The organism is Streptomyces sp. NPDC056224 (assembly GCF_042267665.1).
Taxonomy (GTDB): Bacteria; Actinomycetota; Actinomycetes; order Streptomycetales; family Streptomycetaceae; genus Streptomyces.
In genome coordinates this window covers 141,888-196,961 of sequence record NZ_JBHJTK010000006.1, presented here as the reverse complement: position 1 = coordinate 196,961, position 55,074 = coordinate 141,888, and the positions used below count along the sequence as shown (strand labels likewise).

The following is a 55,074-nucleotide window of genomic DNA, read 5'->3' as shown; positions in this document are numbered from 1 at the left end:
CCGCCCGCCGGGTAATTGCCGGGGGGCCGGGCGTATCTCACGATCGGCCGGGCCCCCGTCGTATCCCTGCCCGTCGTCAGGAGGTGAAGTAGCCGTTCAGATCGGCGATCACATCGACGGACCCCGCGTTGTTGAAGAACGTCACCCGGCCGTCCACCACCGGCACGACCACCAGGTTGGAGACGGTCTGCCCCGCCCGGTAGTTGAGGTTGGAGACGCCGGGACGCGCGGCCCCGTGCGGGTAGACGATGAGGTGGCTGTCCTGGGTCGGGTTGGTGACGGTGACGTTGAGGACCACCGCCGTCACCCCGGTCAGGGGCACGCCCTCGACCCCGGCGACCTGCAGGCTGACGATCCCGCCCTGGCCCACGGCACCGGCACGGGCGCCGGTCCCGTCACGGGTGTCGAGCAGCCGCACCGGCGGGCCCGCCGAGAACGTCGACCCGTTCGCCGAGTAGTAGCCCGTCACGTCGGCGATCAGGTCCACCGAGCCCGAGTTGTTGCGCAGGTCCACCTTGCCGTTGACGACCGGGACGGTCACCAGGTTCGGCACGATCTGCCCGGCCGTGAAGTTGAGGTTCGACACCCCGGGAGCCGCCTGCCCGTTCGGATAGACGGTCACGTGCCCGGCCTCGGTCGGGTTCACGGCGGTCACGTTCATCACCACCGCGGTCACCCCGCTCGCCGGAACGCCCTTCACACCGGCCACCGCGAGGGTGACCACACCGCCCGGACCGACCCGCGCCTTCGTGGCGCCGACACCGTCACGCGTGTCCAGGAACCGGGCCGGAGTGATCGGCGTCAGAGCGGAACCGGTGTCCGCCTTGTCGGTGTAATAGCCGGTGACATCGGCGATCAGGTCCACCGAACCGGCGTTGTTGCGCAGGTCCACCTTCCCGTTGACGACCGGGACGGTCACCAGGTTCGGCACGATCTGCCCGGCCGAGAAGTTCAGGTTCGACACCGAGGGCTTCGGCTGCCCGTTCGGGTACACCATCACGTGCCCGGCCTCGGTCGGGTACACGGCGGTCACGTTCATCACGACCGCGGTCACCCCGCTCGCCGGAACACCCTTCACACCGGCCACCGAGAGGGTCACCACACCGCCCGGACCGACCCGCGCCTTCGTGGCACCGACGCCCTCACGCGTGTCCAGGAACCGCGAGGGCGTGATCGGCACGAACCGGCTCTTCGCCGCGGTGGCCGCCGCCGTGACCGTGTACGCCTTGGGGAGCCTGTGCCCGACGACGGGACTCACGTCGTACTGGCCCGGCGCCAGGCCGGTCGTGTCCACCAGGACCTTGAGCGAGGTCCCGTCGGGGCTCACGGAGAGCGACCTCATGAACGGACCCGTGCCGTAGGGGGTATCACCGGGCGTGAGCATCAGCTCCATGCCGAGGGTCAGGCCCGTCCCGTGGATGACGGCCTGGTTCCACGTCCCGGCCGGGCCGCTCGCGGGGCTGATCCCGGACACCCACGGGGTCGGCTGCTGGCCGGTGCACCCCGTGACGCAGGAGCCCCGCATCGTGTACTCGACGGGCACGACCGTCTTGCCGGCGCTCAGCATCAGGACGGCCTGGCCCGCCTCGGCGTCGCCGGCGGCGGAGCAACGGCTGCCGAAGCCGCCGTCGCACTGGTAGCCGGATTCGGAGCCGGAGCCCTCCCACTTGCGGCCGCTCAGCAGGCTCAGTTCAGGAGTCGCGTAGCTGCCGGTGTCATTGGAGATGCTCTGCCCGCTGACGGCGAAGCTCTGCGAAGGCTTCATGTCGACCACCGCGCAGTACGCGGTGGAGGACTCGGTGAGCACGCCGCTGCGCGACGGGAAGCCCTCGACCGAGATCCGGTTCGCGGTGCACTCCTGCGCCCAGCCCGCGGACGTGCCGACCTTCCAGGTGTCCACATCGGTGTGGATCGGCTTGCCCTGGAAGCCCGTGGTGTGCACGAGCACGACGTACGACGTGGAGCCGGTGACCCGGCAGGACACGGTGTACTGCCGGCACATGTGCTTGCCGTTGGCGTCGACCACCTGCAGCGTCGCCGAGGGGTCGTCCTTCCCCCCGGCCGTCCGGGCGCTCAGCCAGAACTTGTCCGTGGCGGCGCCGCTCACCCGCAGGCAGCGGGCGTCGAGGGCCGAGGTCAGGTCGAAGGGCGTGAACTGGCCGCCGACCTTCGTCGAAGCCGACGCGGGACAGTTCGCCGTCCCCGAGACGTCACGCCGGGCGAGCTTGTGGGTGTCCGCGGCCTGCCCGACCAGCACGGCGGTGTACGGGGCGCCGGGCGTGAGGGAGCACGTGAGGACCGAGCCGCCGGCGCACGCGACGTTGCCCGCGGCGTCGGCCACGTAGAAGGTCGCCCACTCCCGGTTCAGGGGCGCGGAATAGTGCAGCATCTCGGCGGCGGAGTGCTTGTCGGCCGGCAGGCTCAGGCAGGACTGCAGCCTGTCCGCGGTCAGCGGCACCTCCACTCCCACCGATCCGTCGAAACCGGTCTGCGGCCAGGCGGCGCACCCCGCGGCCTCGCCGGTCCGGTGGATCGCCAGCCCGTACGCCTGGGACGGCGCCCCGGTCAGGACGGCCCGGAACGGAGCGGTACCGGTCAACTTGCAGACCGGGTGGTACCCGGAGTACTCGCACTGCTTGGCGCCGGACGCGTCGTACACCACGGCATCGACGCTCTTGCCGGCGGCGGGCGTCCGGTTGAGCAGGTACACGCCCTTCCCGGTGGCGGTCGGCAGCGTCAGGCACAGCTTCTGCCCGGGTCCGCCGAAGGTGCCGGTCACCGGGCCGGCCACGAGGCCGTTGTCGTGGGTCGCGGTGCAGCCCCGGGTCTCCTTGGCGGAGTGGAAGGCCATGCCGTACGCGCTGGTGCCGGGGGTCTTGGGATCGACCGCCCAGGTGTGGTCGCCTGCCGTCAGCTCGCAGCCGCCGTACGCGCAGTCGCGCGCGGTCGCCGCGCCGTCGGCCGTGAACAGCGTCCCGGAGGGAGCCGTACCGGAGGCGACCGGGCCGAAGGCGTGCCAGGCGGCCTGGGAAGCCCGCAGCGTGCGGCAGCGAACCGTGGAGCTCAGGTCCGGGGAGACCTCGAACGCCAGCGGCTCCACCACCGCGCAGCCCTCCGGCCTGGAGAGCCGCGCCAGGGTGAGGTCGTAGGCCTGGCTCGCGCCGTCGGGTCGCACCGCCATCACCCGGAACGGCGCGGTCCCGGTGAGCTTGCAGTCGAGCGGAACGCTCTCGGTGTCCGGCCACACGTGCGTGGTGACGCAGAGCTGCTTGCCGGTGGCGTCGTAGACGCTCTGCAGCATGTCCTTCGAGGACGTGTAGCCGCGGAGCACGTCGTTGGCGGCCAGGTCCAGCGCGTAGCAGTCACCCGCCGAGCCGCCCGGCAGCGAGCCCTGGAAGACCGTGGGGGCGCCGAGCCTGCGGTCGGCGGGGGCGACCGCCTTGCAGGTGGTGGAGGAGAGCAGCGGCAGGTAGGAGACCCAGATCTGGGTCTGCGAGCCGGTGCCGTTCTCGGCCTTCACCGTGTAGGTGCCCGCCTGAGCGGCGGGGCAGCGGACCGCTCCGAACGCGTAGTCGCCGGCACCCAGCACGTGCTCGCACGTCACCGCGGTGCCACCGGGCGATATCAGCTTGGGCCGGATGATCCCGGGCGATGAGACGAGCTGGAGCACGACCACGTCCGGTCGCGACAGCGTGATCTGGAAGGACCCCGTCGTGTTCGCCTCCACCGAGCAGTTGACCACCGTGCTCGGCTGGAGCGCCGCCGGGCAGGCACCTGCCGTACCGCTCTGCTGGAGCGAACGCACGGCGGCCTCGTGGGCGGCCGTCGGGTCCGCCGTCGGCGCGGCCCCGGGCTGCGGCCCGGCGGCGGCGGTGGCACCCGCGTCGGGGCCGGGCTGCGGTGAAGCGGTGGCCGCGGGCGGCTGCGCCGCGGCAACGGCACCGGTCTGGCCGGTGAACGATGCCAGCACGCCGAGCAGCAGGGCTCCGGAAGCAAGTGCGGCCCTGCCCCGCCCCGGTCTCTTGCGCACTCGTCCGCCCAATGGCAGCAATCTCATGAACCCCCCAGGTTCAAGCAGGCCCGGCCCTGTGACCACCACAGGATGTACGGGCAGGCGGAGCTTATCCGCCCACTACACGGGGCTGGCAGGGGGAGGCACGTCCACGCACTGGGACGAGTGGGGGGTCACCGTCGAGGATCCCGACGGCTACCGGCTCGTGCTCTGCTCGCGCACCGGGGGCTGACGGGCGGCCGCTCCACTGCCGCCCGGCCGCCCGGCCGCCCGGCCGCCCGGAACCGCGACTGGGCCGCCTCCTCGTGCGGCGCCGGGCTCACGCTCAGGTCCCCCGCGAAGGGCCGGTCCAGCGCCGCCGTCGGCGGCAGGCTGAAGCCGGTCGGCCCGGCCACCCGCGGCGACGGGGGCCGGGGCCCACCCGGCGGTAGCCGGGGGAGTACGGGACGGCGGCGCGCCCGTGCGGGCGGGGCGCCGCCGCGCGGCGTGGGACCCGGCGCTCACCCTCCGGGTCGCCGGCCGGTCGTTCCCGGCGACCGCCCGGCGGCGCCCCGCGGGAGCCCGCTGGTCCAGGTCACCCGCACCGGCTGGGGTCAGCCGACCTTCGGGGTTTTGGGGAGCCCGGACAGGGCCGTGCCGGTGCCCGCGAGGGAGGTCTCCGTGGCGCCCGCGGCGGAACCGGCCGCCGCGGCGGTCACGCCCACCGCCGTCTTCGCGTCCTGGACGGTCTGGGCCGGGTGGTCGACGATCTCGCCGACGCGCTGGGTGATCGGGGGTGCCTGGACGGCGGGCTCGTCGGCGTGGGCGGCGGCGGGGGTGAGTGCGAGGGCGGCGCCGCCGGTGAGGACCAGGGCGGAAAGGGTGCGCTTCATGGCATTCATGCCCCGCCCAACGACTCCGCCGCACCTCGGGTCACCGCTCCCCCGCGTGGGAGCGGGACGGCGGCGGCGCGGCGGGGACGACTCGGCGGGTGGGGCGGGGATGAGTGGGGCGGGGGCGAGTGGGGTCGGTCCCGGGTCAGTCCTCGACCACCAGGGCCGGGGTGGACTTCGTCAGGACCTCGCCGCGGAAGAAGGCCGGGCTGCGGCGTTCGGTGACGAACATGATGGCCAGGCCCAGGGCCAGCAGGCCGACGCCTATGACGAAGACGTTGCCGACGCCCAGGCCGGGGATGGTGGAGCCGGAGCCGTAGGCCGGGTCCCAGGCGTCGTACAGGGTCTTGAAGAAGACCGCGGCCAGCAGCAGACCGCCCAGGAACGGGAAGACGCCCTTGAAGAACAGGTCGCGGGCGGAGCGGCGCAGATCGCCGCGGAAGTACCAGGCGCAGGCGAAGGCCGTCAGCGAGTAGTAGAAGCAGATCATCAGGCCGAGCGCGAAGATCGTGTCGGTCAGGACGTTCTCGCTGACCAGGGTCATCACCGTGTAGAAGGCTCCGGTGGCCAGGCCCGCCACGACCGTGGCGCGGCCCGGGGTTTTGAAGCGCTCGTGGACCTTGGCGTACGAGGCCGGCAGTGCCTCGTACGTGGACATGGCGAGGACCGTACGGGCCACCGGGATGAAGGTGGTCTGCAGGGAGGCGGCGGCCGAGGCGAGGACGGCGACGAAGAGCAGGATGCCGAGCACCGGGCCCATGACGGGACCGGCGAGGGCGGCGAAGACGTTGCCGGAGGTCTCCTCGTTGGCGAGGCCGAGGCCCTCGCCGCCGGCGCCCACGGCCATCTGGGCGGCGATGCCGGTGGCCAGGTAGGAGCCGACCAGGACGACCATCGCGATGAGGGAGGCCCGGCCCGGGGTCTTGGTGGAGCCGGTGGTCTCCTCGTTGGTCGCCAGGCACGCGTCCCAGCCCCAGTACATGAAGATCGAGAGCGAGAGTCCGGCGGTGAAGGCCGCCATGGACTCGACCGCGAAGGGGTTCATCCAGGACCAGGAGAAGTCCAGGCCGGTGTCGAAGGTGCCGGCCGAGGCCTTCTGGAAGGCCATCGCGACGAATACGGCGAGCACGAGGAGCTGGAGGCCGACGAGCGCGTACTGGACGCCCTTGGTGGCCGTCATGCCCCGGTAGCTGATGGCGGTCGCGACGGCGATCAGGGTGAGGCAGGTGGCGATGTGGACGAGCTTGTCGTCGTCCAGGGCCGCGATCGACGGATCGCTCGTGATCTCGCCGGCCAGCAGCCAGAAGTAGGAGGTGGCCACACCGGCCAGGTTGGAGAGCACGATGATCGTGGCGATCACCAGCCCCCAGCCGCACATCCAGCCGATCCGCGGGCCGAAGGCCTTGACGGTCCAGGTGAAGGAGGTGCCGCAGTCCGGCACGGCCTTGTTGAGCTCGCGGTACGCGAAGGCGACCAGCAGCATCGGGAGGAAGCCGGCCAGGAACACCGCCGGCATCTGGACGCCGACCTCGCCGGCCGTGGAGCCGAGGGTGGAGGTCAGGCAGTAGACGGGGGCGACGGTGGAGACGCCGATGACGGCGCTTCCCACCAGTCCGACGGACCCCTTGCCGAGGCCCTTGCCGCGGACGTCGCCCTCGCCCTCGGCGACGCCGCCAACCGTGTCTGCGACCTGAGGCCGAACGTCCAGCTGAGTCATGGGTCAGGACGTTAGACGCTACGTTTTCCATATCTGGAGGACATAAGTCCGCACCAGGAAGCCGCCGGGCGCCTTGGAATCCTGAGATCGAGGGCGCCCGCGAGCTCGCATTACAAGGTTCACCCCAGGATCCAGCCTCGGTTCGACAGTCGCCGAACACGGGGTTCCGTTATGCGGAAACCGAAGCCTTGTCCGTTTTGCACTCCTTTCAATTTTCCCGTGTGACCGCCGCCACTCCCCGCCCGGCGGCTTGCCGTGCTCATGATCATCGCCCTAGAGTCCCAGCCGTGCGCATCAAGTCACTGGTCACCACAGTCACGGCCGTCACGGCTCTCCTCACCCTCACCGCCTGCGGAGGTGACGGGAGCGAGAACCCGGCTCTCGGCGGCATCAGCGGAGGCAACGAGGGCGTCCCGCAGAAGAACGGCGGGGTCGACGGTTCGGCCCCCAAGAGCGGCACCGGCTTCAAGGGACTGCCCAAGGCGGGCTCCATGGCCGGCGCCGCCCGCCTGATCAACGGATTCACCAAGTGCGACCAGGTCAGCCCCGAGAAGAACTCGAGCGAGGCCCCGGACGCCAAGTACGGAGCGACCTTCTCGGTCACCGAGCGCGGCTACTGCGGACGGCGCAACGCCACCTCGATCTTCATGATCAAGGACGCCAAGGCCTTCCAGACCGCCTACAAGGCCGAGGTCGACAAGGGCGAAGAGGGCAAGAACGTCAACAGCGGGCCCATCATCGGCCAGGACTTCGCCACCGGATCCGAGAGCGAGGAAGCCATGAGCGCCCTGCTCTCCCCGCAGAGCGGGCTGCTCATGCTGAACTGCCACGCGGGGTTCAACCCGCCGAGCGGCTACCGCAAGGAACCCGCCCTGGTGAAGGGCTGCGTCCTCACCGACTACTACAAGGACTGAGAGAAGGACTGAGAGGTGGGGCGGGGGAAAAATCCTCCCCGCCCCCTTCAGCCCTCAGCCCTCAGCCCGGCCAGACGATCGACTGCACCTCGCTGTACGCGTGCAGGGCGTACGAGCCCACGTCCCGGCCCACGCCCGACCGCTTGAAGCCGCCGAACGGCGCCTCCATGTTGCGGCCGATGGTGTTCACGCCGACCCCGCCCGCCCGCAGCCGCCGCGCCACGCGGAACGCGCGTGCCGGATCCCCGGACCACACGTAGCTGATCAGGCCGAAGTCGCTGTCGTTGGCCAGCTCGACGGCCTCGTCCTCGCCCCCGTCGAAGGGCACGACCACGACGACCGGGCCGAAGATCTCCTCCCGGACCACACGCATGTCGTTCGTGCAGTCCACCAGCAGCGTCGGCGCCACGTAGAAACCGCGGCCGTCCCCGACGACCGGGCGCTCGCCGCCGTACGCGATCCGCGCCCCCTCCTTGCGGCCCAGCTCGACGTACGACTCCACGCGGTCCCGGTGCGCCGCCGAGATCACCGGGCCCACCACCGTGCCCCGCGCCCTCGGGTCGCCCACCTTCATGAAGGCCAGGTAGCCGGTCAGCTTCTCGACCAACTGCCCGTAGACCGAGCGGTGCACGATCACCCGCGTCGGAGCCGTGCAGATCTGTCCGGAGTAGAAGGAGAAGGTCGTCCCGATCCCCATCACGGCCGCGTCCAGGTCGGCGTCCTCCAGGACGACGGCCGCGCCCTTCCCGCCCAGCTCCATCAGCTGCCGCTTCATCGTCCGGCCGCAGACCTCCGCGATGCGCTGGCCGACGCCGGTGGAGCCGGTGAAGGACACCATGTCCACGTACGGGGAGTCCACGGCGGCCTCGCCGATCTCCACCGCCTGCCCGCCCACGACGTTGACCACGCCCGCCGGGACCCCCGCCTCCGCGAGCGCCCCGGCCATCTTGAACACCGACAGCGGGTCCTGCGGGGCCGGCTTGACCACCACCGTGTTGCCCATGGCCAGGGCCGGGGCGACCTTCCCCGCCGGGTTGGCCCACGGGTTGTTGTACGAGGTGATGCAGGTGACCACACCGACCGGCTGACGTACCTCCAAGGCCCCGAGGACGCTCGCCTTCCCCATCGGCCCGGCCTCGGTGACCTGCGGCGGAAGACCCCGCTCCACCGGTTCCAGAGCGCCCTTCGCGTAGCGCCGGAAGCGCGCCACCCCGACGCCGACCTGCATCCCGCGCGCGATGCCCGTGGGCGCGCCCGTCTCCGCCCGGGCCAAGGCGGCCCACGGCTCGAACTCCCGCTGGATGATGTCCGCGGCCCGGTCGAGGATCGCCGCCCGCTCCTGCGGACTCGTACGGGACCACGGGCCGAAGGCCTCGGCCGCGGCCCGCGCCGCCTCCTCGACCTGGGCGCGCGAGGCCTCGGGCGCGAGCCCGGCCACCGACTCGTCCGCCGGGTCGACCACCTCGTAGTGGCCGCCGTCGGGTTCCACCCACTCGCCGCCGATGAAGAGCCTCTGCGCTCCGGTGCTCTGCGCTCCGGTCACCGCGTGCTCACCGTCCTCGTGTCCCGGCCCGACCGGAGCACGATGCCCGGAACCGCGCCCGTCACCTCGTCGTCGCGGATGGTCTCCACGCCGTTGACCCGTACCGAGACGATCCCGATGGCCCGCGCGTCCAGCCGCGGGCTGTCCCCGGGCAGGTCGTGGACCAGCGTCGCCGGACCGGCCTCGATGCGCTCCGGGTCGAACAGCACCAGGTCCGCGTGGTAGCCCTCGGCTATGCGGCCGCGCTCGCGCAGCCCGAACAGCCGGGCCGGGTCGTCGGTGAGCATCCGTACCGCCTGCTCCAGCGGCACCAGCCTGCGGCCGCGCAGGCAGTCGCCGAGGAAGCGGGTCGTGTAGGGGGCCCCGCACATCCGGTCCAGGTGCGCGCCCGCGTCGGAGCCGCCGAGCATGACGTCCTCGTGCTGCCAGGTCTCGGCGCGCAGCGCCCAGCTGGCGGGGTCGTTGTCGGTCGGCATCGGCCACAGGACCGTACGGAGGTCGTCGTTGGCGCAGATCTCCACCAGGCAGTGGAAGGGGTCCTGGCCGCGCTCGGCCGCGATGTCGCCCACGACCCGGCCGGAGAGGCCCTCGTTCTCCTTGCTGTACGTGTCGCCGACGACGTAGCGGCCGAAGTTGGCGAGGCGGCGGAAGACGCCGGCCTCCTTGCTGTCGGCGCGGCGCAGCATCTGCGCCCGTACGTCCGCCTCGCGCAGCTTCGCGATCCGCTCGGGGACGGGCAGGGCGAGGATCTCGCCCCAGCCGGGGATGAGGTTGAGAGCGCAGAAGGTGCCGAGCGACATGTTCATGGGGGTGAGGATCGGCATCGTCAGCGCGACGATGCGGCCGCCGGCCTTGCGGGCGCGTTCGCTCGGGATCAGCTGGCGCGGTACGCGCTCGGGGACGGAGGCGTCGATGGTGAGGACGTTCCAGTTCAGGGGGCGTCCGGCGGCGGCGCTCATCTCGACGAAGAGGTCGATCTCCTCGTCGGAGAACTGGTCGAGGCAGCCCGCGACGATCGCCTCCAGCTGGGTGCCCTCGTGTGCGGCGACGGCCTCGGAGAGGGCCAGGAGTTCGTCGCGCCCGGCGTACCGGGAGGCGACGGGGGCGCCGGCGCCGTCGGAGTGCGTGGAGGACTGGGTGGTGGACAGGCCCCAGGCGCCGGCGTTCATGGCGTCGTGGAAGAGGTCGACCATCTGCCGGAGCTGCCCGGGCGTGGGCTGCCCGCCCACGGCGGCCTCGCCCATGACGTGGCGGCGCAGGGCGCAGTGGCCGACCATGAAGCCGGCGTTGACGGCGATCCGGCCCTCCAGGGCGTCGAGGTACTCGCCGAAGGTGGACCAGGTCCAGTCGACGCCCTCCTCCAGGGCCTTGAGGGCCATGCCCTCGACCTTGCTCATCATGCGGCGGGTGTAGTCGGCGTCTTCCGGGCGGGCCGGGTTGAGGGGGGCCAGGGTGAAGCCGCAGTTCCCGCCGGCGACGGTGGTGACGCCGTGGTTCATGGAGGGGGTGGCGTACGGGTCCCAGAACAGCTGGGCGTCGTAGTGCGTGTGGGGGTCGATGAAGCCGGGGGTGAGGACGAGGCCGGTGGCGTCCTCACTGGTGCGGGCCTCTTCGGTGACGGTGCCGGGCGCGGCGATGACGGCGATCCGGCCGTCGCGCAGGCCGATGTCCGCGACGCGGGCGGGGGCGCCGGTGCCGTCCACGACGGTGGCGCCCCTGATCAGGTGGTCGAGCATGACGTCCCTTCTCCGTTGCGTTGCGCTACGCGGTGGCAGGTGCGCCGCCGCTGCCGGGGCTGCGCCCCGGACCCCGCGGGGGTTCGAGGCGCGGGGGTTCGGGGGCTCCGCCCCGCAGCGCCCCCGCGCCCCGCAGGGCGGAGCCCCCGCGCCCCGGCCGGTGGCCGCCCGGCCGGGGCGGGTGCGGGACGGCGGTCCGGGAAGACGCCGCCCCCGTACTGGGGCCCCGGGGCCGGGCCCGGGCTCCGCGGGCCCCGCCCCCCTGCCGGAGCCACGTGCCGGTGCCGTGGCCGGAGGGGTGTGCCGGGTCGCGGCGTTCCCCCGGCTGACGCCGGGAGGTGCCCAAGCGCGGTGCACCGCAAGGCGGAGGGCCGCGGCCCGCGCGGGACGTGCCGACGCGGTCCGACAGCGCGGCGAGGTGCGGTGCCGGGGGCCGCGACCCGGTGGATCCTGCCGGTCACGGCGCGACAGGGCCTAAACGGCCTGGCGGAAGCGCGTGGTGCGGTGGACCGGGTCCGTGTCGATCGCCGGGATCACGTGCTCGCCGATGAGCTTGATCGTGGTCATCGTGTCCTCGTACGACACCCCGGTCGGCAGGCCGAAGGACAGCTGGTCCGCGCCCGCCCGCTCCCACCGCTTGCACTGCTGGAGGACCTCCGACGGGTCGCCGCAGATCAGCAGCTCCTCGGCGATCAGCAGCTCGATGATCTCCGCGTTGTACTCCGGCAGCAGCTCCGGCCACTGCGGGATGGCCTCCGGCCGCGGGAAGGTGTCGTGGTAGCGGAAGACCAGCGACTGGAAGCGGTTCATGTGGGCGTTGACGGCGATCTCGACGGCCTTGTCGTGGGTCTCGGCGCAGATCGCGGTCGAGGTGACCATGACGTTGTCGTTGACGAAGGCGCCGATGGCCTTCGCCTCCTGGATCGCCGTCTTGTACTGCTCCAGCACCCACTCCATGTCCGAGACCTTCTGGACGCTGAAGCCGAGGACCCCGAGGCCCTTCTTCGCCGCCATCGCGTACGAGGACGGGGACCCGGCGGCGTACCACATGGCCGGGTGCGCCTTGCCGTACGGCTTGGGGAAGATCTTCCGCGGCGGCAGCGACCAGTGCTTGCCCTGGAACCCCTCGTACTCCTCCTGGAGGAACATCTTGGGGAACTCCGCGATGGTCTCCTCCCAGATCTCCTTCGTGCCGTTCATGTCCTCGATGCCGGGCAGGAACCCGAGGATCTCGTGGCTGCCCGCGCCGCGGCCGGTGCCGAACTCGAAGCGGCCCTTGGAGAGGTGGTCGAGCATGGCGACCTTCTCGGCCACCTTCACCGGGTGGTTCACCGGGGCGAGCGGGTTGAAGATGCCGGAGCCGAGGTGGATCCGCTCGGTGGCGTGCGCCAGGTACCCGAGGAAGACCTCGTTCGCCGAGAGGTGCGAATACTCCTCCAGGAAGTGGTGCTCGGAGGCCCAGGCGTACTTGAAGCCCGACTTGTCTGCCTGGATGACGTACTCGGTCTCCTCGATCAGCGCCTTGTGCTCTGCCTCGGGGTCGACCTTGGACCGTGACTCGGCCACGTATCCCTGCACGAAGAGCCCGAATTCCAAGGGGGTTCACCGTCCTTTGATTTCTGACGTTGCGTCAGATTCGATGCCTCGACTGTTCCATCGGCGGGGGCCGAGCGTCAATAGCTGACGCTCCATCAGATATGACCGAGCTGAGGGTGTCTAGAGGATGCTGACGCCGGCCATCCAGCCGCCGTCGATCACGAACGGCTGGCCGGTGATGTACGAGGAGTCCTCGCCGGTCAGGAAGAGGGCGAGCTTCGCGATCTCCTCCGGCCGCCCCACCCGCCCCATCGGCACGACCCGCTTGTACAGCTCCGCCATCGCGTCCCTGGCCTCGTCGGTCATGTTCGCCGGGTCCAGCAGGCCGGGGTTGGCCATCGGGGTGTCCACGGCGCCCGGACACATCGCGTTGACCCGGATCCCCTTGCCCGCCAGCTCCAGCGCGGCCACCCGGGTCAGGCCGAGGATGGCCGCCTTGGTCGCGGCGTACGTGCCGACGTAGGCCATGCCCGTGAGACCCGTGTACGAGGAGGTGTTGACGATCGTGCCGCCACCGGCCGCCTCGATCTCGGGGGCGACCGACTTGATGCCGAGGAAGGCGCCCACCTGGTTGACCTGGACCACCTGCTGGAACTCCTCCAGCGGGGTCGCGGTCAGCTCGTTGAAGCGCAGGATGCCCGCGTTGTTGACCAGGCCGTCGACCGGGCCGAACGCCTCCTTGGCGGCGGCGATCGCACCGGCCCAGTCCTCCTCGCGGCTCACGTCGAGGCGTACGTACCGGGCCCGGTCCTCGCCGATCTCCTTGGCCACGGCCGCGCCCTGCTCGTCCAGCACGTCGCCGAGCAGCACCTTGGCCCCCTCGGCGGCGAAGAGACGGGCCTCCTGCTCGCCCTGCCCGCGTGCGGCGCCGGTGATGATCACGACGCGCCCGTCCAGCTTGCCCATGGTCACGACTCCCAGTCGTTGAGGAGCGGGGCCACCTCGGCCCCGAAAGCGGTGATCTGGTCCACGAGTTCGGCGCGGTCGCGATTGCGGAACCGGACCTGGATCTGGTCGACGCCGAGCGCCTTGTACTCCCGGAGGGACTCGGCGAGCGCCTCCGCCTTCCCGGTGAGGGTGCGGCGGCCGGTGTCCCAGCCGGGCTCGCCGACGTACAGCGGCTCGGTGATCGCGCCGAACTCGATGGGCCCGGCGATCCCGGCCGCCTCCCGGAGTTCCCTGATGCGGGCGATCTGGGCCGGGAGCCTGTCGCGCGGATCGCCCTGCGGGAGCCAGCCGTCGCCGCGGACGGCGGCCCGCCGCACGGCTGCGGGCGAGGAGCCGCCCACCCAGACGGGGATCCGCTCCTGGGCGGGCCGCGGCAGCTGGCCGAGGTCCTTGAAGGCGAACAGCTCGCCCTCGAACCGCGGGTACTCCTCGGGCCCCAGCGCCGCCCGCAGCGCGTCGAGGGTCTCGTCGAGGACGGCTCCGCGGCGGGCGAAGTCCACGCCGAGGATCTCGAACTCCTCCTGCACGTGCCCGGCGCCGACACCGAGGATCAGCCGCCCGCCGGACAGGTGATCGAGGGTGGCGTACTGCTTGGCGCTGATCAGCGGGTGGCGCAGGCCGAGGATCGCGACGTGGCTGAGCAGGCGCACGTGCTCGGTGATGCCCGCGAGGAAGGACAACGTGGCCACCGGGTCGTACCAGACGGTGCTCATGGGTCCGGCGAGGCGGCGCGGGATGGCGACGTGGTCGCAGGTGGCGACGTACCCGAAGCCCGCCCGGTCGGCCGCCCGCGCCACCTCGGCGAGATCGGCGGCGGTGGCCGACGCCTCCCAGGGCTCGGCGTAGATGGTGCTCTGCGACTGGACCGGGAGCTGCATCCCGTAGACCAGCCGACCTTCCGGAAACACGCGCGCCATGGCGGACCCGCCTCGCCTTCGACTAGTCGTCTGCTCCGTCGGCTTCGGCTGCCGCGTCCGCCGGTTTCGTCATATCGGTGCCGGGCCATCGTCGTAGCTGACGGTCCGTCAGGCAAGGGGGTCGACCGGTCCGGCCCTGCCGGCGGCGGTGTCAGTGCCGGTGCCGGCGCCGGTGTCAGTGCCGTCCGCTTCAATGCCCGTCATGAACGAACAGGAAGAACTCCTCTCGGCCGTCCACCACCTGACCTGGCCGGGAACGGGCGATCTGGTGTGCGACGAGGCGGGACACCCGGCGGGACACGTGTGCCTGCCGCTCTCGGACGAGAACGACCTCGACTCGATCCAGGAGGCGCTCAGCGGGCGGTACGGACAGCCGCGCGACCTCGCCACGGGCGGGTACGCCGATCCGACCGCGAGCGTGCGGACCGGCCTGCCGCTGCTGGCCCCGTTCGGCGCGCGGATCGTGGAGATGCGCGCGTGGGCGCACGCGGGCCGGTGGATCGGCTGCGGCGCCGCCCGTTTCGACGACGGCGTACGGCTCGTGGCGCTGGTCGCTGAGCGGAAGGTCCCGGCGGCGGACCCGGCGGAGGTGACGTCCTGGGTGGACGGAGTCGTCGCCGTCACGGGATGGGACACGACCCGCGCCCGCACGGTCGACTGGGAGGCGGTCGAAGCCCGGATCGGGAGCGCACTGCCCGGCGACTACAAGCGGCTCGCCGAGCTGTTCGGGCACGGCGCCTTCGACGGCTACCTCCAGCTCCGCGTGCCCGGAGCCGAGTTCGAGAGTGACGACATCGTCCTGCACACCGCGCGGCTGGGCGAGTGGGCCAGGGCGCACGACAGCGGCCTGTGGGAGCCGTACGAGGTGTACCCGGTCCCCGGCGGGCTGCTGGAGTGGGCGAGCTCCGAACAGGCCGACCAGTTCTTCTGGCTCACCGAGGGCCCGGACCCCGACCGGTGGCCCATCCTCGTGAAGGAGGACGTCCCGGACTCGTGGCGGCGGTTCGACGGGACGACCGCCGAGTTCGTCCACCGTCTGCTCACCGACCGGCAGCACCCCTTCTCGACGGCCCGGTACTTCGACACCCACTGGTTCGAGAGCTACGAGACCGCTTAGGGTGCGGCGGATGGATCTCATACTCACGCTGGTCAGCGGGATCGCCTGGACCGTCGTGTACGTGGAGGCGATCCGCGTCGGGCTGCGCGACCGGACGTACGCGATGCCCCTCGCCGCGCTAGCGCTGAACTTCGCCTGGGAGTCGGTCTACGCCGTCCGCGACTTCGCGACCGGGGTCTCCCCCCAGGGTGTGGTGAACGTGGTGTGGGCGGCCGCCGACATCATGATCATCTCCACCTACCTGCGGTTCGGTCGGGCCGAGCTGCCGCGGTTCGTGACCCGGCCGCTCTTCGCCGCCTGGTCGGTGCTGGTGTTCGCCGCCGGGTTCGCCGTGCAGGGGCTGTTCCTCGCCCACTTCGGCGCGCACGACGCCTCCCGCTACTCGGCGTTCCTGCAGAACCTGCTGATGTCGGGCCTGTTCATCGGCCTCTACGCCGCCCGGCAGGGGCCGCGCGGGCAGTCCCCGACCATCGCCGTCGCCAAGTGGCTGGGCACGCTGGCCCCGACCCTGCTGTTCGGCGTGCTGGAGGACTCGCCCTTCATCCTCGGGCTCGGTCTCATGTGCGGCGTCTTCGACCTGGTCTACATCGGGCTGCTGCTCCGGGACCGCCGCCGCCCGGCCTGGGCAGGAGCAGGGGCAGGGGCAGGGGCCGCGGCTCCGGCCGCCGATCCGGTCAGAAGCCTTCCGGACCCATCACGATGACCGGCTTCGCCGCCGGATCGAGGGTCTCCAGCACCTTCTTCATCGCCTCCTTCGGGATGCCGACGCAGCCCTGGGAGGGACCGTCGTGGTCCACGTGGAGCCAGATGTTGCCGCCCCTCTCCTCGCCCTGCGGCTTGACCGGATCCAGCGGCGAGCGGCCCGGCCGGCGGTTGAAGTCGATGGCGACGACGTAGTCGAAGGACCCCGCCAGCGACTCGCCGTTCACCCCGCGCCCCGAGGCGACGAAGGCACGGTCCTTGTCGTACGGCAGCCGGGTGCCGGGCGGCGGCGCCAGCAGGCCGCCCGCGTCGGTCAGCGCGAACACGCCCTGCGGTGAGGTCAGGTCGCCGTACGTGCGCTCAGCGGCCGTGGACCAGCCCTTCGCGCCGTTGCGGGCCGGCCAGCTCTCGGCGCGCGCCCAGTCGGAGCCGGCTGCGGGGCGCGTGTAGAGCGTGGCGGTGGCCTCCGAGGAGTCCGGGGCCTGGCCGGTGACCAGGATGAGCTGACGGGACTCGGCCGGGATCTGCGCCCGCGTCTGCTCACTGATGCCGGACAGGCCCTGGAGGGGGTCCCGGACGGCGTCGCCGCGGGCGTCGCGGTGGGCGTCGCGCGCCGCGCGGTCCGCCGCCGGCGGCCGGTGGTCCGCCCGCGCCGGCGGCGCGCTGCCCGCGGCCTTCTGGTCGAGGGCGTACACCCAGCCCGCCGCGAAGGTCACCAGGCCGAGGGTGGCGGCGAGGGCCACCCGGCGGGACGTGCCCGACGTCTTACGGGGTCGGGCGGGCGTGCGGGTACGGGAGCGGGAGCGGGCTCGGCGGTGCTTGCTCATTGAACCGACCGTACAGCAGCCGGTCGTCGGCGCGGCTGAACGCTGCCCTGCCGTCGTCGGTCTGCCGTCGGGAAGGGGACCCGTACCGTCGGGCCGCCGTCCGGAGCCGGTGCGTACCGCGGTCAGGCCTGGTGCCGAGGGCTGTCGGCGTGCACGGAAGGCGCCGATTCGCCGGACGTCAAGGAGCGCTCCCGCTCCCCGCCGGGGTGGGGAGCGCCATCGGCCTGGGCCACCACGGTTCGCGCCCGGGCCGCAGGCCCCGCCCGGGTGACCCCCTCCGGTCGGGGATCGGCGGCTTCGCGTCCACTCCGGTGATCGGCACCCCGGCCGGCTGCTGCCCGGCGGCGCGCGCGGCCCGCCCGGCGCCGGCCCCGGTCCCCGGCCCCGTCCCCGGCCGCGGCGCAGCACCTGCCCCTGGCCGGGATCACCGGCGTACGCTGGGTCGATGCGAACTCCACGTCACGCAGCGCGTGTTGTCATCCTGTCCCCCGCCGGGTCGGTGTTCCTCTTCCGCGAGGACAACGTGGAGGTCGGCATCCACTGGCTGCCGCCGGGCGGCGGGATGGACCCCGGCGAGAGCCCCGAGGAGTGCGTACGGCGCGAACTGCGCGAGGAGACGGGCTGGACCGACCTGGAGCCCGGGCGGCTGCTGTGCACCTGGGAGCACGACTTCACGCACCAGGGGATCCCGGTCCGCCAGCACGAGCACATCTACCTCACGACGGGCCCGCGCCGCGAGCCGGTGCTGGAGTACCCCGGCATCCACTGGCAGTGGCTGCCCCAGGAGCACCTGGCCACCCTCGGCGAACCGCTGTGGCCACCGCGCCTGCCGGACCTCCTGGCGAACGCCCCGGCGGAACCGGTCCACTTGGGGCTGCTCGCGTAGCGGCCGGATCAGGGGGTCGCTGAGGTGGACGCCGCGGGGTCGACCGCGGGGGTGACCGCGGGGTCCGTGCGGGCCCGTAGTGCGGCGACGGTCTCCTCCACCAGGAGCCGCGCCTCGGCCACCGTCGCCCCCAGCCGCTCGGCCGTCGCGCCGGGCGCCCCCAGCAGGGCGCGGACCCGTGGGTCGAAGCCGGGCGGCGCGGCCGGCAGGGTTCCGGCGACGGCCAGCGCGCCCTTCTCGTTGAGGCACCAGCGCCGGTCCTCGGCGTACAGCGCCTGCGCCAGCACGCCCACCGCCCGGGACAGGCAGAGCGAGACGTGGAGCACGTCCGCCCGGGCCGCCCCCTTCACCGCCGCGGCGACCAGGAACTCCGCCTCCCAGGCACCCGCCGTCAGCGCCCGCCGCAGCGCCTCGGGGTAGTCCGCCGTCCGCCGCCGGAGGTCCGTCAGCTCACCGCTCGGGTCGGCCAGTACCCGGCCGAGCGCCACCTCGCCCGCGTAGCAGGGCGACCAGAACCCGAGCGGGTGCCCCGCCTGCACGCCCACCTCGTACCGGCCGTCGCGGCAGTCCTCCCAGATCCGCCCGACCCGGTCCGCGTCCCGCAGGATCCAGTCCACCGCCACGCCGTCGACCGTCAGCCACGCGCCGCCGTCGACCCACGGGCCCCAGCCGCCCGGTCCGGCCACCTCCACCCCGGGGCCGGCGAGCGCGCCCAGCGCGGCGAGGTCCAGCGCGCCGCGGTAGTAGACGCCGAGATCCCAGTCGGAGTCCGGCCGGTGCTCGCCGCGCGACCGGCTGCCGCCGAGCAGGACGGCGACGACCCCGGGCACCTCGACCAGGCGGCGGGCCATGTCTTCGATCGTCTTCTGCACGGGGACCAGTCTGCCGAGTCGGCCGGAGCCGGTGCGTGGGGTCAGCGCTTGGCGGCGGTGGCCTTGGCGTACAGCGCGGCCGCGTAGTCCCCGAGGACGGTGCTGGTCGACACGTCGTCGGTGTCGCCGCCCGTCAGGATGCCGATGATCTTTCCGTCAGGGGCGATCCAGGCGCTGCCGCTGGTGCCGCCCGGGAAGTCCGCGCAGTCGAAGCGCTGTTCGGTCGCACTCTCGCGGACGGCGACCGCCGTGCACGTACGGGGCACCTTGCGGTCGGCGGGGTAACCGGTGACGGTGACCTCCTCGCCCGCCCGGCCGCTGGTGTCCAGCACGGCCGCGCCGGTCACGCTCTCGATGGTGCGGCCCTTGGCGTCGGGGGCCACCCGGGCGAAGGCGAGGTCGTAGTCGTCGTCCGTGCCTTCGGCCCATCGGTCGTCCTCGAAGACTTCCTCCAGCTTCCACGTGCCGTACGGGGCCTGCCCGTTCGCGTACGCGGGTGCGAAGACGGCGGTGCCGGACCCCTGCTGTCCTTCGAGCAGACAGTGCCCGGCGGTGATGATCAGGTTCTTGCCCGGGCTGTGCACCACGGTGGCGGTGCAGAAGTGGTCGCTGTCCAGACCGTTCGTGAAGAGGGCCCCGGTGAAGGCCGCGGGCCCCCCGGGCTGGGGGGTGACGGCAGGCGGCAGCGAACCCCCGGGCGGGGTGGACAGCTGAGGCTTCGCCGCTTGCGAACGCGACGGAGCGGTCGGCGAACCCGTCGGCCCGGCCTTCGCCCGCACGGACGGAGCCCCCTCGGGCGGCGGCACCAGCTCGGCCACCGCGGCGGAGGCGCCCAGGGCCGCCACAGCACACAGCACCGCTGTCACCAGCGTCCGCTTGTCCACCGACATGATGATCCTTCCGCTTTGCCCCGGCGCAGCATGCCCCGGACGCGGGTGCGGTTGCAAGGGGCGGGGGTTGGGGCGGGGGTTGGGGCGGGGCCGGGCGTCGGGGCCGGACGTCCGCCGGCCGGCGTGGGGGATGCCGGCCGGCGGCCCCGGCGGGTCGCCGTCCCCGGTCGGGATCCCCGGAGCCCGCGCCCCCGCGAGGTCCGCCCGGCCGCCTCAGGCCTTCCCCTGCCCGCCCCCGCCCGCTGCCCGGCCAGGCGCCCCGCCCGCCCCGCCGGACACCTCCTAGGCCCCCGGCCCCGCCCACAGGCCCTGCGGCGTCAGGCCCAGCAGGTCGATCGCGTTGCCGCGCACGATGCGGTCGATCACGTCCGCGGGCAGGTGGCCCATCTGGGCCTCCCCGACCTCGCGGGACTTCGGCCAGGTCGAGTCCGAGTGCGGGTAGTCCGTCTCGTAGAGGACGTTGGCGACGCCGATCGAGTCCAGGTTCTTCAGGCCGAAGGCGTCGTCGAAGAAGCAGCCGAAGACGTGCTCCGCGAAGAGCTCCGACGGCGGGCGGTGCACCTTGTCCGCCACGCCGCCCCAGCCGCGGTTCTCCTCCCAGACCACGTTCGCGCGCTCCAGGATGTACGGGATCCAGCCGATCTGGCCCTCCGCGTACATGATCTTCAGGTTGGGGAAGCGCTCGAACTTGCCGCTCATCAGCCAGTCGACCATGGAGAAGCAGCAGTTGGCGAAGGTGATGGTGGAGCCGACCGCCGGCGGGGCGTCCGCCGAGGTGGACGGCATGCGGGACGAGGAGCCGATGTGCATGGCGATGACCGTGCCGGTCTCGTCGCACGCCTGGAGGAAGGGGTCCCACTCGTCCGTGTGAATGGACGGGAGGCCCAGGTGCGGGGGTATCTCCGAGAAGGCGACCGCCCGGACGCCGCGCGCCGCGTTGCGGCGGACCTCGGCCGCGGCGAGGCCGGCGTCCCACAGGGGGATGAGGGTCAGCGGGATCAGCCGGCCCCGGGCGTCCGGGCCGCACCACTCCTCCACCATCCAGTCGTTGTACGCCCGTACGCCCAGCAGCCCGAGCTCACGGTCGGCGGCCTCGGTGAAGGTCTGACCGCAAAAGCGCGGGAAGGTGGGGAAACAGAGCGCCGACTGGACGTGGTTGACGTCCATGTCCGCGAGGCGGTCGGGAACCGAGAAGGACCCGGGGCGCATCTGCTCGTAGGTGATGACTTCCAGTTTGATCTCGTCGCGGTCGTACCCGACGGCGGTGTCGAGGCGGGTGAGCGGCCGGTGCAGGTCCTCGTACACCCACCAGTCGCCGATCGGGCCGTCGTCGCCCTTGGCCCCCATGACCGGTGCGAACCTGCCGCCGAGGAAGGTCATTTCCTTCAAGGGGGCGCGGACGACCCGCGGGCCGGTGTCCTTGTACTTGGACGGGAGCCGGTCCCGCCAGACGTGGGGGGGCTCAACCGTGTGGTCGTCCACCGAGATGATCTTCGGGAAGGTCTCCATGACCCATACGGTAGCGCTGATCTGACGAACCGTCAGCTACTTGCGGGCCGATCGGCCCGGGACGGGCTGACGTGTACGCGCGAGACAGGGCAGACTGACCATTACACCGACGGAAGGCAGGGGGGACGACAGATGGACGGCGTACCGGCCATCCCGCACCCGCGGAACCCGCGGAACCACCCCGAGGCATCCCGGACCACCCGCAAGAGCGTGGCCCCCGCACGCGCGGCCGCCCCGGCGAAACCGGCCGCACCCAGAAAACCGGCCGCCACCGCGGACCCGGCCGCCCTCGTGAAACCGGCCGCCGCGGCCCCCGACGGCCCTGCCGCGGCCCCCGCCCCCGCCGGGTGCCGCTTCGCCGTGCTCGGCCCCATCCGCGCCTGGCGCGGCGCCGAGGCCCTGCCCTCCGGCACCCCCCAGCAGCGCGCCCTGCTCGCCACCCTCCTGCTGCGCGACGGCCGCACCGCCACCGCGCCCGAGCTCATCGACGCCATCTGGGGCGAGGACCCGCCGCAGCAGGCCCTCGCCACCATCCGGACGTACGCCTCCCGCCTGCGCAAGGTCCTCGACCCCGGGCTGCTCGTCACCGAGTCCGGCGGGTACGCCATCCGGCTGCGCTCCACCGCCACCCTCGACCTCGGCGTCGCCCGCAGCCTCGCGGCCGACGCCGAGACGGCCCGCGAAGCCGGTGACCGCGCCCTCGCCCGTACGCTGCTGACGCGCGCCCTGGACCTGTGGGACGGCGAACCCCTCGCCGGAGTCCCCGGCCCCGCCGCCGCCACCGAACGCACCCGCCTCGCCGAATGGCACCTGCAACTGCTGGAGACCCGCCTCGACCTCGACCTGGAGGTCGGCCACCACGCCGAAGCCGTCTCCGAGCTGACCGCGCTCACCGCCGCCCACCCGCTGCGCGAGCGCCTGCGCGAGCTGCTCATGCTCGCCCTCTACCGCAGCGGCCGGCAGGCCGAGGCCCTCGCCGTCTACGCCGACACCCGACGGCTCCTCGCCGACGAACTCGGCGTCGACCCGCGCCCCGAACTCGCCGCCCTCCAGCAGCGCATCCTGAACGCCGACGCCGACCTGGCCCGCGCCGAGGACCCGGCCCCGGCGGCCGCCGTCCACGTGAGGCCGGCCCAGCTGCCCGCCACCGTGCCCGACTTCACGGGCCGCGCCAGCTTCGTCGACGAACTCGGCGCCATCCTCTCCGGCGGCGCCGAAGGCCAGGTCATGGCCGTCTCCGCGCTCGCCGGGATCGGGGGCGTCGGCAAGACCACCCTCGCCGTGCACGTCGCGCACGCCGCCCGCCCGCACTTCCCGGACGGCCAGCTCTACGTCGACCTCCAGGGCACCGAGGCCCGCCCCGCCGAACCGGAGGCCGTCCTCGGCTCGTTCCTGCGCGCGCTGGGCACCCCCGACACCGCGATCCCCGACTCCCCCGCCGACCGCGCCGCGCTCTACCGCTCCACCCTCGACGGCCGCCGCGTCCTGGTCCTGCTCGACAACGCCCGCGACGCCGCCCAGGTCCGCCCGCTGCTGCCCGGCACCGCGGGCTGCGCAGCGCTGGTCACCAGCCGCGTCCGCATGGCGGGCCTCGCCGGGGCCCATCTCGTCGACCTCGATGTGATGAGCCCCGAGGAGGCCCTCCAGCTCTTCACCCGGATCGTCGGCGAGGAACGCGTACGCGCCGAGCGCCAGGCCGCCCTCGACGTCGTCGGCGCCTGCGGCTTCCTGCCGCTCGCCATCCGCATCGCCGCCTCCCGCCTCGCCGCCCGCCGCACCTGGACCGTGTCCGTCCTCGCCGCCAAGCTGGCCGACGGACGCCGCCGCCTCGACGAGCTCCAGACCGGCGACCTCGCCGTCAAGGCCACCTTCGAGCTGGGCTACGGCCAGCTGGAACCGGCCCAGCAGCGCGCCTTCCGCCTCCTCGGCCTCGCCGACGGCCCCGACATCTCCCTGTCGGCGGCGGCCGCCGTCCTCGACCTGCCGGAGTACGACACCGAGGACCTCCTGGAGGCTTTAGTCGACTGCTCCCTCCTCGAATCCGCCGCGCCCGGCCGCTACCGCTTCCACGACCTCGTACGCCTCTACGCGCGTGCGTGCGCCGAACGCGACGAGCAGCCGCCGGGCGGGCGCGACGCCGCCCTGGACCGGCTGCTGGACTTCTACCTGGCCACCGCCTCCGGGGTCTACGCCCTGGAACGCCCCGGCGACCGCCTGCCCGCGCACCTGTCCGACACCAACTACCCCGGTCTGGTCTTCGGCGAGCCGCGCACGGCCCTGGACTGGCTGTACGCCGAGGCCGACCCGCTGCTGGCGTGCGTTCGGCAGGCCGCCGCGCGCGCCGACGAGACAGAGGTGCTGCGCCGCGCCGTGGACCTGCTGTGGGCGGCCAAGGACCTCGCGGAGTCCGGCGCCAACTCCAAGCAGTACGAGTCGGCCGCCATGGCCCTGCGCGACGCCGCACGCGCCGCCGGGGACCCGCGCTCCGAGGGCCGGGCCCGTACCACCCTCACCATGGTCCACCTCTTCACCGGCCGTTTCGCCGAGGCCGATGACGAGGCCCGCCAGGCCACGGCTCTGGCCCGCGAGGCCGGCGACCCGCTGCCCAGCTGCTGGGCGCCCAACGACCGCGGGATCATCGCCCTCTACCAGGGCCGGCACACGGACGGCGAGCGGTACCTGCTGGAGGCCATCGAGAACTTCCGCGCCGACGGCAACAACGTCGGCGAGGCCAGCGCGCTGTGCAACCTCTCCCGCATCCACGTGGAGCTGGGCCGCCTCGCCAGCGCGATAGACCTCGCCCAGCAGGGCATCGCCGTCTACGACCGGATGGGCCTGACCCTGCGCCTGGCCAACGGCCGCTACGCGCTCGGCATCGCCCTCACCCAGGCGGGCCGGCTCGGCGAGGCGCTGTCTCAGCTCACCGAGGCGCTGTCGCTGTTCCACGTCAACCGCCAGCCCCTGTGGGAGGGCGTGACCCACTTCCGGCTCGCCGAGGCCCACCTGGCCGCGCGCCGGCCGACGCTGGCCGCCTCGCACGCCGAGCAGGCCATCGCGCTGCGCGGGATCGGCGGCGAGTGGCGGCGGGCGACGGTGCTGACGGTGCTGGGCAGGGCCCTGCGGCAACTGGACCAGACGGACCGGGCGCGGGCGTGCTGGCGGGAGGCGGAGACGGTGTTCAGGCAGTTGGGATCGGCCGAACTGGCCGAGGTGCAGGCCCTGCTGGCCTCGGAGATCGCGGCCTGACCCCGGGCACGGGCACGGGCACGATGAACGAGATGGCCGAGATGACCGAGATGATCGCCGTCCCGCCGGGGCGGGTGACGCTGTCGGACCGGCGGACACAGCGGAGCTGGACGGTCGAGGTCGCGCCGTACCGGCTGGCGGCGTTCCCGGTCACCCAGGCGTTGTACGCGCAGGTCACCGGGGAGCGGCCGGGCAGCGCGCAGGGGGACCGGCTGCCCGTCGAAAGCGTTTCCTGGTGGGACGCGGTCCGGTTCTGCAACGCCCTGTCCCGGCGGGAGGGGTTCACGCCGGCCTACCGGCTGGACGCGGAGGGCGACGGCGCCCGGTGGGACGCGTCCGCCGACGGTTACCGGCTGCCGACCGAAGCCGAGTGGGAGCACGCCTGCCGCGCCGGTACGACCGGACCGCACTACGGGCCGCTCGACGAGATCGCCTGGTACCGGGCCACCTCGCAGGAGCGCGTGCACGAGGTGGGCGGCCGGCGGCCCAACGCGTGGGGCTTCCACGACATGCTCGGCAACGTCTGGGACTGGTGCTGGGACGTCTACGACCCCGAGGTGTACGGCACCTACCGGGTGCTGCGCGGCGGCGGCTGGTTCGACGAGCACTGGAGCTGCCGGGCCTCGGCCCGGCGCCGTAGCCACCCGACCTTCCGGGTCGACGACGTGGGCTTCCGCCTCGCCCGCTCCGCCGGGCGCTGACCTGCGGCGCAGCCGGCCGACCGCCGATGAACGCGGCGTTCATCGTTCGTTTATCGCCTCACGACAGTATTGGTTCATCGACCCGGCGCGTCGGGGGGCATCCGGGTCGGTTGGAGGACTACCCGTTCGGCGATCCTCGGGGGAATCGCCGAACGGGCCCGACCCATCCATCAGGAGATCCGATGACGACGAACGAGAACATCCTGCCGACCGACGGCGACATCAAGCCGCTCGACAACCACGCCTCGGGCGTCGAGATCGAGACCCTGGACAACCACGCGTCGGGCATCGAGATCAAGCCGCTCGACAACCACGCCTCGGGCGAGGAGATCCAGACGCTGGACAACCACGCGTCCGGCCCGCGCCCCTGAGACGTACACAGCAGGACGTACGGGGGACGTACGGGGGAACACGGGGGAAGCACGGGGGAACGGCGGCCGCGGTGGCCCGGAGGGGGAGCCACCGCGGCCGCCCCACGCGTGCGTCCGCGTGCCCATACGCTGGGTGTGTGTTCACCACCCACGGGCCGAGCGTCCGAGAACTCGCCGTGCAGGGCCTCTCCTCCGTCGAGCGGGGCTACGACCTGCTGGCACCGAAGTTCGACCACACGCCGTTCCGCACCCCGGACCGGATGCTCGACGCCGTCGAGGAGACCCTCGCCCAGCGGGAGGGCTCCTTCGGCGCCGGGCTGGACGTGTGCTGCGGCACGGGAGCCGCGATCGGGATGCTGCGGCGGCTGTGCCGGGAGCGCGTCACCGGGGTGGACCTGAGCGCGGGCATGCTGGCCGAGGCCGCGCGGGCGTGCGGGGACGAGCGCGTGGACTTCGTACGGGCCGACGCGCGGGCCCTGCCGCCCGCGCTCGCGGACTCCTACGACCTGGCCGTCAGCTTCGGGGCCTTCGGCCACTTCCTGCCGGCCGAGCGGCCCGCCCTCTTCTCCGGGGTCCACTCCGCACTGCGCGAGGGCGGCGTCTTCGCCTTCCCGATCGGCGCCCCGATCCCGCCGGGTTCACCGCTGTGGTGGGCGGTGGCCGGGTTCGACGCGGCGATGCGGGTGCGCAACGCGGTGTGGCGGCCGCCGTTCGTCATGTACTACCGGACCTTCCCGCTGGGCGGGGTCCGCGCCGACCTGCGGGCGGCCGGCTTCACCGTGGAGACCGTGCCGCTGGAGCACTTCGGCCGCACCCCCCAGGGCGCGCCCCGCTGGCGTCTGGTCCTGGCCCGGCGCGGGCCTACCGCGTTCCGCGGAGCTCCCGCTTGAGGACCTTGCCGCTGGCGTTCCGCGGCAGTTCGGTGACGAACTCCACCGCGCGCGGCACTTTGTAGTTGGCCATCTCCCGCCGGGACCAGGCGATCAGGTCGTCGGCGGTGAGGGTGGAGCCCGGGCGGCGGACCGCGTACGCCTTGCCGACCTCGCCGAGCCGCGGGTCCGGGACGCCGACCACGGCCACGTCCGCGATGTCGGGGTGGAGGCCGATGAGCTGCTCGATCTCCGCGGGGTAGGCGTTGAACCCGCCGACGATGAACATGTCCTTGATCCGGTCGGTGATGCGCAGGTTGCCGCCCGCGTCGAGCACGCCGACGTCGCCGGTGCGCAGCCAGCCCCCGGGGGTGACGGCCGCGGCGGTCTCGGCCGGGTCCTCGAAGTAGCCCCGCATGACGTGGTGGCCGCGGACCCACACCTCGCCGGCCGTGCCGGCGGGCAGGGCGCCGCCGTCGGGTCCGGCGATGCGGACCTCGGTGCCGGGGATGGGCCGCCCCGAGGTGGCGGCGATGACCTCCGCCGGGTCACCGCGGCGGCACATGGTGACGATGCCGCCGGCCTCGGAGAGCCCGTACGCGGTGAGCACGGTGGCGATGTGCAGCTCGCCGCGGAGCCGTTCGACGAGCCGGAGCGGGACCACGGCCGCGCCGGTGACGACCAGGCGCAGGGCGGAGAGGTCGTGGCGGTCGCGCCGGGGGTGGTCGAGGAGGGACTGGTGGAGGGTGGGCGGCCCGGGGAGTACGGAGATCCGCTCGGCGGCGATGTTGGCGAGGACGGTGTCCACGTTGAAGACGGGCTGGGGGACCATCGTCGCGCCGCGCATCAGGCAGGCGATGATCCCGGCCTTGTAGCCGAAGGTGTGGAAGAAGGGGTTCACGATCAGGTAGCGGTCGCCCTCGCGCAGTCCGGCGAGCTCGCTCCAGACGGCGTAGCAGCGCAGGGACTGGGCGTGGGTGATGACGGCGCCCTTGGGGCTGCCGGTGGTACCGGAGGTGAAGATGATGTCGGAGGGATCGTCGGGCCGGATCGCTTCGGCCCGCTCCCGGACCGCTCGCGCCGGTACGCGGTCCCCGCCCGCGAGGAAGTCCTTCCAGCTGCGGAAGGACTCGGGGGCGTCCTCGGCGAGGACGACGACCTGCTCCAGGTGCGGCAGCCCGGGCAGCGGCCCGGTGCCGGGGCCCTCGGCCGCGGCGCGGCGCAGGGAGGCCACGTACGAGGTGCCGAGGAAGGTGCCGGTGACGAAGAGGAGCCTGGCCCGGCTGCGCCGCAGGACGTAGGCGGCTTCGGTGCCCTTGAAACGGGTGTTGAGGGGGACGAGGACCGCACCCGCGCAGACGGCGCCGAGTGCGGAGACGATCCACTCCGGGGTGTTGGGCGCCCAGACGGCGACCCGGTCGCCGGGCCCGACCCCGGCGGCGAGGCAGGCGGCCGCGGCGCGCTCGACGCGCTCGCCGAGCTGCGCGTAACTGATCCGGACGCGGCCGTCGACGACGGCCTCCCGGTCGGCGTACCGTGCCGCCGCCGCCCGGACCAGTCCGGCGATGCTGCCCCAGCGCAGGTCCCCGCGGGGGTCGTCGCCCTCGTCCGCGCGCCGGTCCCCGACCGCGTCGCCGTGTGCGTCCTCGCCCATCGTCCGCCCCTCCCCGGTGCCAATAGCTGACTATCCGTCAGATTAGCTGTAGCCTTCGCGGCTGTCAGTACTGGCGCACCCCGGAGGTGGCGATGGCGGCAACGCTCAAGGACGCTACGGCGATAGTCGGCATCGGCCAGACCGCCTTTGCCAGACAGCTGCCCCAGTCCGAGAAGGAACTGGCCTGCCGGTCCATCCTGGCGGCCCTCGCCGACGCGGGCATCGAACCCTCCGAGGTCGACGCCTTCGCCTCCTACACCATGGAGGAGACCGACGAGGTCGAGGTCGCCAAGGCCATCGGCGCCGGCGACGTCACCTTCTTCTCCAAGGTCGGCTACGGCGGCGGCGGTTCCTGCGCCACGGTCGGCCACCTCGCCTCGGCCGTCGCCACCGGCCAGGCCACCGTCGGCGTCGCCTGGCGCTCCCGCAAGCGCGGCTCGGGCCCCCGCCCCTGGAAGAACACCGCCGTCCAGCTGCCCACCCCCGGCCAGTGGACCCGCCCCTTCGGCCTGTTGCGCCCCGCCGACGAGATCGGCATGCTGGCCCGCCGCTACATGCACGAGTACGGCGCCACCCGCGACCACCTCTTCAACGTGGCGATGGCCTGCCGCAACCGGGCCAACGAGAACCCGGCCGCGATGATGTACGAGCGCCCGCTGACCCGCGAGATGTACATGAACTCCCGCATGATCAGCGACCCGCTCTGCCTCTTCGACAACTGCCTGGAGACCGACGGCGCACTGGCCTGCGTGATCGTCTCCGCCGAGCGGGCCCGGGACTGCCGCCACAGGCCCGTGTACGTGCACTCCGTCGCCCAGGGCCTGCCCGCCCAGCACCACGGAATGGTCAACTACTGGAACGACGACCCGCTCTCCGGGCCCGCCTGGACCGCCGCCCGGCACCTGTGGAAGCAGGCCGACTTCGGGCCCCAGGACGTGGACGTCGCGCAGATCTACGACGCCTTCACGCCGCTGATCCCGCTCTCCCTGGAGGGCTACGGCTTCTGCGGGCGCGGCGAGGGCGCCGCCTTCACCGAGGGCGGGGCCCTGGAGATGGGCGGCCGGCTCCCCGTCAACACGGGCGGCGGCGGCCTCAGCGAGGCCTACGTGCACGGCTTCAACCTGATCAACGAGGGCGTCAAGCAGCTGCGCGGCGTCTCCACCGCCCAGGTGCAGGGCGCCGCCACCTGCCTGGTGACGGCGGGCGAGGGAGTCCCGACGTCCGCGATCCTGCTGCGAGCCTGAGGAGCCGACCGATGACCGCGCCCACCACCGACGATCTGTTGCTCCCGGTCCCCGACGAGGACGGCGCCCCCTTCTGGGAGTACGCCGCCCGGGGCGAACTCCGCGTCCAGGCCTGCGCCGCCTGCGGCAGGCTCCGCTTCCCGCCGCGCCCCTGCTGCCCGCACTGCCGGTCCTTCGACTCCGCGTGGCGCCTCATGTCCGGCCGCGGCCGGATCTGGTCCTACGTGCTGCCGCACCCGCCGCTGCTGCCCGCGTACGCCGCGCAGGCCCCGTACAACGTGATCCTCGTGGAGCTCGCCGACGCCCCGCACATCCGGCTGGCCGGGAACCTGGTGGCCTCGGCCGACGCCCCGCTGAACTCCGTGGACCCGGCCCGGCTGCGCATCGGCGCGCGGGTGCAGGTGGTCTTCACCGAGACGGGCGGGACGGCCGTGCCGCGCTGGATCCTGGAGCGGTCATGACCCTGCGGGTGGAGCGGGACGGGGCGTCCGGGGTCGCGGTCGTCACCCTGGACCGGGAGCACCGGCACAATGCCGTCGACCTGGAGACCGCGGCCGAACTGAGCCAGGTGTGGCGGGATTTCCGCTTCGCCGAGGACGTACGGGCGGTGGTGCTGACGGGCGCCGGGACGGCCGCCTTCTGCACGGGCATCGACCGCGCGGTGGACGTCCCCCAGCCCGGCTCCCCCTACTCGGCCGACGATCCGCTGCTCTCCATCGGCCCGAAGTCGGGCGACCTGTGGAAGCCGGTGATCGCCGCCGTGAACGGCATGGCGTGCGGCGGGGCCTTCTACCTGCTGGGCGAGGCGGAGTTCATCATCTCGTCCACGTCCGCCACGTACTTCGACCCGCACACCTCGTACGGGATGGTCAGCGCCTACGAGGCCGTCTACATGGCGCAGCGGATGCCCTTCGGGGAGGCCGCCCGGATGTCCCTGATGGGCACGGCGGAACGGCTCTCCGCGCAGCGGGCCTACGACATCGGCCTGGTGTCGGAGCTGACCGGCCCCGGGGACCTGCTCCCGGCGGCACTGCGCGCGGCGCGGACACTGGCCGGCTTCCCGACGGAGGCCGTGCAGGGCACCGTACGGGCCCTGTGGGCGGCGAAGCAGGCCGCGCTGCAGCAGGCGCTGGCGCAGGCTCCGGCGCTGATCGCACTGGGGAACCTGGCGCCGGAGCGGCAGGCGGACCTGTTCGCTGGGCGGCGGCGGGCGCCGGAGCCGCGGGTGCGGTGAGAGCCGGGCCGGGCCCGGGCCGGCCGCCCGGGCCGGGCCGGGGCCCGTGACCCGGTGGACCGTGCCGGTCGCAGCCCTCAGGAGCGGGTGATCCGGCCGAGCCGGCAGTTCTTGACCTCGGCCGCCTTGTCCGCCTGGGTCATCGAGACGGTGACGATCCGCGTCTCGTTGGCCTTGAGCGTGACGCGGATGGTGTTCTGGTCGACCGCGGCGCCGCTCGCCCCCTCGAACACCACCGGCACCTCCACGGCGCGCTCCGTGTTCATGTCGGAGGTGACCTTGAGGGTGGCTTCCTTCTTGCCGGCGCCGGCGCAGCTGACCACCTCGGCGTGCGCGGGCGGGGCGGTGTTGCTGGGCGAGGGCGTCGGGCTGCTGGAGCTGCCGCTGCCGTTGCCGTGGGACTTCTTCTTCGTCTTGGAGCTGGAGCAGCCGCCCCCGCTGCTGCTCTTGCTCTTGCCGCTGCTCCCGCCGCTGCTGCTGCCGCCGTGCGACGAGAACCCGGTCAGCGCGAACACGACGGCGACGAGCACCGCGGCGAATCTGATACGACGTCCAGCCACCATGGCCCGAACCCCTCCCCGTTGGACAGACGGCGCGCCACGCTACCAGGCGTCGTGCGGAGCCGGACCGGTCAGGGCGGCGGCGAGATGACGGCGCCCGCGTGCGCGCCGGCCGTGTGTGCGCCGCCCGCGTGCGCGGGCCGGAGCCCGGGCGTAGCGTCGGGAGCGAGGCCCGCACCTCGCGGGACCGGGCACGTCCGCGCCGGACCCGGCCCGCCGAGGGGTCTCAGCACAGCGGCGGCCGCCGTCCGAGCCCCTTCCGTGCCCTGCACGACGGCCGTCCCACGGACGCGGGCCGGGCCGTACCCCGGAAACGGCGGCGGCCCCGGCCCCCGGGGGGGGGGCGGGGCCGACCGGCCGTACTGGCGGAGAGGTGATCAGGCGGCGTCGACGACGCCCGAGGCCGCGATCTCGATCTTGGCGCGGGTGGCGCCGGACTGGGACCCCAGGGACTCGATCTTCTTGACCAGGTCCGAACCCTCGACGACCTCGCCGAAGACGACGTGCTTGCCGTCGAGCCACGGGGTCGGGATGGTCGTGATGAAGAACTGCGAGCCGTTGGTGTTGCGGCCGGCGTTCGCCATCGACAGCAGGAACGGGCGGTCGTGCTTCAGCTGGAAGTTCTCGTCGGCGAACTTCTCGCCGTAGATGCTCTTGCCGCCGGTGCCGTTCTGGTTGGTGAAGTCGCCGCCCTGGAGCATGAACTCCGGGATGACGCGGTGGAACGGCGAGCCCGCGTAGCCGAAGCCGTGGACGCCGGTGGCCAGCTCGCGGAAGTTCTGGGCGGTCTTCGGGACGACGTCGTCGAAGAGGGTGAAGACGATGCGGCCCGCGGCCTCGCCGTTGATGTTGATGTCGAAGTAGACGTTGCTCATGGGGTCCATCCTGTCACTCCCCGTCCGGTGCGCTGCGCGGCGGGGCCGCAGCCCCGCCCCGGACAGGTCAGCCGCTCGTACGGGTGCCCGTGCCCTTGGCCGCGTCCAGCGCGTACACGCAGCGGTCCTTGCTGCAGGCGTAGACCACGCCCGCCTCGGCGACCGGGGCACCCGTGATCTCGCCGCCCGTGGCCAGCTTCCAGCGCAGCTGGCCGCCCGCCGCGTCCAGCGTGTACAGGCAGTGGTCGGCCGAGCCGAAGTGCACCCGGCCGTCCGCGACCGCCGGCAGGCCGGTGATCTCGCCGCCCGCCGCGAACCGCCACTTCGGCGTGCCGGTGACCGCGTCGAGCGTGTACAGCGCGCTGCCCGCCCCCAGGTGGACGTTGCCGTTCGCCACCAGCACCGGGTCCGCGGACGAGCGCGCCTCGGTCGCGATCCGCCAGCGGTCCTGCCCGGTGGCCGCGTCCAGCGCGTACACGGTGCCCAGGTAGTCGGCGAGGTAGACCCCGCCGCCCGTGACGGCGGCGCCCGGCGCGAAGGCCGGCGGCGCCAGGAAGACCGCGGGGGCCTCGAAGTGCCAGCGGACCCGCCCCGAGGCCCGGTCCACGGACAGCACCCGGGTGCCGGCCGCGACGTAGACGTTGCCGTCCGGCGCCGGGGTGACCCGCACGGGGACGTTCCCGCAGGAGGCCGCGTCGCCGACGGGGTACGACCAGGACTCGCGGCCGCTGCGTGCGTCGAGCGCGCGCAGCCGGGCGTCCGCCCACACGTACACCGTGCCGTCGTGCAGGACGGGGGCCGCCTCCGGGGTCTCGAAGTCGGTCTGCGCGCCGGTCAGCTCCCACAGCTTCTGGCCGTTGGAGGCCTCCCAGCCCTGTACGCCGCCACCGCGGGTGGCGGTGACGACCGTGCCGCGTTCCGCGCGCAGGGCGTACACCCAGGCGTCGGAGGCCAGCCGCCACCGCTCGGAGCCGTCGGAGGCGTCGAGCGCGTAGAGGGAGGGGCCGTCGGAGGCGTGGATGCGGCCGTCGGCGACGGCCATGGACCAGGCGACGTCCCGGGTCTTGAACTGGCGGCGGCCGCTCGCCACGTCCAGGGCGTGGACCTCGAAGGAGGTGACGTAGAGCAGGTCGCCGGCGACGGTCGGGGTGCCCCAGACCTCGTTGGACATGCGGAAGCGCCACGGGCGCCAGCGGCCGCTGTCCGGGGCCGGGCCGGGACCCGGTACGGACGTCGCGGCGGAGCCGGACGCGGTGGCGGCCGCCGCGCCGCCCGGCGGGCGGACCCAGCCGGTCGCCGAGTCGGCCGAGGCGTGCGCGGCGGGCGCCGCGGCCGTCGCGCGCGGCCCGGGGCCGATCGGCACCGGGGAGCCGCCCAGCCGGACGGGCTCGCCCGAGGGCACCGGGGACATCGGCGGGTGGTGCGGCCGCTGCGGAACGGCCTGGCCGGTGCGCGGGTCCACCCACGCCTCGGCGCCGCGCTGGCGGCGGTGCGTGGCGGCCCCGGAGGCCGGCCCGCGGGACGCGGCGGCGCCGCCCCCGCCGTCCCGGCCGTGGCCGGGCGCGGGCACGGGCACGGCCGCGGCGGGCGTACGGTTGCCCGCCCGCCGGGCCTCGATCATCGCGACGGCCCGCCCGGGCAGCCACGCCGAGGCGGTCCCGCTGTCGTCGCCGCCGTCGAACAGGTGCGGGGCGAGCTGCGCCTGCAGGTCGGCCGGGGTCGGCCGCAGCGTGGCGTCCATCTGCATGCAGGAGTCGATCAGCGGCCGCAGCTCCTCGGGCAGCCCCTCCAGGTTGGGTCCCTCGCGCAGCAGCATGAAGACCGTCTCCACCGGGTTGGCCCCGTGGTACGGCGGATGCCCCGTCGCGGCGAAGACCAGCGTCGATCCGAGCGAGAAGACGTCGCTGGCGCCCTTGACGCTGCGCGAGTCCTTGGCCTGCTCGGGCGACATGTAGGCGGGGGTGCCGACGGCGACGTTCGTCATGGTCAGGCGGGTGTTGGAGACCCCGCTCGCGATGCCGAAGTCGATCACGCGCGGCCCGTCCTCGACGACGAGGACGTTGGACGGCTTCAGGTCGCGGTGGACCAGGCCCGCGCCGTGGATGGACTGCAGCGCCTCGGCGATCCCGGCCGCGAGCCACCGTACGGCCTGGGCGGGCATGGGCCCGCACTCGTTGACGATCTCCTCCAGGGAGGGCGCCGGGACGTAGGCGGTGGCCAGCCACGGCACGGCGGCGCGCGGGTCGGCGTCGACCACGGCCGCGGTGTAGAAGCCGGACACGGCGCGGGCCGCCTCCACCTCGCGGGTGAAGCGGACCCGGAACAGCTGGTCCTCGGCGAGCTCGGTGCGCACCGTCTTGATCGCGACCCGCCGTCCGGACGCGGACCGCGCGAGATAGACCAGCCCCATGCCGCCGGCGCCGAGCCGTCCCAGCACCTCGAAGGGGCCGATCCGTCTCGGGTCGTGCTGCGTCAGCTGCTCCACCACTCGCCTCCACACCTCCCCGTACGGGCCCTCGCCGGGCCCGCTTCCACCAGCACGCGCGCCGGTACGGGGCCCTGGTCGTGCCCCGTGCAGCGTCTCACCCCCGGACGCCGCCCGGGTCGCGCAACCCCGATTCTGTCAGGCCCGCGCCCGGACCGGCCCCGGCACGGCGGACGCCGGGTGCTGTCGTCTATGTCACGCCCGGGCCGGGCGCCGGCGGGACGTGGCCCGGGTGCCGCTCCGGAGGTGGCTCAGGTGCGGTCCGCCGGCTCGGCGCGGGGTGGCGACAGCAGCCCGAAGACCGCCCCCTGATCGTCGGAGACGACCGCGATCCTCCCGTACGGGGTGTCGAAGGGATCGGCCGTGACCCGGCCGCCGAGCCGCTGCACCACGGCAACCGACCGGTCGCAGTCCGGGACGGCGAAGTACGCGAGGAAGTGGGCCGGCATGATCTCCGGGAAGGCGTCGGTGATCAGGCTGCGGCCCATGACGGCGGTGCCGGTGCCGGGCGCGCTGCCGGGCGGGGACCAGACGCGGTACTCCACGCCCGCGTCGTCCTGGTCCTGCGGGACGTAGCCGAAGACCTTCGCGTAGAAGACGTCCACGGCGTCACGGGCGCGCGTGTAGACCTCGGTCCAGCAGTACGTGTACGGCTCCTGCTGGGCCTCGAAGCCGTGGTGGGTGCCGGGCTGCCACAGACCGAAGACGGCCCCGCCGGGGTCGGCGGCCATGGCGGCGGTCCCGTACGGGCCGACCGGCATCGGGTCCATCACCATCTGGCCGCCGGCGGCGCGGATGCGCTGGGCGCAGGCGTAGGCGTCGCGGGTGTACAGGTAGATCCCCCATACGGTGGGCATGCGGCCGTCGGGCTTGGGGGCGAGGGCGGCGACGTTGCGGCCGCGGCTGTACGCCTGCGTGTAGTGGCCGTACTCGGCACCCGCACCCTCGGAGAAGGTCCACCCGAAGAGCTCGCCGTAGAAGCGCTTGCCCGCCTCGACGTCCGGGAGGGAGGCGTCCACCCAGCAGGGTGCGCCTTCCGCGAATGCGGCCATGGGCCCGGTTCCTTCCGTTGTGCGGGGGTGTGTACCCTCTCACCCCTCCCAGCCATGATCCGCCCGAAAACTTGTCCACAGCCTGTTGATAAGACTATTCGGGGGAAACGCTGAGGAACGGGGCGACACGCCCGGACCGGGCCCCGCGGCCGGGCTTCGGCCTGGCTTCGGACGGATCGCGGCCGGATCGCGGCCGGATTTCGCCGCAGCGGCCCCACGAGACCGGCTTCCGCCCAGGCCAGGGGCCCGGTAACCCCATTTGCAGGCGGCCGAATAGCGCGCCCATCACCCCTCGGTAAGCTGACGGCATGACAGGACAAGTACGCACCGTCGACGGGCGTGTCGCCGGCCGGCGCGGCCAGGCGACGCGGCAGAAGCTGCTCGACTGCCTCGGCGAGATGCTCAGCTCCTCGCCGTACCGCGACGTCAAGGTGATCGACGTCGCACGCAAGGCCGGCACCTCCCCCGCGACCTTCTACCAGTACTTCCCGGACGTCGAAGGCGCCGTCCTGGAGATCGCCGAGCAAATGGCCACCGAGGGTGCCCAGTTGACGGCGCTGGTCGAGGGCCGGAACTGGGTCGGCAAGGCCGGCTGGGCCGCCGCCGAGGAACTCGTCGAGGGTTTCCTGGAGTTCTGGCGGCGCAACGACGCGATCCTGCGGGTCGTCGACCTCGGCGCGGCCGAGGGCGACAAGCGCTTCTACAAGATCCGCATGAAGATCCTGAACTCGGTCACCAACTCCCTCACGGAGTCGGTGAAGGAGCTCCAGTCCAAGGGCAAGGTCGACAAGGACATCAGCCCGGCGGCGATGGCCGGTTCGCTGGTCGCGATGCTGGCCGCGGTCGCCTCGCACCAGAAGGGCTTCCAGACCTGGGGTGTCAAGCAGGCCGAGCTCAAGCCGAACCTGGCGCTGCTCGTCCACCTCGGCATCACGGGCAAGAAGCCCACCAGGTAGCGGCGGGCCCCTTCCAGGGTCCGCCGCCCGGGCAGTGCTTCCGTTCCCCTGCGATCAGCGACGCTCCAGGCGGAACAGCCGGATCTCGCGCTCGATGCGCGCCTGGTACGTCGCGTACGGCGGCCAGAACCTCAGCACGGCCTGCCACGCCGCTGCGCGCTCCTCACCTGCCAGCAGCCGGGCCCGTACGGCGATGTCCCGGCCCTCCCAGTTCACGGACGCGTCCGGGTGCCTGAGCAGGTTCCCGGTCCACGCCGGGTGCCCGGGCCGCCCGAAGTTGGACCCGATCAGCAGCCAGCTCGCCCCGTCGCCCTCGGGCATGCAGGCGAGCGGAGTGATGCGGGGTTCGCCGGTCTTGGCGCCCTTGGCGGTGAGGATCACGCCCGGCAGCATCTGGGCGCTGAGCAGGACCTTGCCGCGGGTCAGTTTGTGCACCGCCTTGTCCATGGCGGGGATGAAGTGCGGTGCGATCTTGGCGAACAGCACGGTCGAGGAGACCTTCTGCATCAGCCGGACGCCGGGCGCCACCCGGTCCGCGCGGGCCATCAGACGGCCGCCTTCACATGTGCGGCCGGGATCGCGAACAGGCCCGCGCGGTCGGCGGCGTGCGCCCGCAGCCGGTGGACCGGGCCGAACAGCAGCTCGTCGGCCGCCGCCCGCTTGAAGTAGAGGTGCGCGTCGTGCTCCCAGGTGAAGCCGATGCCCCCGTGCAGCTGGATCGCCTCGCCCGCGGTCACCCGCAGGGCCTCCAGGGCCTGGGCGAGGGCGAGGCCGCCCTGCCGCGGGTCCCAGGCGGCGTAGTAGGCCGCCGAGCGGGCCGCCTGCACCTGTACGTAGAGGTCGGCGAGGCGGTGCTTGACCGCCTGGAAGGAGCCGATCGCCCGGCCGAACTGTTCGCGCTGCCGGACGTACTCCACGGTGCGGTCGAGTGCCCGGGCGGCCGCGCCGACCGCCTCGGCGGCGAGCACGGCGCAGGCGGTGGCGCCGGTGGCGGCGAGGGCGCCCAGCACGTCGGTGCCGGCGGCCGGTCCGGCGGCCGCCCCGGCACCCGCCCCGGCACCCGCCCCGCCGAGCAGTTCGGCCGGGGAGTCCCTCAGCTCGATCCGGGCCTGGGGGCGGGTCTCGTCCAAGGTGGCCTGCCTCTGCCGGACGAGGCCGGGCGCGTCCTCCCGCACGAGGAACAGCAGCGTACGGCTGCGCGCGAAACCGCCCGTGTGCGCGGCGACCAGCAGCAGCGAGGCGCTGTGCCCGTCGAGCACCTGGGCGGCCTCCCCGTACAGCCGCCAGCCGTCGCCGTCCGCGTCGGGGCGGGCCTGGACCCCGCCCGCGCGGCCGCCGCCGGACCACGGGCCGGCGGTGTTGTCGCCGGTCAGCCCGAGGGCGGTGGCCAGTGCCGGGCCGGGAACGGCGAGGGCGGCGGTCAGCCCGCCGGAGGCCAGCGGCGGGAGCAGCGCCGAGCGCTGGGCGGCGGTGCCGAGGGCGGTGATCAGCGGCACGCAGAGCGCGGCGGTGGCGAACAGCGGCGAGGGCAGCAGCGCCCGCCCGGTCTCCTCGCAGGCCAGGGCCAGGTCGGCGGGCGCGCATCCGACGCCCCCGTACTCCTCCGCGACGGCGAGGCCCGGCAGTCCGAGCCGCTGGGAGAGCTGCTGCCACAGCTCGCGGTCGTGTCCGGCGGCGGTGCGGACGGCGGCTTTGACCTCGTCCGGGCCGCAGCGTCTGCCCAGGATCTCGCGCAGGGTACGGCGCATCTCGTCCTGCTCCGCGGTGAAGGCGGCATCCATCGGCGGGCTCCTCCTGGGCGCACCTCCCAGCGGCGGCCGGGAGGTATCTGACGGGCCGTCATGTTAGGGCGGGCGGAAGCAGATGCACAGGGGGCGGGAGCAACGGGCACCCATCCCGTCGCGGGCTAGCTTCTGACGGTGCGTCAGATGTACCGTCCCCTCATGCCTGGACTCACACCCGGACCCCTTTCCGGACCCGCACCCGGACCCGTATCCGGTCGTGCGCCCCGCCCGCGCCGGAGGGTCGCGGTGGTCGGCGTCTCGCTCTCGGACTGCGGCCGGGTGGACGGACCCACCCCGTACGCCCTGCACGCACAGGCCGCCCGCCGCGCCCTGGCCGACTCGGGCCTCGACCGCTCCGTCGTCGACGGCTTCGCCTCGGCCGGCCTCGGCACGCTCGCGCCGGCCGAGGTCGCCGAGTACCTGGGCCTGCGCCCCACTTGGGTCGACTCCACCTCGGTGGGCGGCTCCACCTGGGAGGTCATGGCCGCCCACGCGGCGGACGCGATCGCCGCGGGGCACGCCAACGCGGTCCTGCTGGTCTACGGATCCACGGCCCGCGCGGACATCAAGGCCCGGCGGCGGACCTCGAACCTCTCGTTCGGGGCGCGGGGACCGCTGCAGTTCGAGGTCCCGTACGGCCACACGCTGATCTCCAAGTACGCGATGGCCGCCCGCCGCCACATGCACGAGTACGGGACGACCCTGGAGCAGCTCGCGTCGGTGGCCGTGCAGGCCCGCGCGAACGCGGCCACGAACCCGGACGCGATGTTCCGCGACCCGATCACGGTGGACGAGGTCCTGTCCGGCGAGATGATCGCCGACCCGTTCACGAAACTGCACTGCTGCATCCGCTCGGACGGCGGCTGCGCGGTGCTGCTGGCAGCGGAGGACTACGTACCGGACACGGCGAAGGCCCCGGTCTGGATCCTGGGGGCGGGGACCTCGGTGTCCCACACCGCCATGTCCCAGTGGCAGGACTTCACGGTGTCCCCGGCGGCGGTCTCGGGCCGGATCGCCTTCGAGCGGGCGGGCCTGACCCCGGCGGACGTGGATGTGGCGGAGGTCTACGACGCCTTCACGTACATGACCCTGGTGACCCTGGAGGACCTCGGCTTCTGCGCGAAGGGCGAGGGCGGGGCCTTCGTGGAGAAGGGCCGCCTGCTGCGCGAGGGGGAACTCCCGGTCAACACGGACGGCGGCGGCCTCTCGGCCTGCCACCCGGGCATGCGGGGCCTGTTCCTGCTGGTCGAGGCGGTCCGCCAGCTCCGCGGCGAGGCCGGCCCGGGCCAGGTCGCCAAGCCCGGCGGCCGGCTCCCGGAGATAGCCCTGGCCTCGGGCACGGGCGGCTGGTTCTGCTCGTCGGGCACGGTGCTCCTGGGACGGGGGTGAGGGGGCCTCCGCTCGTGCGCCGGGCAGGGGCGGGCTCGAATACCCTGGCTTGCAGAAGGCCCCCGCCGCTTCGATCGGCAGGGGCCTTCGTCATGCGGCGGACGTCAGCCGTCGGCGCTGGTGTCGTCCGGAACCACCGAGACGATGGCGGCGGCCGGCGGACGGGGATCGGGCACGAGCACGTACGTCACGGACAGTGCGGGCATCGTTGCCCGCTGCTCGATCCGAGTCGTCCAGACCTGGACACCGCCGGGCCTGACCTGTACGAGGCGCCCCAGGCGCGGTGTCGCCGAGAGCTCCTTGCGCAGCTCCTCGACTGCGGTCGAAGCCTCATCCCCCAGATCGGCGACACGTTTGGCGGCGGCGTGGGTGATTTCCACGACCACCGGCTCCCCCTGATCGCTCAACGGGCCTCGTCCTTCAGGGACTGCACAAGCGCGATCCCCTCGGCGAGGGCGTCCTCGAACCCCGGGTCGCAGCGCGTCAGTACGTGACCTCGGTAGGCGGCGATAATCTCGGACACCTCACTCAGGTCGGTGTAGTCGACGCGCTCCAGAGTCGCGGCGAGCTCGGCCTCCATGCCCGCCAGATCGCCGGGGAACCCGAGACCGGCTGCGAGGGCTGCGCGGACCTCTCCGAGCGTGCGCATGGGCGGCGGGGCGGGTGGGGCAACGGGGGAAAGTGGGTGAGTCGTCATGGACGCGGACACCAATCGGTCTGGGGCAAGGACAGGGCCCTCACCCGGTGTGCAAACGACGCTACTCCTCGGCCCGGGGTGATGGTGCGGCTCATTCGAATGTGCCGACGTCGCCGCTTCACGCTGTGCACGGTCGGCCCGTTTGGCCCGCCTCGTGGTGTTCCATAGGCGGAATGACCGGTGAGACCAGCAGTGACGAGTTCCGCGAGACCCTGCACTCCCTGCGGGTGTGGGACGGCCCGCTTCCCGGCTTCGATGCCGGACAGGCGCCCGAGGAGCCGTTGGCGCTGTTCCGGGAGTGGTTCACGCACGCCGCGAAGGCGGGGCAGGCCGAGCCGCACACCATGAGCCTGGCGACCGTGGACGGCGAGGGGCGGCCCGACGTGCGGACCCTGATGCTGCACGACGCCGACGCGCGGGGCTGGCACTTCGCCTCGCACGCCACCAGCGCCAAGGGCAGGCAGCTGGCCGGGCGGCCGGATGCCGCGCTCGGGTTCTACTGGCCGGCCGTGGCCCGGCAGGTGCGGATCCGGGGGCGGGTGACCGCCTGCGGGCCCGAGGAGAGCCGGGCCGACCTGGCCGTGCGGTCGCGCGGGGCGCTGGCCGCCGCGCTCACGGGCCGCCAGAGCGAGGTCCTCGGCTCCGCCGAAGAACTGGCGCGGGTCTCGGCGGCCGCCTGGGAGCGGGCGGCGGCCGAGCCGGACGCCCCGGCCCCGACCTGGACGCGGTACGTGCTCGACCCCGTGGAGGTCGAGTTCTTCCAGGGCGACGCCGCCCGCCGCCACGTCCGGCTGCGCTACCGCCGCGCCGCCGACGGCTCCTGGCTGCGCGAACTGCTCTGGCCCTGACCCCGCCCGGGTGAGCGCGGACATCCGCCGCCGCGGTCCCGGCCGGTCTCCGGACCCCGGGAGCCCCTGGCGGACCGGCAGCGACCGCTTCGGCCGGTCGCGGCCGCCGCCCGGGGCGGAGCGCGGCCCCCGGCGGGCCTTGCGGGGCCGCCGCCCCCGGGGTCAGGCCGCCGGCCGGGTCAGGCCCCCGGGGTCAGGCCGCCGGGTCAGGCCGCCGGGCGGAAGACCGCCACCCACACCCCGTCCGCCGCCTCGCGGAAGGTGACCGCGAGCGGCATGCCGATGCGCAGGTCCGCCGCCTCGCAGCCGACGACCTCCGTCATCATCCGCGGGCCCTCGGCCAGGTCGACGACCGCCGCCGTGTACGGAACGCGCGCGCCGAACGGCGGGAGGTCGTTGCGGTGGATCACCGACCAGGTGTAGAGGGTCGCGCGGCCGCCCGCCGCCTCCCACGTCACCCGGTCCTCGCCCGCCCAGCAGAACGGGCAGAACTCCCGCGGGTAGTGGTGCGCCCGCCCGCAGTCCGCGCAGCGGCGCAGCAGGAGCCGGCCCTCGGCCGCCGCGTCCCAGTAGGGGCGGGTGAACTCGTCCGCCTCGGGGAGGTCGTACCGTACGGCGCTCACGGGTGCGTTCACCGGAAGAGTCCGATCGCCGCGTCGAGGGACCAGGTCTGCCAGGCCATCGCGAAGAGCGCGACGAGCGAGATGAGCGCCATCATGGCGTTCTGGCCCTGCTCGGCCCAGTCGTGGATCATCAGGACGAGGTAGAGCAGGTTCAGCAGCAGCCCGCCGACCAGCGCGACCGGGGTCAGGAAGCCGAACACCAGGCCCAGCCCGAGGGCGAGTTCCGCGTAGACGACGAGGTACGCCATCACCTTCGGCCGCGGCCCCACGACCAGCTCGAAGCCGCCCTTGACGAAGGTCCAGCGGTGCTTGCCCGCGACGTCGGCGGCCCAGGCGATGCCGGTGCCGCGCTCGAACCAGCCCTTCTTGTCCTTGTGCCGCCAGCTCTCCAGCCACCACAGGCCGAGGCCTATCCGCAGTACGGCGAGCCACTCGGCCCCACTGAGCCAGATGGTCTGCATCCCACCCTCACCCACCCAATCGATCTGACGGTACGTCAGTTCAGCGGATCGGAGGCGATCACGCAAGGGCCCGGCCCGGGTCGGGCGTCCGGCGCCGCGTCACGCCGGGGTCCGTGACCGATCCGCAATCGATTCCCTCCTTGTCCGAGACCCATCAACCCAGCGTGGCGATACGATCACACCTCATGCCAGGAGTCCCCACAGCACCCGACATGACCACCCAGCCCCGCCCCGTGTACGTCATCGGCGGCGGTCCCGGCGGCCTCGCCGCCGCCGCCGCGCTGCGCGCCCGCGGGGTCCGCGCGGTGGTCGTCGAGAAGTCCGACGAGGTCGGCGCCTCCTGGCGGCGCCACTACGACCGCCTCCACCTGCACACCACGCGCCGGCTCTCGGCCCTGCCGGGCCTGGCCATGCCGCGCCGCTTCGGCCGGTGGGTCGCGCGCGACAACGTGGTGCGGTACCTGGAGAAGTACGCGGAGTTCCACGAGCTGGAGATCGTCACCGGCGTCGAGGTGACCCGGATCGAGCCCGGGGCGGACGGCGGCTGGACCCTGCACGCCAGCGGCGGGCGGGTGCTCAGCGCCGGGGCCGTGGTCGTCGCCACCGGGTTCAACCACACGCCCGCGCTGCCCGACTGGCCGGGACGGGACACGTACACCGGGCGGCTGCTGCACGCCGCCGACTACCGCAACCCCCAGCCCTACGCCGGCCAGGACGTGCTCGTCGTCGGCGTCGGCAACACCGGCGCCGAGATAGCCGTCGACCTCACCGAGGGCGGTGCCGCCCGGGTGCGGCTCGCCGTGCGCACCGCACCGCACATCGTGCGCCGCTCCACCGCCGGCTGGCCGGCCCAGCGCACGGGGATCCTCGTACGCAGACTGCCCGTGCGGCTCGTGGACCGGCTGTGCGTGCCCGTCGCCAAGGCCTCCGTCCCCGACCTGTCGGCATACGGGCTCCCGCGCCCCGGCCCCGGCCTGTACAGCAGGGTCAGGGAAGGGGCGATCCCGGTCCAGGACGTCGGCCTGATCGACGCGGTCCGCGCCGGGCGGGTCGAGCCGGTCGCGGCCGTCGACGCCTTCGACGGCGCCGAGGTCGTGCTCGCGGACGGCTCGCGCATCACCCCGGACGCGGTGGTGGCGGCGACCGGATACCGCCGTGCGCTGGAGGGCCTGGTGGGCCACCTCGACGGCGTACTCGACGAGCGCGGGCGGCCCCGCGCGCACGGCGCCGACAGCCCCGCGCAGGCCCCCGGCCTGTACTTCACCGGCTTCACGAACCCCATCAGCGGGATGCTGCGGGAGCTGGCCCTGGACGCCGGGAAGATCGCCCGGGCCGTACAGCGGCACCTGCGCGCCACGGCCTGAACGGCACTCTGGACCCGATCGCGGGAGATCTGCCACCGTTTTACACATCACCTCCACCAGCTTTCCTGCGCAGCCCTGTTCCTGACGTCACGTCAGTTAAGTAATCTGACTACACGTCAGTTATTGAGGTTCCATCGAGGTTCATCGAGCAGGAGCGGGCGGAACGATGCTTGGATCTACTCACGGCACCCTCACCACCGACTTCCGCGCACGTGTCGAGGCCTGCGGGGAGTCCCCCAGGACGGCCGTCCATTCGACCGCGGCCCCGACCGCCGAGGACGCGGTCCCCGTGGACGTCAGCGGACGGCCCCTGCACTCCGACGTCCCCGACCTGGACCGGTTCTTCCGGCCCGAATCGGTCGCCGTCGTCGGCGCCTCCGACGCCGAGGGCAGACCGAACACCGGCATCACCCGCCAGCTCATCGCCTGGGCGCAGCGCGTCGGCGCCCGGATCCACCCCGTGCACCCGACCCGCGGGAGCGTCTTCGGGCTGCCCTGCGCGCCCTCGGTCGCGGCGCTGCCCGAGCAGGTGGACCTCGCCGTCCTGCTCGTCGCCGACCCGCTCCCCGTGATCGAGGAACTCGCCGAGACCAAGGTGAAGTTCGCCGTGGCCTTCGCCTCCGGTTTCGCCGAGACCGGCGACGCGGGCGCCGCCGCCCAGGCCCGGCTCGCGGCGGCCGTCGGCCGCTCCGGCCTGCGTCTGCTGGGCCCCAACACGAACCTCAACGCCTTCGAGGAGTTCCGCGACGACCTCGACGGGCCGGCCATCGCCCTCATCACCCAGTCCGGGCACCAGGGGCGGCCCGTCTACACCCTCCAGGAGCTGGGCATCCGCCTCTCCCACTGGGCGCCGACCGGCAACGAGGCCGACCTGGAGACCTCCGACTTCATCTCCTACTTCGCCGAGCAGCCCGAGGTCGGGGCCATCGCCTGCTACGTCGAAGGCCTCAAGGACGGCCGGTCCTTCCTGCTCGCCGCCGACCGGGCGGCCCGCAACGGGGTCCCGGTGGTCGCCGTCAAAGTCGGCCGCACCGAGACCGGGGCCAGGACGGCCGCCTCCCACACCGGGAAGCTGACCGGCGCGGACACCGTCGTGGACGCCGCCATGCGCCAGTTCGGCGTGATCCGGGTCGACGGCCTGGACGAACTCCAGGACACGGCCGCGCTGCTCGCCCGGGCCCGCAAGCCCCGGGCGGACGGCGTCGTGGTCTACTCCATCTCCGGCGGCACCGGTGCCCACTTCTCCGACCTGGCCTCCGAGGCGGGCCTGACCCTGCCCACCCTCTCCCGGGCCAAGCAGGACGAGCTCCACCAGTGGATCCCGGAGTACCTGAACGTCGCCAATCCCGTCGACAACGGCGGCCACCCCGTCGGCGACTGGCGCGGCCGCAAGATCATCGACGCGATCCTCGCCGACCCGTCCGTCGGCGTGCTGATCTGCCCGATCACCGGCCCCTTCCCGCCGATGAGCGACAGGCTCGCCCAGGACCTGGTGGACGCCGCCGAGGCCACGGACAAGCTCGTCTGCGTGATCTGGGGCTCCCCGGTCGGCACCGAGGAGGCCTACCGGACCACCCTGCTCGGCTCCTCCCGCGTGGCCACCTTCCGCACCTTCGGCAACTGCATCACCGCGGTACGCGCCTACATCGGCCACCACCGCTTCACCGCGGCGTACCGTTCCCCCTTCGACGATGCCCCCCGCACGCCCTCCCCCTCGTACCGCAAGGCGCAGGCCCTGATGCGCCCGGGCCAGCAGCTCAGCGAGCACGCGGCGAAGCAGCTGCTGCGGGCGTACGGGATACGGGTCCCCCGCGAGCAGCTGGTGACCAGCGCGGCGGCGGCCGTCCGCGCGGCCGGTCTCGTCGGCTACCCGGTCGTCATGAAGGCCTCGGGCCCCCAGCTCGGCCACAAGACCGAGCTGGGCCTGGTCAAGATCGGCCTGACCTCCGCCAGCCAGATCCGCGACGCGTACCGCGAGCTCACCGACATAGCGCGTTACGAGGGCGTCCCGCTGGACGGCATCCTGGTCTGCCAAATGGTCGAGCGGGGCGTCGAGATGGTCGTCGGCGTCACCCAGGACGACCTCTTCGGTCCCACGGTCACCGTCGGCCTCGGCGGGGTCCTTGTGGAGGTCCTGCACGACGCGGCGGTCCGCGTGCCGCCGTTCGGTGAGGACCAGGCCCGCCGGATGCTCACGGAACTGCGCGGGCACGGGCTGCTGGAGGGGGTACGGGGAGCGCCGCCGGCCGACGTCGACGCCCTGGTGGAGGTCATCCTGCGGATCCAGCGGATGGCGCTGGAACTGGGCGGCCAACTCTCCGAGCTGGACATCAATCCCCTGATGGTCCTCCCCCGCGGGCAGGGCGCGGTGGCCCTGGACGCCCTCGCCATCTGCCGCTGACCCTGCGCGGCCCTGCCGGGGCCGCGCCCGGACCCCGCGTCCCACATGCCGGCCGGGCGGGGCGCCTGCCCGGCCGGCATGTGGGACGGAGAACGGCATCGCCGCGTTCCGGCCCCGTCGGCGTGTGAGGCGCGGGGCCGGTGGCCGGGGGCCGGCCCCCGGCAGCGGTGCCGCGCCCGGCCCACGGCTTCGCCCACCCACCCCCGAACGGGAGTTCAATCCATGACGGACGAGATCCTCCACCGCCTGGACAACGGCGTCTCCTGGATCACCCTGAACCGGCCAGACGCCATGAACGCCGTCACCTGGGACCAGCGCGAGCGCGTCATCGCGCTGCTCGCCGACGCCTCCGCCGATCCCGGCGTCCGCGCCGTCGTCATCACCGCCACCGGCAGGGGCTTCTGCGCGGGCGCCGATCTCCGGGGCGGCCCCGCCGCCGGGGACCGCGCCGCCGGGGACCGCGTCGTCGGCGACGTCGCCCGCATGATCCGCCTCGGCGCGCAGCGCCTGATCACCGCGGTCCTCGACTGCGAGAAGCCCGTCGTCGCCGCCGTCAACGGCACGGCCGCCGGTATCGGCGCCCACCTCGCGCTCGCCTGCGACCTCGTCATCGCCGCCGAACCGGCCCGCTTCATCGAGGTGTTCGTCCGCCGCGGCCTGGTGCCCGACGGCGGCGGGGCGTACCTGCTGCCCCGCCTGGTCGGCCCGCAGAAGGCGAAGGAGCTGATGTTCTTCGGCGACGCCGTCCCGGCGGTCGAGGCCGAGCGCCTCGGCCTGGTCAACAAGGTGGTCCCGGCCGAGGAGCTGGAGGCCACCGCCCGCGCGTGGGCCGAGCGCCTCGCCCAGGGCCCCACCCGGGCCCTCGCCATGACGAAGCAGCTGGTCAACGCCTCCCTGGACAGTGACCGGGCGGCCGCACTGGCCGCCGAGGCCACCGCCCAGGAGCTCAACATGACCACGGCCGACGCGGGCGAGGGCGTCGCCGGCTTCGTGGAGCGCCGCACGCCCACGTTCCTCGGCCGCTGAGCGCGCCCCGGCGGGCCGGCCGAGCGCGCTCCGGCCGGCTACATCTGCGGGTTGGGCTTGAGCAGCGCGAACACGGCGCCCGCCGGGTCCGAGGCCCACGCGATGCGGCCGACGTCCGGCACGTCCGCCGCGGGCATGAGCACCGCACCGCCGTTGCCCTCGACCGCCGAGACGGTGGCGTCCACGTCGGACACGTGGAAGTACGGCACCCAGCGCGGCACCATGGCCGACCCGCCGCCCGCACCCTCGCCCTGCGGCGCGATCCCGCCGAAGGACGTCTGCTGCTTGTCGCCCTCGGTGAGGCTCAGCACCCGGTACGTCATCCCGGGCGTCTCCATCTCCTCGTGGCGCCACCCGAACGGCCCGGAGTAGAAGGAGAGGGCGGCGACCGGGTCCGGGACGTGCAGCTCCACCCACACCAGGGAGTTCTCGGCGGAGGTCAGCTCCAGCCCTGCGGTCCTGCCGGGCTGCCAGGAAGCGAACTCGGCTCCCTGCGGGTCGGTGAACTGCGCCAGCCAGCCCTCGCCCATGACGTCCATGGGCTCCATCCGCACCCGCCCGCCGCCGTCCTTGACGGCCTGGGCGGTGGCCTGGATGTCGGGGCTCATGAAGTGGACCATCCACGCGGACGCCGCCCCCTCGTCGGTGAGCGGACCCAGCGCGGCGACGGTCTTCCCGTCCAGCTGGAAGAAGCCGTACCCGCCCGCCTCGGGCCCGGCGGAGACGAAGCTCCAGCCGAACACTGCGCCGTAGAAGCGGGCGGCGGCGTCGGTGTCGGGACTGCCGAGGTCGAGCCAGTTGGGTGATCCGGTACGGAAGCCGGTGCCGAGCATGGTTCCTCCTGCGGGTGGGGCGGACGACGACCCGGGCCACGATGCCGACCGTCCCCCGCCGCCCGCCGGTACTCCCCGCAGCGGGGCGGTGGATTCACCCGTTGGGGGGAACCGCCGGGGGACGGTCCGCGCCCGCGCAGCACCCTTCGGGTCGGGGCCGAGCACGCCAGCAGTTCGATCCGGCCGAACCGGGCTACGGCCTCGCGAAGGCCGGCGTGCTCGGCCCCGGCTGAGGCCCGCCGCGCGGGGATCGCGGAGCGGCTCCCCGCTGCCGTCAGATTCCCACGCGGTCCAGGGCCGGCAGGAACTGGTCGTAGAAGCCCACCTTGACCTGGAGCGACCGCTCCTCGGACTCCCTGAAGGCCGCGGCCGCCCCCTCGCCCCCGCTCAGCAGGAACTCCCTCAGCCGGGTCGCCAGCCGGTCGGGGTGGGCGGTGGACAGCATGCCCCCGGCCGCGAGCGTGCGCGTCTTGGCGTCGTGGACGTGGTGCGGGTGGTAGAAGCGTGAGAGGTTCTCGCCGTCCCGCACCAGCAGGGGTTCCATCCGCTCCCACAGCCGCCCGTACTCGACGGACACCAGGATCTCGCCCCAGAACCGCAGGACCGTCAACAGCCGCAGGTCGGCGTCGTCATGGGTGCCCGCTTCGGCGATCAGGTCGAAGGTGTCGCCGATCGCCTTCCTCGTCGCCGCCGTCGGCCTCGTGTGGACGAGATCCGTCCGGGAGACGCCGAGCCGGTACATGTCCCGGGTCATGTCCTCGCGGTGCGAGGGCGTGTTCCCGCGCCGGTCCGGGTACTCCTCGCGCAGGATGACCCGGGCGATCCGCAGCCCCACCTCGTCACGCAGGAGATCGATCGCCAGGTCGTAGGCCGGGGTGAAGGCGAGCGAGAGGAAGCGCCGCTGGAGCAGGACCGCGGCGAAGTCCTCGTCCGGAAGCAGGGCGATGTTCCCCAGGACCGGGTGCTGCTCGTACCGCTCGATCAGTTCGTCCTCGAACCTGTCCAGTTCCCGCACGACCGTAACCTCTCTTCCGCATCACTGATTGGTGCTCTCGATCGACCTGTGCCAGTCCCTGAGGTCCACATCGCTGCCGATGCCCCACAACGTGTTCAGCTCGTTCTGGACCTCGCGGCCCATCACGGTGTCGCACCCTTGGATCTCGGTCTGGGTGGACTCGATCGCGAGGCGGCGGTGCAGGAACGAGCTGACCAGGTAGCGCTCATCGGCCTTGTACACGGCGATCGACGGCAGCGAGTTGTAGACCTTCACCCGCAGCTTGCCCCGGAGCTCCGGGGGAAGCTGGCCGTGGATCACTCCGAGGACGCGCAGGCTCGCGTCCACGTCCACCATCCCGGCGCTCGGTTCGCTGCCCAGCGCCTCGTCGCGCAGCCCCGCCACGGGGGACGACGGATGCAGCAGCAGGATGTTCACCTCGACCTGCCGGTCCTTGACGGCCTGCGCCAGCTCGTCCTTGAAGCTGGTGAGGTTGGGTATCCAGGTCTGGAGAATGGCGACCTCGCGCCGGGCGGACCGGACGAGCCCGATGAACGCCTGCTCCGGGAACGACTCGTGCACCTGGACCACGCCGAGGTAGTGCCGGCTGCGGAGGTCGCCCGTCAGGCCGTCGACGGTGAGCCCGGAAATCTGCCGGTGGATGCTGTCGAGCACCTTCAGGCGGTCGAACTCCATCAGGAGGAACAGGGTGACCGTGCTCAGGATGAGCAGCGTGATCTTCGGCAGTGTGCCGCCGGGGGCCATCTTGTCGAGCCAGCCGAGGAGATCGGCGACCAGGACCGCGATGCCCGCAGCCGCCATCGCACCCAGTGAGATCCGCTCGGCCCGGTAGCGAAAACCGTTCCCCATGCCCACCCCAGCCCCCGACGTCGCTGTCGTTGGCGATGACTGTACACAGCCACTGTCGCAGACATGAAACACAGTCATGTCGGCTTCGCCACAGGCGAGTTGATCATCGGAAACGGCGGTTCCCGTGCACCGGCGACGCAGGAGCCGCACGTCCCTCCACCCGGGCCGCCGTCCGCCCGGACCGGGCTCCGGGCGCTCCACGCTCCCGGCGGCCTCCCGGATCGCGACCCCGCCCCCCTTCCCATCTGACGAACCGTCAGCTTCAATCATCAATGTGATGGGACATGCAGGGATGGCGGCCACCGTCGTCCGTTACCTCAGATCGGTCGGCGCCCCCACCTCCGCCGCGGCGGGTCCGGAGCCCGTGGAAGTCCTGCCGCGCCCCGACCTGCGGGCCGTCGGCGAGGACGAGCGCGCGCCGGTGTCGTCCGCCGAATTCCGCGCCGTGCTGGGCAACTTCGCCAGCGGGGTCACCGTCATCACCGCGCCGCCCGGCGCGCACGAGGAGGGACCGGCCGGCTTCGCCTGCCAGTCCTTCGCCTCGCTGTCCCTCGACCCGCCCCTGGTCACGTTCATGGTGGCCCGTACGTCGACCACCTGGCCGCGGATCGCCCGCGCCGGGGTGTTCTGCGTCAACATCCTGGGCGCCGAGCAGGGCGAACTGTGCCGGTCCTTCGCCGTCAGCGGCGCGGACAAGTTCGCCGGGGTGGCCCACGCCCCGGCCCCGGTCACCGGGTCCCCGCAGCTCGACGCCGTACCCGCCTGGATCGACTGCCGGATCCACGCCGTGCACACCGGCGGGGACCATCTGATCGTCGTGGGCCGCGTCGTGGCCATGGGCGCGGCGGGCGAGGGCGAGCCGCTCCTCTTCCACAAGGGCCGCTTCGGCCGCTTCAGCGACTGACCCGGCAGCCGGACCGCCCCGGCCGCCCCGGCCAGCCCGGCGCCCCGACGCCCCGGCGCCCCGACCGACCCGGCAGCCGGGACCGCTCCCACCCGGGACCGAGGACCGTGACGGCCGCCCGGCCCCTGGTGAGGCGGCGTTCCCTCCCCGCCCGGCCGCGGTGAAACCGGCGGGGTCCACAACGTCACGGCCCCCGGCACGGGACTAGAACGTGAGCACCCCGCGCGCCACCCGCCCGTGGTGGGCGTCGTCGGCCGCCTTCGCGAAGTCCTCGACCGGGTAGACCTCCGTCACCAGCTCGTCCAGCAGCAGCCGGCCCTGCCGGTAGAGCTCGGCGTACAGCGCGATGTCGCGCTGCGGGCGGGAGGATCCGTACCGGCAGCCCATGATCGTCTTGTCGAGGTACATCGACGAGACGAGGAAGGAGGCCTCCTCCTTGAAACCGGGCACGCCGAGCAGGACGGCCTGCCCGTGCCGGTCGAGGAGGTCGATCGCCTGGCGGATCAGCTTCACGCTGCCCACGCACTCGAAGGCGTGGTCGGCGCCGGTCGGCAGGATCTCCCGGACCGCCGCGCCCGTGTCCCCCGCCGTCGACGCGTCGATGAAGTGCGTGGCACCGAACTGCCGGGCCACCGCCTCCTTCGCCGGGTTCGCGTCCACCGCCACGATCGTCGTCGCACCCGCGATCCGGGCGCCCTGGAGCACGTTCAGCCCGATGCCGCCGGTGCCGATGACGACCACCGACTCGCCTCGGTCGACCTTCGCCCGGTTCAGCACCGCCCCCACTCCCGTCAGCACCCCGCAGCCGATCAGGGCCGCCGAGGTCAGCGGGACCTCGGCGGGGATCTTCACCGCCTGGACGGCCCTGACGATCGTCCGCTCCGCGAAAGCGGAGTTGGAGGCGAACTGGAACAGCGGTTTCCCACCCCGCGAGAACGGCTGGCCCGGCATCCCGATCGCCTTGCGGCACATCGTCGGCCGGCCCCGGTCGCAGTCCGCGCACGCACCGCAGTTGGCGAGGGTGGACAGCGCCACGTGATCGCCGGGCGCCACGTGCGCGACCCCCGCGCCCACGGCTTCGACCACCCCCGCCCCCTCGTGCCCGAGCACCACCGGCGGCGGGAACGGAATCGTCCCGTCGATCACCGACAGGTCGCTGTGGCACAGCCCGGCCGCCGCTATCGCGACCAGCACCTCCCCCGGTCCCGGATCACGGATCTCCAGGTCGTCGACCACCTGGGCCTGCTTGCCGTCGAACACGACGCCTCTCACCTGGACTCCTTAGGCAGGCCGAGCACGCGCTCGGCGATGATGTTCCGCTGGATCTCGTCCGAGCCGCCGTAGATGGTGTCGGCACGGGTGAACAGGAAGAGCCGCTGCCCCTCGTCGAGTCCGAGTTCGTACGGGAGCCCGGGCGCCCAGTGCGCCGGTCCGGCCGAGGCCTCCGCGCCGCGGACCTCCACCGCCAGCTCGCCGAGCCGCCGGTGCCAGCCGGCCCACAGCAGCTTCGCCACGCTCGGGGCGCCCGGGTCGTCCGCGGCGCCGAGGGTGCGCAGCGCGTTCCACCGCATTGCGCGCAGCTCGGCCCACTGGCGCACGAGGCGCTCCCGCACGGCCGGATCCGGAGCACCCGATGCCGCGTACGCCGCCAGCACGCGCTCCAGCTCGGCCGCGAAGCCGATCTGCTGGACCAGGGTGGACACCCCCCGCTCCAGGGCGAGCAGCCCCATGGCCACGCTCCAGCCGTCGCCCTGCGCGCCGACGGCCTCCGCCGCCACCGCCCCGTCGAAGAACACCTCGTTGAACTCCGAGGTCCCCGACATCTGCCGGATCGGCCGGACCTCGATCCGGCCCGGCTGGTCCATCCGTACGAGCAGGAACGACAGCCCCCGGTGCCGCCGGGACCCGGGCTCGGTGCGGGCCAGGACGAAGCACCAGTCGGCGTCCGCGGCCAGGGAGGTCCAGATCTTCTGGCCGGTCACCCGCAACAGTCCGTCGGAGCGGTCCCGTACGGCGGAGGTACGGATCGCCGCGAGGTCGGAGCCGGCGCCCGGCTCGCTGTAGCCCTGGCACCACAGTTCCTCGCCGCGCGCGATGCCGGGCAGGAAGCGGCTCTGCTGCTCCGGGGTGCCGTGGGCGATGAGGGTCGGCGCGAGGAGGTTCTCCCCGATGTGACCGACCCGGGCGGGCGCGCGCAGCGCCGCGTACTCCTCGGCCCACACCACTTGGCCGGTCAGGGAGAGCCGCCGGTTCCCGTACCCCTGGGCCTCCCAGCCCTGCCCGATCCAGCCGCCGCGGCCCAGCTCGCGCTCCCACGCGCGCCGGACGTCGACCCCCTCGTGCTCGCTGCCCGGGCCGCCGAGGCCGAGGGCGTGCGCGTACGGGCCCACGAGGTGCTCCGTCAGCCACGCCCGGGCGCGCCCGCGCAGCTCCTCGTCCTCGGCCCCGAAGCTGAAGTCCACGCTGCTGCGCCCCTCTACGCGTTCGGGCGGTCCTTGGCGGCCGCCGCCTTGGCCATGGCCTCCAGCTGCACGAGCATCGGCATCGGGTCGGTGCCCACCGTCCCGGGCAGGAAGTCGGCGATCTTCTCCGGGGTCCACGAGCCCTCGGCGTAGCCGGCGCGCAGCTCGCGCGGCTGGGCCCAGACGGCGATCTTCGGGCCGGCGATCGTGTAGACCTGCCCGGTGATCTTCTCGCCCCCGGCGGCCACGGCCCTGTCGCTGAGCAGGTAGGTCACGAGCGCGGCGACGTCCTCGGGCTCGCCGATCTCCTTGAGCTCCATGGGGACGTTGGCGGACATGCGGGTACGGGCGATCGGGGCGACGGCGTTGGACGTGACCCCGTACTTGGCCAGGCCCAGAGCGGCGGACCGGACGAGGGAGATGATCCCGCCCTTGGCGGCGCTGTAGTTGGCCTGCGCCACCGAGCCCTGGTGGTTGCCGCTGGTGAAACCGATCAGGGTGCCCGAACCCTGCCTGCGCATGACGGCGGAGGCGGCGCGGAAGACGGTGAAGGTGCCCTTGAGGTGGGTGGCGACCACCGGGTCCCACTCCTCCTCGGACATGTTGAAGAGCATCCGCTCGCGCAGGATGCCGGCCACGCAGACGACGCCGTCGATGCGCCCGTACCGGGCCAGCGCGGTGTCCACGATCCGCTGTCCGCCCGCCATGCTCGAGATGTCGTCGGCGACCGCGACGGCCTCCCCGCCCGCGGCGAGGATCTCCTTCACCACTGCCTCGGCGATCTCGCTGGTGGGTTCTCCGCCCTCGATGCCGACGCCGTAGTCGTTGACGACGACCTTGGCGCCCTCGGCGGCCGCGGCGAGTGCCACGGCCCGCCCGATGCCCCGGCCGGCGCCGGTGACGGCGACGACCTTGCCTGCCAAGAAGTTCCCCACGTCCGGCCCCTTCCCGCGTTTTCTGACGGTCCGTTAGATTCTATGGGCACCTCGATGCGCGAGCACAAGCCCTCGTTGCCGTTTCCACGCAAGGAGCTGTTGAGGCCCATGTCACTGCCCGCCGAGTTCCACGACATCGCCAAGCGCGTCAACAACTGGGGGCGCTGGGGCGCCGAGGACGAGATCGGCACCCTGAACCTGGTCACCGACGAGGTCGTCCGGGCCGCCGCCGCCGAGGTGCGCAGCGGTCGCCGCATTCCGCTCGCCCTCCCCCTCAAGGAGGACGGGGTGCAGGCCGGCCTGATCCCCGGCCGGATCAACCCGCTGCACACGATGGTGCAGATCAACCAGGAGATCTTCGGCCCGGGCACGGTGGCGTGCAGCGACGACGCCGTGACCATGGGCCTCCAGGCGGGCACCCACTGGGACGCCCTCACGCACGTCTCGCACTCGGGGAAGATCTACAACGGCCGTCCGGCCTCGTCGATCACGCCGCACACCCGCGCCCGGTACAGCGGCATAGACAAGGCGGGGCACATCGTCTCGCGCGGTGTCCTGCTGGACGTGGCGCGCGCCAAGGGACTGGACCGGCTTCCCGGCGGGCACGCGGTGACCCCGGAAGACCTCTGCGAAGCGGAGGAGTTCGGCGGGGTCACGGTCCGCGCCGGCGACATCGTGCTGGTCCGCACCGGCCAGATCCAGGTCTACCTGGCGGGCGACAAACACGGCTACGGCTTCCCGTCGCCCGGCCTGTCCGTCCGTACGCCGCAGTGGTTCCACGCCCGGGACGTGGCGGCGGTCGCGAACGACACGCTCACCTTCGAGATCTTCCCGCCGGAGCTGGAGAACCTGTGGCTGCCGGTCCACGCCCTGGACCTCGTCGAGATGGGCATGCACCAGGGCCAGAACTGGAATCTCGAAAAGTTGTCCACAGCCTGTGCAGAAGAGAACCGGTACTCGTTCTTCCTCTCCGCCATGCCGGAACCCTTCGTCGGCGCGACCGGCACCCCGGTGGCCCCGGTCGCCGTCCTCTGACCCGCTCCCGGCGGCGCGGACCCGTGTCCGCCCGGCGGTCTCGGGCATGCGGCGCCGGGGGGCGCCGCCCCGGGGGGGCGGGGGGTGGCGGGGGGGGGGGGGGGGGGGCGGGGGGGGGCCGGGGGGGGCGGGGGCCCGGGGAG

At 73.2% G+C, this 55,074-nt stretch carries 49 protein-coding genes; 20 read left to right on the top strand and 29 right to left on the bottom strand.

Annotated elements, in window-relative coordinates; all coding sequences use genetic code 11:
* Window positions 1-76: 76 nt before the first annotated feature.
* The gene (locus ACFCZ1_RS11440; RefSeq protein ID WP_376678153.1) at window positions 77-4,030 is read right to left on the bottom strand and encodes a hypothetical protein; all 3,954 of its coding nucleotides are present in this window, start codon (window positions 4,028-4,030) and stop codon (window positions 77-79) included.
* A gap of 58 nt (window positions 4,031-4,088) precedes the next feature.
* Here ACFCZ1_RS11440 and ACFCZ1_RS11435 point away from each other — a divergent pair, with 58 nt between their 5' ends.
* Window positions 4,089-4,244, top strand: coding sequence for a hypothetical protein (locus ACFCZ1_RS11435; RefSeq protein ID WP_376678152.1), 156 nt, complete (start codon window positions 4,089-4,091; stop codon window positions 4,242-4,244).
* A 361-nt stretch (window positions 4,245-4,605) separates the two neighbouring features.
* Here ACFCZ1_RS11435 and ACFCZ1_RS11430 read toward each other — a convergent pair whose 3' ends face one another.
* Window positions 4,606-4,884 carry a hypothetical protein gene (locus ACFCZ1_RS11430; protein ID WP_376678151.1) on the bottom strand — a complete coding sequence of 93 codons (279 nt, stop codon included), beginning with the start codon at window positions 4,882-4,884 and terminating at the stop codon, window positions 4,606-4,608.
* Between the two features lie 145 nt (window positions 4,885-5,029).
* Complete coding sequence (locus tag ACFCZ1_RS11425) at window positions 5,030-6,601, bottom strand: APC family permease (protein ID WP_376678150.1); 1,572 nt, start codon at window positions 6,599-6,601, stop codon at window positions 5,030-5,032.
* A gap of 287 nt (window positions 6,602-6,888) precedes the next feature.
* Between ACFCZ1_RS11425 and ACFCZ1_RS11420 the strand changes: the two genes are divergently transcribed.
* On the top strand, window positions 6,889-7,515 hold the full coding sequence (locus ACFCZ1_RS11420; RefSeq protein ID WP_376678149.1) for a hypothetical protein: 627 nt from the start codon (window positions 6,889-6,891) through the stop codon (window positions 7,513-7,515).
* Window positions 7,516-7,576: 61 nt separating this feature from the next.
* Here ACFCZ1_RS11420 and ACFCZ1_RS11415 read toward each other — a convergent pair whose 3' ends face one another.
* The 5 genes from ACFCZ1_RS11415 to ACFCZ1_RS11395 all read right to left on the bottom strand — a co-directional run bounded on the left by ACFCZ1_RS11415 (window position 7,577) and on the right by ACFCZ1_RS11395 (window position 14,255).
* The gene (locus ACFCZ1_RS11415; protein WP_376678148.1) at window positions 7,577-9,058 is read right to left on the bottom strand and encodes an aldehyde dehydrogenase family protein; all 1,482 of its coding nucleotides are present in this window, start codon (window positions 9,056-9,058) and stop codon (window positions 7,577-7,579) included.
* A complete protein-coding gene (locus ACFCZ1_RS11410; protein ID WP_376678147.1) occupies window positions 9,055-10,794 on the bottom strand; it encodes an amidohydrolase family protein in 1,740 nt (579 codons plus the stop codon). Before ACFCZ1_RS11410 ends, ACFCZ1_RS11415 begins: the two co-directional genes overlap by 4 nt.
* A gap of 474 nt (window positions 10,795-11,268) precedes the next feature.
* The gene (locus ACFCZ1_RS11405; RefSeq protein WP_376678146.1) at window positions 11,269-12,390 is read right to left on the bottom strand and encodes an LLM class flavin-dependent oxidoreductase; all 1,122 of its coding nucleotides are present in this window, start codon (window positions 12,388-12,390) and stop codon (window positions 11,269-11,271) included.
* 120 nt (window positions 12,391-12,510) lie between these two features.
* Window positions 12,511-13,296: an SDR family NAD(P)-dependent oxidoreductase gene (locus ACFCZ1_RS11400; RefSeq protein ID WP_376678145.1), complete on the bottom strand. Its 786-nt coding sequence runs from the start codon at window positions 13,294-13,296 to the stop codon at window positions 12,511-12,513.
* A gap of 2 nt (window positions 13,297-13,298) precedes the next feature.
* Window positions 13,299-14,255, bottom strand: coding sequence for an LLM class F420-dependent oxidoreductase (locus tag ACFCZ1_RS11395; protein ID WP_376678144.1), 957 nt, complete (start codon window positions 14,253-14,255; stop codon window positions 13,299-13,301).
* A gap of 202 nt (window positions 14,256-14,457) precedes the next feature.
* On the opposite strand from ACFCZ1_RS11395, the gene ACFCZ1_RS11390 reads away from it, so the two are divergent.
* Window positions 14,458-15,372 (top strand): hypothetical protein, encoded by a 915-nt coding sequence (locus ACFCZ1_RS11390; RefSeq protein ID WP_376678143.1) that lies wholly within the window; start codon window positions 14,458-14,460, stop codon window positions 15,370-15,372.
* 10 nt (window positions 15,373-15,382) lie between these two features.
* Complete coding sequence (locus tag ACFCZ1_RS11385; protein ID WP_376678142.1) at window positions 15,383-16,075, top strand: hypothetical protein; 693 nt, start codon at window positions 15,383-15,385, stop codon at window positions 16,073-16,075.
* On the opposite strand, the gene ACFCZ1_RS11380 is transcribed toward ACFCZ1_RS11385, so the two are convergent.
* Window positions 16,047-16,901 (bottom strand): L,D-transpeptidase family protein, encoded by an 855-nt coding sequence (locus ACFCZ1_RS11380; RefSeq protein WP_376678141.1) that lies wholly within the window; start codon window positions 16,899-16,901, stop codon window positions 16,047-16,049. The two genes, ACFCZ1_RS11385 and ACFCZ1_RS11380, sit on opposite strands and share 29 nt — an antisense overlap.
* Before the next feature lie 445 nt (window positions 16,902-17,346).
* Here ACFCZ1_RS11380 and ACFCZ1_RS11375 point away from each other — a divergent pair, with 445 nt between their 5' ends.
* Complete coding sequence (locus ACFCZ1_RS11375) at window positions 17,347-17,787, top strand: NUDIX hydrolase (protein WP_376678140.1); 441 nt, start codon at window positions 17,347-17,349, stop codon at window positions 17,785-17,787.
* 8 nt (window positions 17,788-17,795) lie between these two features.
* Here the strand turns inward: ACFCZ1_RS11375 and ACFCZ1_RS11370 are convergent, their stop codons facing one another.
* From ACFCZ1_RS11370 to ACFCZ1_RS11360, 3 genes are all read right to left on the bottom strand, one after another.
* A complete protein-coding gene (locus ACFCZ1_RS11370; RefSeq protein ID WP_376678253.1) occupies window positions 17,796-18,638 on the bottom strand; it encodes a DUF4037 domain-containing protein in 843 nt (280 codons plus the stop codon).
* A 62-nt stretch (window positions 18,639-18,700) separates the two neighbouring features.
* Entirely contained in the window at window positions 18,701-19,549 is an 849-nt protein-coding gene (locus tag ACFCZ1_RS11365) for a trypsin-like serine peptidase (RefSeq protein ID WP_376678139.1), read from the bottom strand.
* Window positions 19,550-19,831: 282 nt separating this feature from the next.
* A complete protein-coding gene (locus ACFCZ1_RS11360) occupies window positions 19,832-21,058 on the bottom strand; it encodes an amidohydrolase family protein (RefSeq protein WP_376678138.1) in 1,227 nt (408 codons plus the stop codon).
* A gap of 132 nt (window positions 21,059-21,190) precedes the next feature.
* Here ACFCZ1_RS11360 and ACFCZ1_RS11355 point away from each other — a divergent pair, with 132 nt between their 5' ends.
* From ACFCZ1_RS11355 to ACFCZ1_RS11340, 4 genes are all read left to right on the top strand, one after another.
* Window positions 21,191-24,304 (top strand): BTAD domain-containing putative transcriptional regulator, encoded by a 3,114-nt coding sequence (locus tag ACFCZ1_RS11355; RefSeq protein WP_376678137.1) that lies wholly within the window; start codon window positions 21,191-21,193, stop codon window positions 24,302-24,304.
* A gap of 50 nt (window positions 24,305-24,354) precedes the next feature.
* Window positions 24,355-25,005: a formylglycine-generating enzyme family protein gene (locus ACFCZ1_RS11350; protein ID WP_376678252.1), complete on the top strand. Its 651-nt coding sequence runs from the start codon at window positions 24,355-24,357 to the stop codon at window positions 25,003-25,005.
* A 182-nt stretch (window positions 25,006-25,187) separates the two neighbouring features.
* Window positions 25,188-25,376 (top strand): hypothetical protein, encoded by a 189-nt coding sequence (locus tag ACFCZ1_RS11345; RefSeq protein ID WP_376678136.1) that lies wholly within the window; start codon window positions 25,188-25,190, stop codon window positions 25,374-25,376.
* A 137-nt stretch (window positions 25,377-25,513) separates the two neighbouring features.
* Window positions 25,514-26,266, top strand: coding sequence for a class I SAM-dependent methyltransferase (locus tag ACFCZ1_RS11340; protein ID WP_376678135.1), 753 nt, complete (start codon window positions 25,514-25,516; stop codon window positions 26,264-26,266).
* On the opposite strand, the gene ACFCZ1_RS11335 is transcribed toward ACFCZ1_RS11340, so the two are convergent.
* On the bottom strand, window positions 26,238-27,899 hold the full coding sequence (locus ACFCZ1_RS11335) for a FadD3 family acyl-CoA ligase (protein ID WP_376678134.1): 1,662 nt from the start codon (window positions 27,897-27,899) through the stop codon (window positions 26,238-26,240). The genes ACFCZ1_RS11340 and ACFCZ1_RS11335 overlap by 29 nt on opposite strands.
* A 92-nt stretch (window positions 27,900-27,991) precedes the next feature.
* Between ACFCZ1_RS11335 and ACFCZ1_RS11330 the strand changes: the two genes are divergently transcribed.
* Genes ACFCZ1_RS11330 through ACFCZ1_RS11320 form a run of 3 tightly spaced genes read left to right on the top strand, consistent with a single transcriptional unit; the run spans window position 27,992 to window position 30,377 of the window.
* Window positions 27,992-29,143, top strand: a complete 1,152-nt coding sequence (locus tag ACFCZ1_RS11330) for a lipid-transfer protein (protein ID WP_376678133.1) — start codon at window positions 27,992-27,994, stop codon at window positions 29,141-29,143.
* An 11-nt stretch (window positions 29,144-29,154) separates the two neighbouring features.
* Window positions 29,155-29,604, top strand: a complete 450-nt coding sequence (locus ACFCZ1_RS11325; RefSeq protein ID WP_376678132.1) for a Zn-ribbon domain-containing OB-fold protein — start codon at window positions 29,155-29,157, stop codon at window positions 29,602-29,604.
* The gene (locus ACFCZ1_RS11320; RefSeq protein WP_376678131.1) at window positions 29,601-30,377 is read left to right on the top strand and encodes an enoyl-CoA hydratase/isomerase family protein; all 777 of its coding nucleotides are present in this window, start codon (window positions 29,601-29,603) and stop codon (window positions 30,375-30,377) included. Before ACFCZ1_RS11325 ends, ACFCZ1_RS11320 begins: the two co-directional genes overlap by 4 nt.
* 77 nt (window positions 30,378-30,454) lie before the next feature.
* Here ACFCZ1_RS11320 and ACFCZ1_RS11315 read toward each other — a convergent pair whose 3' ends face one another.
* The 4 genes from ACFCZ1_RS11315 to ACFCZ1_RS11300 form a co-directional block, all read right to left on the bottom strand.
* Window positions 30,455-30,940, bottom strand: coding sequence for a hypothetical protein (locus tag ACFCZ1_RS11315; protein WP_376678130.1), 486 nt, complete (start codon window positions 30,938-30,940; stop codon window positions 30,455-30,457).
* Window positions 30,941-31,314: 374 nt separating this feature from the next.
* Window positions 31,315-31,812 (bottom strand): peptidylprolyl isomerase, encoded by a 498-nt coding sequence (locus tag ACFCZ1_RS11310; RefSeq protein ID WP_376678129.1) that lies wholly within the window; start codon window positions 31,810-31,812, stop codon window positions 31,315-31,317.
* A gap of 67 nt (window positions 31,813-31,879) precedes the next feature.
* Complete coding sequence (locus tag ACFCZ1_RS11305) at window positions 31,880-34,300, bottom strand: serine/threonine-protein kinase (RefSeq protein WP_376678128.1); 2,421 nt, start codon at window positions 34,298-34,300, stop codon at window positions 31,880-31,882.
* Between the two features lie 248 nt (window positions 34,301-34,548).
* Window positions 34,549-35,349 carry a VOC family protein gene (locus tag ACFCZ1_RS11300; RefSeq protein WP_376678127.1) on the bottom strand — a complete coding sequence of 267 codons (801 nt, stop codon included), beginning with the start codon at window positions 35,347-35,349 and terminating at the stop codon, window positions 34,549-34,551.
* Between the two features lie 308 nt (window positions 35,350-35,657).
* On the opposite strand from ACFCZ1_RS11300, the gene ACFCZ1_RS11295 reads away from it, so the two are divergent.
* Window positions 35,658-36,305 (top strand): TetR family transcriptional regulator, encoded by a 648-nt coding sequence (locus ACFCZ1_RS11295; RefSeq protein WP_376678126.1) that lies wholly within the window; start codon window positions 35,658-35,660, stop codon window positions 36,303-36,305.
* A 54-nt stretch (window positions 36,306-36,359) separates the two neighbouring features.
* On the opposite strand, the gene ACFCZ1_RS11290 is transcribed toward ACFCZ1_RS11295, so the two are convergent.
* Window positions 36,360-36,851 (bottom strand): nitroreductase family deazaflavin-dependent oxidoreductase, encoded by a 492-nt coding sequence (locus tag ACFCZ1_RS11290; protein ID WP_376678125.1) that lies wholly within the window; start codon window positions 36,849-36,851, stop codon window positions 36,360-36,362.
* Window positions 36,851-38,086: an acyl-CoA dehydrogenase family protein gene (locus ACFCZ1_RS11285; protein ID WP_376678124.1), complete on the bottom strand. Its 1,236-nt coding sequence runs from the start codon at window positions 38,084-38,086 to the stop codon at window positions 36,851-36,853. The genes ACFCZ1_RS11290 and ACFCZ1_RS11285 overlap by 1 nt, the downstream gene beginning before the upstream one ends.
* Before the next feature lie 162 nt (window positions 38,087-38,248).
* Here ACFCZ1_RS11285 and ACFCZ1_RS11280 point away from each other — a divergent pair, with 162 nt between their 5' ends.
* Window positions 38,249-39,478, top strand: a complete 1,230-nt coding sequence (locus ACFCZ1_RS11280) for an acetyl-CoA acetyltransferase (RefSeq protein ID WP_376678123.1) — start codon at window positions 38,249-38,251, stop codon at window positions 39,476-39,478.
* A 104-nt stretch (window positions 39,479-39,582) separates the two neighbouring features.
* Here ACFCZ1_RS11280 and ACFCZ1_RS11275 read toward each other — a convergent pair whose 3' ends face one another.
* Complete coding sequence (locus ACFCZ1_RS11275) at window positions 39,583-39,885, bottom strand: hypothetical protein (RefSeq protein WP_376678122.1); 303 nt, start codon at window positions 39,883-39,885, stop codon at window positions 39,583-39,585.
* Window positions 39,882-40,127 carry a hypothetical protein gene (locus ACFCZ1_RS11270; RefSeq protein ID WP_376678121.1) on the bottom strand — a complete coding sequence of 82 codons (246 nt, stop codon included), beginning with the start codon at window positions 40,125-40,127 and terminating at the stop codon, window positions 39,882-39,884. The genes ACFCZ1_RS11275 and ACFCZ1_RS11270 overlap by 4 nt, the downstream gene beginning before the upstream one ends.
* Before the next feature lie 221 nt (window positions 40,128-40,348).
* Here ACFCZ1_RS11270 and ACFCZ1_RS11265 point away from each other — a divergent pair, with 221 nt between their 5' ends.
* The gene (locus tag ACFCZ1_RS11265) at window positions 40,349-41,023 is read left to right on the top strand and encodes a pyridoxal 5'-phosphate synthase (RefSeq protein WP_376678120.1); all 675 of its coding nucleotides are present in this window, start codon (window positions 40,349-40,351) and stop codon (window positions 41,021-41,023) included.
* Window positions 41,024-41,229: 206 nt separating this feature from the next.
* Here ACFCZ1_RS11265 and ACFCZ1_RS11260 read toward each other — a convergent pair whose 3' ends face one another.
* Window positions 41,230-41,658: a Zn-ribbon domain-containing OB-fold protein gene (locus ACFCZ1_RS11260; protein WP_376678119.1), complete on the bottom strand. Its 429-nt coding sequence runs from the start codon at window positions 41,656-41,658 to the stop codon at window positions 41,230-41,232.
* Window positions 41,655-42,107, bottom strand: a complete 453-nt coding sequence (locus ACFCZ1_RS11255; protein ID WP_376678118.1) for a DoxX family protein — start codon at window positions 42,105-42,107, stop codon at window positions 41,655-41,657. The genes ACFCZ1_RS11260 and ACFCZ1_RS11255 overlap by 4 nt, the downstream gene beginning before the upstream one ends.
* Before the next feature lie 212 nt (window positions 42,108-42,319).
* On the opposite strand from ACFCZ1_RS11255, the gene ACFCZ1_RS11250 reads away from it, so the two are divergent.
* From ACFCZ1_RS11250 to ACFCZ1_RS11240, 3 genes are all read left to right on the top strand, one after another.
* Window positions 42,320-43,471, top strand: a complete 1,152-nt coding sequence (locus tag ACFCZ1_RS11250) for a flavin-containing monooxygenase (protein WP_376678117.1) — start codon at window positions 42,320-42,322, stop codon at window positions 43,469-43,471.
* A gap of 166 nt (window positions 43,472-43,637) precedes the next feature.
* Window positions 43,638-45,872 (top strand): acetate--CoA ligase family protein, encoded by a 2,235-nt coding sequence (locus tag ACFCZ1_RS11245; RefSeq protein ID WP_376678116.1) that lies wholly within the window; start codon window positions 43,638-43,640, stop codon window positions 45,870-45,872.
* A gap of 222 nt (window positions 45,873-46,094) precedes the next feature.
* Complete coding sequence (locus ACFCZ1_RS11240; RefSeq protein WP_376678115.1) at window positions 46,095-46,898, top strand: enoyl-CoA hydratase/isomerase family protein; 804 nt, start codon at window positions 46,095-46,097, stop codon at window positions 46,896-46,898.
* A 38-nt stretch (window positions 46,899-46,936) separates the two neighbouring features.
* Here ACFCZ1_RS11240 and ACFCZ1_RS11235 read toward each other — a convergent pair whose 3' ends face one another.
* The 3 genes from ACFCZ1_RS11235 to ACFCZ1_RS11225 form a co-directional block, all read right to left on the bottom strand.
* Window positions 46,937-47,731, bottom strand: a complete 795-nt coding sequence (locus ACFCZ1_RS11235) for a VOC family protein (RefSeq protein WP_376678114.1) — start codon at window positions 47,729-47,731, stop codon at window positions 46,937-46,939.
* A 274-nt stretch (window positions 47,732-48,005) separates the two neighbouring features.
* Complete coding sequence (locus ACFCZ1_RS11230) at window positions 48,006-48,746, bottom strand: hypothetical protein (RefSeq protein WP_376678113.1); 741 nt, start codon at window positions 48,744-48,746, stop codon at window positions 48,006-48,008.
* A 21-nt stretch (window positions 48,747-48,767) separates the two neighbouring features.
* Window positions 48,768-49,595 carry a hypothetical protein gene (locus tag ACFCZ1_RS11225; RefSeq protein ID WP_376678112.1) on the bottom strand — a complete coding sequence of 276 codons (828 nt, stop codon included), beginning with the start codon at window positions 49,593-49,595 and terminating at the stop codon, window positions 48,768-48,770.
* A gap of 292 nt (window positions 49,596-49,887) precedes the next feature.
* Between ACFCZ1_RS11225 and ACFCZ1_RS11220 the strand changes: the two genes are divergently transcribed.
* A complete protein-coding gene (locus ACFCZ1_RS11220) occupies window positions 49,888-50,499 on the top strand; it encodes a flavin reductase family protein (protein WP_376678251.1) in 612 nt (203 codons plus the stop codon).
* 204 nt (window positions 50,500-50,703) lie between these two features.
* Here the strand turns inward: ACFCZ1_RS11220 and ACFCZ1_RS11215 are convergent, their stop codons facing one another.
* Genes ACFCZ1_RS11215 through ACFCZ1_RS11205 form a run of 3 tightly spaced genes read right to left on the bottom strand, consistent with a single transcriptional unit; the run spans window position 50,704 to window position 53,896 of the window.
* Complete coding sequence (locus ACFCZ1_RS11215) at window positions 50,704-51,771, bottom strand: Zn-dependent alcohol dehydrogenase (protein ID WP_376678111.1); 1,068 nt, start codon at window positions 51,769-51,771, stop codon at window positions 50,704-50,706.
* The gene (locus ACFCZ1_RS11210; protein WP_376678110.1) at window positions 51,768-52,961 is read right to left on the bottom strand and encodes an acyl-CoA dehydrogenase family protein; all 1,194 of its coding nucleotides are present in this window, start codon (window positions 52,959-52,961) and stop codon (window positions 51,768-51,770) included. Before ACFCZ1_RS11210 ends, ACFCZ1_RS11215 begins: the two co-directional genes overlap by 4 nt.
* A gap of 14 nt (window positions 52,962-52,975) precedes the next feature.
* Window positions 52,976-53,896, bottom strand: a complete 921-nt coding sequence (locus ACFCZ1_RS11205) for an SDR family NAD(P)-dependent oxidoreductase (protein ID WP_376678109.1) — start codon at window positions 53,894-53,896, stop codon at window positions 52,976-52,978.
* A 108-nt stretch (window positions 53,897-54,004) separates the two neighbouring features.
* On the opposite strand from ACFCZ1_RS11205, the gene ACFCZ1_RS11200 reads away from it, so the two are divergent.
* Window positions 54,005-54,931, top strand: a complete 927-nt coding sequence (locus ACFCZ1_RS11200; protein ID WP_376678108.1) for a cyclase family protein — start codon at window positions 54,005-54,007, stop codon at window positions 54,929-54,931.
* The last annotated feature ends 143 nt before the right edge of the window (window positions 54,932-55,074 follow it).

Coding starts and splice junctions, on each gene's coding strand:
- ACFCZ1_RS11430 (WP_376678151.1), bottom strand. CDS start 4,884: ATGAAGCGCACCCTTTCCGCCCTGGTCCTCACCGGCGGCGCCGCCCTC.
- ACFCZ1_RS11425 (WP_376678150.1), bottom strand. CDS start 6,601: ATGACTCAGCTGGACGTTCGGCCTCAGGTCGCAGACACGGTTGGCGGC.
- ACFCZ1_RS11410 (WP_376678147.1), bottom strand. CDS start 10,794: ATGCTCGACCACCTGATCAGGGGCGCCACCGTCGTGGACGGCACCGGC.
- ACFCZ1_RS11400 (WP_376678145.1), bottom strand. CDS start 13,296: ATGGGCAAGCTGGACGGGCGCGTCGTGATCATCACCGGCGCCGCACGC.
- ACFCZ1_RS11395 (WP_376678144.1), bottom strand. CDS start 14,255: ATGGCGCGCGTGTTTCCGGAAGGTCGGCTGGTCTACGGGATGCAGCTC.
- ACFCZ1_RS11390 (WP_376678143.1), top strand. CDS start 14,458: ATGAACGAACAGGAAGAACTCCTCTCGGCCGTCCACCACCTGACCTGG.
- ACFCZ1_RS11385 (WP_376678142.1), top strand. CDS start 15,383: ATGGATCTCATACTCACGCTGGTCAGCGGGATCGCCTGGACCGTCGTG.
- ACFCZ1_RS11380 (WP_376678141.1), bottom strand. CDS start 16,901: ATGAGCAAGCACCGCCGAGCCCGCTCCCGCTCCCGTACCCGCACGCCC.
- ACFCZ1_RS11375 (WP_376678140.1), top strand. CDS start 17,347: ATGCGAACTCCACGTCACGCAGCGCGTGTTGTCATCCTGTCCCCCGCC.
- ACFCZ1_RS11370 (WP_376678253.1), bottom strand. CDS start 18,638: ATGGCCCGCCGCCTGGTCGAGGTGCCCGGGGTCGTCGCCGTCCTGCTC.
- ACFCZ1_RS11365 (WP_376678139.1), bottom strand. CDS start 19,549: ATGTCGGTGGACAAGCGGACGCTGGTGACAGCGGTGCTGTGTGCTGTG.
- ACFCZ1_RS11360 (WP_376678138.1), bottom strand. CDS start 21,058: ATGGAGACCTTCCCGAAGATCATCTCGGTGGACGACCACACGGTTGAG.
- ACFCZ1_RS11355 (WP_376678137.1), top strand. CDS start 21,191: ATGGACGGCGTACCGGCCATCCCGCACCCGCGGAACCCGCGGAACCAC.
- ACFCZ1_RS11350 (WP_376678252.1), top strand. CDS start 24,355: ATGATCGCCGTCCCGCCGGGGCGGGTGACGCTGTCGGACCGGCGGACA.
- ACFCZ1_RS11345 (WP_376678136.1), top strand. CDS start 25,188: ATGACGACGAACGAGAACATCCTGCCGACCGACGGCGACATCAAGCCG.
- ACFCZ1_RS11335 (WP_376678134.1), bottom strand. CDS start 27,899: ATGGGCGAGGACGCACACGGCGACGCGGTCGGGGACCGGCGCGCGGAC.
- ACFCZ1_RS11330 (WP_376678133.1), top strand. CDS start 27,992: ATGGCGGCAACGCTCAAGGACGCTACGGCGATAGTCGGCATCGGCCAG.
- ACFCZ1_RS11325 (WP_376678132.1), top strand. CDS start 29,155: ATGACCGCGCCCACCACCGACGATCTGTTGCTCCCGGTCCCCGACGAG.
- ACFCZ1_RS11320 (WP_376678131.1), top strand. CDS start 29,601: ATGACCCTGCGGGTGGAGCGGGACGGGGCGTCCGGGGTCGCGGTCGTC.
- ACFCZ1_RS11315 (WP_376678130.1), bottom strand. CDS start 30,940: ATGGTGGCTGGACGTCGTATCAGATTCGCCGCGGTGCTCGTCGCCGTC.
- ACFCZ1_RS11310 (WP_376678129.1), bottom strand. CDS start 31,812: ATGAGCAACGTCTACTTCGACATCAACATCAACGGCGAGGCCGCGGGC.
- ACFCZ1_RS11300 (WP_376678127.1), bottom strand. CDS start 35,349: ATGGCCGCATTCGCGGAAGGCGCACCCTGCTGGGTGGACGCCTCCCTC.
- ACFCZ1_RS11295 (WP_376678126.1), top strand. CDS start 35,658: ATGACAGGACAAGTACGCACCGTCGACGGGCGTGTCGCCGGCCGGCGC.
- ACFCZ1_RS11290 (WP_376678125.1), bottom strand. CDS start 36,851: ATGGCCCGCGCGGACCGGGTGGCGCCCGGCGTCCGGCTGATGCAGAAG.
- ACFCZ1_RS11285 (WP_376678124.1), bottom strand. CDS start 38,086: ATGGATGCCGCCTTCACCGCGGAGCAGGACGAGATGCGCCGTACCCTG.
- ACFCZ1_RS11280 (WP_376678123.1), top strand. CDS start 38,249: ATGCCTGGACTCACACCCGGACCCCTTTCCGGACCCGCACCCGGACCC.
- ACFCZ1_RS11270 (WP_376678121.1), bottom strand. CDS start 40,127: ATGCGCACGCTCGGAGAGGTCCGCGCAGCCCTCGCAGCCGGTCTCGGG.
- ACFCZ1_RS11265 (WP_376678120.1), top strand. CDS start 40,349: ATGACCGGTGAGACCAGCAGTGACGAGTTCCGCGAGACCCTGCACTCC.
- ACFCZ1_RS11255 (WP_376678118.1), bottom strand. CDS start 42,107: ATGCAGACCATCTGGCTCAGTGGGGCCGAGTGGCTCGCCGTACTGCGG.
- ACFCZ1_RS11250 (WP_376678117.1), top strand. CDS start 42,320: ATGACCACCCAGCCCCGCCCCGTGTACGTCATCGGCGGCGGTCCCGGC.
- ACFCZ1_RS11245 (WP_376678116.1), top strand. CDS start 43,638: ATGCTTGGATCTACTCACGGCACCCTCACCACCGACTTCCGCGCACGT.
- ACFCZ1_RS11240 (WP_376678115.1), top strand. CDS start 46,095: ATGACGGACGAGATCCTCCACCGCCTGGACAACGGCGTCTCCTGGATC.
- ACFCZ1_RS11235 (WP_376678114.1), bottom strand. CDS start 47,731: ATGCTCGGCACCGGCTTCCGTACCGGATCACCCAACTGGCTCGACCTC.
- ACFCZ1_RS11225 (WP_376678112.1), bottom strand. CDS start 49,595: ATGGGGAACGGTTTTCGCTACCGGGCCGAGCGGATCTCACTGGGTGCG.
- ACFCZ1_RS11220 (WP_376678251.1), top strand. CDS start 49,888: ATGGCGGCCACCGTCGTCCGTTACCTCAGATCGGTCGGCGCCCCCACC.
- ACFCZ1_RS11200 (WP_376678108.1), top strand. CDS start 54,005: ATGTCACTGCCCGCCGAGTTCCACGACATCGCCAAGCGCGTCAACAAC.